General features: G+C 34.5%; 59 protein-coding genes. 7 read left to right on the forward strand and 52 right to left on the reverse strand.

Features of this window, described 5'->3' with window-relative positions; genetic code table 11:
- Positions 1 to 100 precede the first annotated feature (100 nt).
- From H7R56_RS27075 to H7R56_RS27110, 8 genes are all read right to left on the reverse strand, one after another.
- Positions 101 to 523 (reverse strand): hypothetical protein, encoded by a 423-nt coding sequence (locus tag H7R56_RS27075; RefSeq protein ID WP_136374519.1) that lies wholly within the window; start codon positions 521 to 523, stop codon positions 101 to 103.
- Positions 524 to 525: 2 nt separating this feature from the next.
- Entirely contained in the window at positions 526 to 939 is a 414-nt protein-coding gene (locus tag H7R56_RS27080; protein WP_045351289.1) for an ankyrin repeat domain-containing protein, read from the reverse strand.
- Positions 940 to 1,058: 119 nt separating this feature from the next.
- The gene (locus tag H7R56_RS27085; RefSeq protein WP_001569501.1) at positions 1,059 to 1,565 is read right to left on the reverse strand and encodes an ankyrin repeat domain-containing protein; all 507 of its coding nucleotides are present in this window, start codon (positions 1,563 to 1,565) and stop codon (positions 1,059 to 1,061) included.
- Between the two features lie 265 nt (positions 1,566 to 1,830).
- On the reverse strand, positions 1,831 to 3,957 hold the full coding sequence (locus tag H7R56_RS27090) for a DUF927 domain-containing protein (protein WP_001569500.1): 2,127 nt from the start codon (positions 3,955 to 3,957) through the stop codon (positions 1,831 to 1,833).
- A gap of 96 nt (positions 3,958 to 4,053) precedes the next feature.
- A complete protein-coding gene (locus tag H7R56_RS27095) occupies positions 4,054 to 4,632 on the reverse strand; it encodes a hypothetical protein (protein ID WP_048242330.1) in 579 nt (192 codons plus the stop codon).
- 59 nt (positions 4,633 to 4,691) lie between these two features.
- Entirely contained in the window at positions 4,692 to 6,659 is a 1,968-nt protein-coding gene (locus H7R56_RS27100; RefSeq protein ID WP_227674762.1) for a coiled-coil domain-containing protein, read from the reverse strand.
- Positions 6,660 to 6,772: 113 nt separating this feature from the next.
- Positions 6,773 to 7,138: a hypothetical protein gene (locus H7R56_RS27105; protein WP_001569496.1), complete on the reverse strand. Its 366-nt coding sequence runs from the start codon at positions 7,136 to 7,138 to the stop codon at positions 6,773 to 6,775.
- 79 nt (positions 7,139 to 7,217) lie between these two features.
- Entirely contained in the window at positions 7,218 to 7,844 is a 627-nt protein-coding gene (locus H7R56_RS27110; protein ID WP_076050509.1) for a ParA family protein, read from the reverse strand.
- Positions 7,845 to 7,995: 151 nt separating this feature from the next.
- Here H7R56_RS27110 and H7R56_RS27115 point away from each other — a divergent pair, with 151 nt between their 5' ends.
- Positions 7,996 to 9,891: an LPD7 domain-containing protein gene (locus H7R56_RS27115; protein ID WP_175149795.1), complete on the forward strand. Its 1,896-nt coding sequence runs from the start codon at positions 7,996 to 7,998 to the stop codon at positions 9,889 to 9,891.
- Positions 9,892 to 9,910: 19 nt separating this feature from the next.
- Here H7R56_RS27115 and H7R56_RS27120 read toward each other — a convergent pair whose 3' ends face one another.
- The 6 genes from H7R56_RS27120 to H7R56_RS27145 all read right to left on the reverse strand — a co-directional run bounded on the left by H7R56_RS27120 (position 9,911) and on the right by H7R56_RS27145 (position 16,073).
- Positions 9,911 to 10,669, reverse strand: a complete 759-nt coding sequence (locus tag H7R56_RS27120; protein ID WP_045351279.1) for a hypothetical protein — start codon at positions 10,667 to 10,669, stop codon at positions 9,911 to 9,913.
- 48 nt (positions 10,670 to 10,717) lie between these two features.
- A complete protein-coding gene (locus H7R56_RS27125) occupies positions 10,718 to 11,398 on the reverse strand; it encodes a hypothetical protein (RefSeq protein WP_048242333.1) in 681 nt (226 codons plus the stop codon).
- A 145-nt stretch (positions 11,399 to 11,543) separates the two neighbouring features.
- Positions 11,544 to 12,725 carry a DUF3800 domain-containing protein gene (locus H7R56_RS27130; protein WP_048242334.1) on the reverse strand — a complete coding sequence of 394 codons (1,182 nt, stop codon included), beginning with the start codon at positions 12,723 to 12,725 and terminating at the stop codon, positions 11,544 to 11,546.
- Positions 12,726 to 12,831: 106 nt separating this feature from the next.
- Positions 12,832 to 13,125 carry a hypothetical protein gene (locus H7R56_RS27135; protein ID WP_025862245.1) on the reverse strand — a complete coding sequence of 98 codons (294 nt, stop codon included), beginning with the start codon at positions 13,123 to 13,125 and terminating at the stop codon, positions 12,832 to 12,834.
- A gap of 62 nt (positions 13,126 to 13,187) precedes the next feature.
- Positions 13,188 to 13,754: a hypothetical protein gene (locus tag H7R56_RS27140; RefSeq protein ID WP_004150502.1), complete on the reverse strand. Its 567-nt coding sequence runs from the start codon at positions 13,752 to 13,754 to the stop codon at positions 13,188 to 13,190.
- Between the two features lie 102 nt (positions 13,755 to 13,856).
- Entirely contained in the window at positions 13,857 to 16,073 is a 2,217-nt protein-coding gene (locus H7R56_RS27145; protein ID WP_223603686.1) for a DotA/TraY family protein, read from the reverse strand.
- Positions 16,074 to 16,243: 170 nt separating this feature from the next.
- Here H7R56_RS27145 and H7R56_RS27150 point away from each other — a divergent pair, with 170 nt between their 5' ends.
- The 4 genes from H7R56_RS27150 to H7R56_RS27165 all read left to right on the forward strand — a co-directional run bounded on the left by H7R56_RS27150 (position 16,244) and on the right by H7R56_RS27165 (position 18,304).
- Positions 16,244 to 16,798, forward strand: a complete 555-nt coding sequence (locus H7R56_RS27150; RefSeq protein WP_048242335.1) for a hypothetical protein — start codon at positions 16,244 to 16,246, stop codon at positions 16,796 to 16,798.
- An 11-nt stretch (positions 16,799 to 16,809) separates the two neighbouring features.
- Positions 16,810 to 17,292, forward strand: coding sequence for a hypothetical protein (locus H7R56_RS27155; RefSeq protein WP_048242336.1), 483 nt, complete (start codon positions 16,810 to 16,812; stop codon positions 17,290 to 17,292).
- Entirely contained in the window at positions 17,282 to 17,770 is a 489-nt protein-coding gene (locus H7R56_RS27160) for a hypothetical protein (protein ID WP_048242337.1), read from the forward strand. Before H7R56_RS27155 ends, H7R56_RS27160 begins: the two co-directional genes overlap by 11 nt.
- Before the next feature lie 87 nt (positions 17,771 to 17,857).
- Positions 17,858 to 18,304, forward strand: a complete 447-nt coding sequence (locus H7R56_RS27165; protein WP_045351267.1) for an H-NS family nucleoid-associated regulatory protein — start codon at positions 17,858 to 17,860, stop codon at positions 18,302 to 18,304.
- 52 nt (positions 18,305 to 18,356) lie between these two features.
- On the opposite strand, the gene H7R56_RS27170 is transcribed toward H7R56_RS27165, so the two are convergent.
- The 9 genes from H7R56_RS27170 to H7R56_RS27205 are packed head-to-tail and all read right to left on the reverse strand — an operon-like array spanning position 18,357 to position 21,463.
- Positions 18,357 to 18,551: a hypothetical protein gene (locus H7R56_RS27170; RefSeq protein ID WP_048242338.1), complete on the reverse strand. Its 195-nt coding sequence runs from the start codon at positions 18,549 to 18,551 to the stop codon at positions 18,357 to 18,359.
- 16 nt (positions 18,552 to 18,567) lie between these two features.
- Entirely contained in the window at positions 18,568 to 19,107 is a 540-nt protein-coding gene (locus H7R56_RS27175) for a type 4 pilus major pilin (protein ID WP_045307794.1), read from the reverse strand.
- Positions 19,108 to 19,122: 15 nt separating this feature from the next.
- A complete protein-coding gene (locus H7R56_RS27180; protein WP_053071116.1) occupies positions 19,123 to 19,680 on the reverse strand; it encodes a type 4 pilus major pilin in 558 nt (185 codons plus the stop codon).
- 2 nt (positions 19,681 to 19,682) lie between these two features.
- Positions 19,683 to 19,994 (reverse strand): hypothetical protein, encoded by a 312-nt coding sequence (locus H7R56_RS27185; protein WP_048242340.1) that lies wholly within the window; start codon positions 19,992 to 19,994, stop codon positions 19,683 to 19,685.
- Position 19,995: 1 nt separating this feature from the next.
- Positions 19,996 to 20,118 carry a hypothetical protein gene (locus H7R56_RS27885; RefSeq protein WP_257394756.1) on the reverse strand — a complete coding sequence of 41 codons (123 nt, stop codon included), beginning with the start codon at positions 20,116 to 20,118 and terminating at the stop codon, positions 19,996 to 19,998.
- Positions 20,119 to 20,129: 11 nt separating this feature from the next.
- Positions 20,130 to 20,423, reverse strand: a complete 294-nt coding sequence (locus H7R56_RS27190) for a hypothetical protein (protein WP_048242341.1) — start codon at positions 20,421 to 20,423, stop codon at positions 20,130 to 20,132.
- Complete coding sequence (locus H7R56_RS27195; RefSeq protein ID WP_048242342.1) at positions 20,420 to 20,719, reverse strand: hypothetical protein; 300 nt, start codon at positions 20,717 to 20,719, stop codon at positions 20,420 to 20,422. Before H7R56_RS27195 ends, H7R56_RS27190 begins: the two co-directional genes overlap by 4 nt.
- Entirely contained in the window at positions 20,716 to 20,925 is a 210-nt protein-coding gene (locus H7R56_RS27200) for a hypothetical protein (RefSeq protein ID WP_048242343.1), read from the reverse strand. The genes H7R56_RS27195 and H7R56_RS27200 overlap by 4 nt, the downstream gene beginning before the upstream one ends.
- Positions 20,926 to 20,935: 10 nt before the next feature.
- Positions 20,936 to 21,463, reverse strand: coding sequence for an ankyrin repeat domain-containing protein (locus H7R56_RS27205; protein ID WP_048242344.1), 528 nt, complete (start codon positions 21,461 to 21,463; stop codon positions 20,936 to 20,938).
- Positions 21,464 to 21,794: 331 nt separating this feature from the next.
- Here H7R56_RS27205 and H7R56_RS27210 point away from each other — a divergent pair, with 331 nt between their 5' ends.
- Entirely contained in the window at positions 21,795 to 22,451 is a 657-nt protein-coding gene (locus tag H7R56_RS27210) for a hypothetical protein (protein ID WP_060437122.1), read from the forward strand.
- 11 nt (positions 22,452 to 22,462) lie between these two features.
- Here the strand turns inward: H7R56_RS27210 and H7R56_RS27215 are convergent, their stop codons facing one another.
- The 4 genes from H7R56_RS27215 to H7R56_RS27230 all read right to left on the reverse strand — a co-directional run bounded on the left by H7R56_RS27215 (position 22,463) and on the right by H7R56_RS27230 (position 23,678).
- On the reverse strand, positions 22,463 to 22,669 hold the full coding sequence (locus H7R56_RS27215) for a hypothetical protein (RefSeq protein ID WP_162184628.1): 207 nt from the start codon (positions 22,667 to 22,669) through the stop codon (positions 22,463 to 22,465).
- Positions 22,620 to 22,895 (reverse strand): type II toxin-antitoxin system YafQ family toxin, encoded by a 276-nt coding sequence (locus tag H7R56_RS27220; protein ID WP_004150484.1) that lies wholly within the window; start codon positions 22,893 to 22,895, stop codon positions 22,620 to 22,622. The genes H7R56_RS27215 and H7R56_RS27220 overlap by 50 nt, the downstream gene beginning before the upstream one ends.
- Before the next feature lie 3 nt (positions 22,896 to 22,898).
- The gene (locus tag H7R56_RS27225) at positions 22,899 to 23,159 is read right to left on the reverse strand and encodes a type II toxin-antitoxin system RelB/DinJ family antitoxin (protein WP_001570852.1); all 261 of its coding nucleotides are present in this window, start codon (positions 23,157 to 23,159) and stop codon (positions 22,899 to 22,901) included.
- Positions 23,160 to 23,420: 261 nt separating this feature from the next.
- Positions 23,421 to 23,678: a Rossmann-fold NAD(P)-binding domain-containing protein gene (locus tag H7R56_RS27230; protein ID WP_175149809.1), complete on the reverse strand. Its 258-nt coding sequence runs from the start codon at positions 23,676 to 23,678 to the stop codon at positions 23,421 to 23,423.
- A 1,208-nt stretch (positions 23,679 to 24,886) separates the two neighbouring features.
- Between H7R56_RS27230 and H7R56_RS27235 the strand changes: the two genes are divergently transcribed.
- Positions 24,887 to 25,144, forward strand: coding sequence for a Rossmann-fold NAD(P)-binding domain-containing protein (locus H7R56_RS27235; protein WP_175149809.1), 258 nt, complete (start codon positions 24,887 to 24,889; stop codon positions 25,142 to 25,144).
- A 190-nt stretch (positions 25,145 to 25,334) separates the two neighbouring features.
- On the opposite strand, the gene H7R56_RS27240 is transcribed toward H7R56_RS27235, so the two are convergent.
- The 25 genes from H7R56_RS27240 to H7R56_RS27360 form a co-directional block, all read right to left on the reverse strand.
- Positions 25,335 to 25,919 carry a hypothetical protein gene (locus H7R56_RS27240; RefSeq protein WP_182928883.1) on the reverse strand — a complete coding sequence of 195 codons (585 nt, stop codon included), beginning with the start codon at positions 25,917 to 25,919 and terminating at the stop codon, positions 25,335 to 25,337.
- 25 nt (positions 25,920 to 25,944) lie between these two features.
- Positions 25,945 to 26,457 (reverse strand): hypothetical protein, encoded by a 513-nt coding sequence (locus H7R56_RS27245; protein ID WP_175149770.1) that lies wholly within the window; start codon positions 26,455 to 26,457, stop codon positions 25,945 to 25,947.
- Positions 26,457 to 26,933, reverse strand: a complete 477-nt coding sequence (locus H7R56_RS27250) for a hypothetical protein (protein ID WP_182928884.1) — start codon at positions 26,931 to 26,933, stop codon at positions 26,457 to 26,459. The genes H7R56_RS27245 and H7R56_RS27250 overlap by 1 nt, the downstream gene beginning before the upstream one ends.
- Positions 26,934 to 27,188: 255 nt before the next feature.
- Positions 27,189 to 27,419 (reverse strand): hypothetical protein, encoded by a 231-nt coding sequence (locus H7R56_RS27255; RefSeq protein WP_227674760.1) that lies wholly within the window; start codon positions 27,417 to 27,419, stop codon positions 27,189 to 27,191.
- 104 nt (positions 27,420 to 27,523) lie between these two features.
- Positions 27,524 to 27,826, reverse strand: coding sequence for a hypothetical protein (locus H7R56_RS27260; protein ID WP_048242310.1), 303 nt, complete (start codon positions 27,824 to 27,826; stop codon positions 27,524 to 27,526).
- 68 nt (positions 27,827 to 27,894) lie between these two features.
- The gene (locus H7R56_RS27265; RefSeq protein ID WP_115490349.1) at positions 27,895 to 28,590 is read right to left on the reverse strand and encodes an N-6 DNA methylase; all 696 of its coding nucleotides are present in this window, start codon (positions 28,588 to 28,590) and stop codon (positions 27,895 to 27,897) included.
- A gap of 113 nt (positions 28,591 to 28,703) precedes the next feature.
- On the reverse strand, positions 28,704 to 28,976 hold the full coding sequence (locus H7R56_RS27270; protein ID WP_128334257.1) for a hypothetical protein: 273 nt from the start codon (positions 28,974 to 28,976) through the stop codon (positions 28,704 to 28,706).
- A gap of 48 nt (positions 28,977 to 29,024) precedes the next feature.
- Positions 29,025 to 29,267: a type II secretion system protein gene (locus tag H7R56_RS27275; protein WP_175149774.1), complete on the reverse strand. Its 243-nt coding sequence runs from the start codon at positions 29,265 to 29,267 to the stop codon at positions 29,025 to 29,027.
- A gap of 10 nt (positions 29,268 to 29,277) precedes the next feature.
- The gene (locus H7R56_RS27280; RefSeq protein ID WP_048242314.1) at positions 29,278 to 29,598 is read right to left on the reverse strand and encodes a hypothetical protein; all 321 of its coding nucleotides are present in this window, start codon (positions 29,596 to 29,598) and stop codon (positions 29,278 to 29,280) included.
- An 18-nt stretch (positions 29,599 to 29,616) separates the two neighbouring features.
- Entirely contained in the window at positions 29,617 to 30,045 is a 429-nt protein-coding gene (locus H7R56_RS27285) for a hypothetical protein (protein WP_175149776.1), read from the reverse strand.
- Positions 30,029 to 30,346: a hypothetical protein gene (locus tag H7R56_RS27290; RefSeq protein ID WP_001569517.1), complete on the reverse strand. Its 318-nt coding sequence runs from the start codon at positions 30,344 to 30,346 to the stop codon at positions 30,029 to 30,031. Before H7R56_RS27290 ends, H7R56_RS27285 begins: the two co-directional genes overlap by 17 nt.
- Positions 30,346 to 30,708, reverse strand: a complete 363-nt coding sequence (locus tag H7R56_RS27295; RefSeq protein ID WP_048242316.1) for a hypothetical protein — start codon at positions 30,706 to 30,708, stop codon at positions 30,346 to 30,348. The genes H7R56_RS27290 and H7R56_RS27295 overlap by 1 nt, the downstream gene beginning before the upstream one ends.
- An 80-nt stretch (positions 30,709 to 30,788) precedes the next feature.
- Positions 30,789 to 31,157 (reverse strand): hypothetical protein, encoded by a 369-nt coding sequence (locus H7R56_RS27300; RefSeq protein WP_048242317.1) that lies wholly within the window; start codon positions 31,155 to 31,157, stop codon positions 30,789 to 30,791.
- A gap of 64 nt (positions 31,158 to 31,221) precedes the next feature.
- Positions 31,222 to 34,134: a type III restriction-modification system endonuclease gene (locus H7R56_RS27305; RefSeq protein WP_175149778.1), complete on the reverse strand. Its 2,913-nt coding sequence runs from the start codon at positions 34,132 to 34,134 to the stop codon at positions 31,222 to 31,224.
- Between the two features lie 2 nt (positions 34,135 to 34,136).
- Positions 34,137 to 36,077, reverse strand: a complete 1,941-nt coding sequence (locus H7R56_RS27310; protein ID WP_175149781.1) for a site-specific DNA-methyltransferase — start codon at positions 36,075 to 36,077, stop codon at positions 34,137 to 34,139.
- Between the two features lie 11 nt (positions 36,078 to 36,088).
- A complete protein-coding gene (locus tag H7R56_RS27315) occupies positions 36,089 to 36,373 on the reverse strand; it encodes a hypothetical protein (RefSeq protein WP_077268739.1) in 285 nt (94 codons plus the stop codon).
- A 141-nt stretch (positions 36,374 to 36,514) separates the two neighbouring features.
- Positions 36,515 to 37,039, reverse strand: coding sequence for a hypothetical protein (locus H7R56_RS27320; protein ID WP_175149783.1), 525 nt, complete (start codon positions 37,037 to 37,039; stop codon positions 36,515 to 36,517).
- 8 nt (positions 37,040 to 37,047) lie between these two features.
- Positions 37,048 to 37,527 carry a hypothetical protein gene (locus H7R56_RS27325; RefSeq protein WP_175149785.1) on the reverse strand — a complete coding sequence of 160 codons (480 nt, stop codon included), beginning with the start codon at positions 37,525 to 37,527 and terminating at the stop codon, positions 37,048 to 37,050.
- Between the two features lie 143 nt (positions 37,528 to 37,670).
- Positions 37,671 to 37,925, reverse strand: coding sequence for a hypothetical protein (locus H7R56_RS27330; RefSeq protein WP_060615695.1), 255 nt, complete (start codon positions 37,923 to 37,925; stop codon positions 37,671 to 37,673).
- Between the two features lie 11 nt (positions 37,926 to 37,936).
- Positions 37,937 to 39,007, reverse strand: coding sequence for a hypothetical protein (locus H7R56_RS27335; RefSeq protein ID WP_227674761.1), 1,071 nt, complete (start codon positions 39,005 to 39,007; stop codon positions 37,937 to 37,939).
- Positions 39,008 to 39,263: 256 nt separating this feature from the next.
- On the reverse strand, positions 39,264 to 39,968 hold the full coding sequence (locus tag H7R56_RS27340) for an N-6 DNA methylase (RefSeq protein ID WP_045351302.1): 705 nt from the start codon (positions 39,966 to 39,968) through the stop codon (positions 39,264 to 39,266).
- Complete coding sequence (locus tag H7R56_RS27345) at positions 39,969 to 40,442, reverse strand: hypothetical protein (protein WP_175149790.1); 474 nt, start codon at positions 40,440 to 40,442, stop codon at positions 39,969 to 39,971.
- A 20-nt stretch (positions 40,443 to 40,462) separates the two neighbouring features.
- On the reverse strand, positions 40,463 to 40,918 hold the full coding sequence (locus tag H7R56_RS27350) for a hypothetical protein (RefSeq protein WP_136374522.1): 456 nt from the start codon (positions 40,916 to 40,918) through the stop codon (positions 40,463 to 40,465).
- Positions 40,915 to 41,334, reverse strand: coding sequence for a hypothetical protein (locus tag H7R56_RS27355; RefSeq protein ID WP_045351296.1), 420 nt, complete (start codon positions 41,332 to 41,334; stop codon positions 40,915 to 40,917). The genes H7R56_RS27350 and H7R56_RS27355 overlap by 4 nt, the downstream gene beginning before the upstream one ends.
- Positions 41,335 to 41,363: 29 nt before the next feature.
- Complete coding sequence (locus H7R56_RS27360) at positions 41,364 to 42,275, reverse strand: DNA adenine methylase (RefSeq protein ID WP_175149793.1); 912 nt, start codon at positions 42,273 to 42,275, stop codon at positions 41,364 to 41,366.
- Positions 42,276 to 42,597 lie beyond the last annotated feature (322 nt).

Genomic DNA, 42,597 nt, shown 5'->3' on the forward strand with positions numbered 1-42,597 from the left:
CCCTATATTAAATAATGAAAACAGGTGTCATACATAAAGTATCCTTTTAGATTAAATGTTGAATTGGCAGTAATAGAAAAGCGCTTCTCCGGCGCTTTTTCTATTTGTATCTTCTGGACTTATAAACTTCTGTCAGAACATTTTCATACTGAATGATAAAATCTAAAAAACGGTCATTACCAATCTTCAATATGAGATCATATCCGCTTAAACCTTGCTTATTTCGCTTTTCAAGTGAAGCGCCATTCATTAACAGGAAGTTAAAGAAAGAAAGTTTATCATGTATAACAGCCTCCTGAAGAGGCGTTAATGTATCAACAACAGTATTCAGATATTCAGGTTTTGCTATTAACTGAATCATTATATTGATAAAGTGATTACCTTGTTCGTCTTCTTTCAATACCCTGATTAAGTAAATAAGGGCATTAAGTTTAACTTCTAATGTTTGAAACATGAAGTGATCATAGATAATATCACCTCGATTCTGTTTTATTGCTGTAATTAACGCTTCTTTTATATCCATGATTAAGCCTTTTTCTTAGCCTTATTTTCTTCTGATAACAACATACGAGAAATTGTCTGGTTGTTTTCAATGTCTAACATCGCAGCATAATCAGCGGCTTTTCTTCCACTGTGATCATTAATCAAAACATCGCCACCATTGACAATAAAAAACTTAACTGCTGGAACATTACCCATTATAACAGCGTGAAATAGAACTGTTTTACCTTCTCTGTCCTGATTGTTTATATCAAAATATTTAACAAGCATTTTGGACATTTCATAATCTTTATATTTTTTATAAAGTAGCGTGTATAATAATAAGGTGTGATGATTTGTTGTAAGCCAATCATCCTTACCAATGCCATTATCTATAATATATTTTTCAAACCCGGCAACATCTTTTGAAGTAAATAGTTCTTTTGGGAAGTTTTCCATAATATTCTCCTTAATAATTAAAATGTGATGTATTTTATATACAAAATTAATTCTTATTGGTCAATAATATAGAAATAAAAAACCCGCAATTAAGCGGGTCAGAGAGAAGGAGTATTAATTTAAGCGCTCAATAACATTCTTTCTTCATTCTTTTTTCTTACGTTATTTTTAAATACCTCTATAAACTGACTGTAGTTTTTTCTGTCTGCCATTGTCATGTTTTCATAGTGATAATGACCATCAGCACTTTTCAGGAATGGATTACAGCCCATGTTAATCAATCGGGCAACATTCAAAAGCTTGTTGGTTTTAAAAAGCACTGTCTGGCCTTTGTTGTTTCTGTGGTTGATTTTAGCGCCACAGCTAACAAGATACCTGATTACATCAATATTACTATTGTGAAATATAGGTGTTTCACCTTCATTATTCATAAAGTTAACATCAGCACCAAGTTCTACAAGAGCCTTAGCTACATCAACATTACGCGCCACTGAAAGCGGAGTAAACCCCTTGTAGTTCACAAAGTTAACATCTGCGCCCTTTTTTATTAAATCTACAACTTCTTCATAGGTGTTTACCAAAAAGAGATCGTAATTGTATTCTTCAATCAAATTTAAATCTTTCATATTTAACTCCTTCTATGTTCTCTCTCCTTCTTATATACACCATAATAATAACATTTTCAAGTATAGATTAGTATAGACTATACTATTTTCTTTTAAAAAAGTTGCTTTTAACAAGGTTAAGATGTATATTTGAATCTATTCATAATGTATTTCCTCCATTTGAGGAAAAAATCTTTTTATATCGTATGGTCGGGATTTTCCCGGCCTTTTTTTATGCATAAAAAAGCCCCGCATAAACGAGGCTAAAGTTAAACCTAATCATTAATCAAAAAGGCACAAAATCATCGTCTAACTCTAATGGTTCTCCATCTACTACTGTATCAACATTGCTGTGCGCATACTTAATGATTTCCTCAAGATCAGCTTTACTATCAATAGAGTTGTTAATAAAAGCTTCGTCAAGAAGCGCATTTTTGGCCTCTTCGCTTTCTGTTTCAATCACGACAGGTCTGTTCTTAAGAATAAATGTTTTTTCGCGGGTAGAAGTTGAACCAAGAAGCAATTGTTTTGCTCCCCTTACTCGCTTAGTATCATAGAGTTCAAGTTTCTTAGCAGAAGCTACAAGCTCTGTAATTTCGAGTTTGAATGAACGTCTTAGGTGTTCATCACCCATCGTATTTAAAATAACATAACCATCAAAATCATTTGGTGTTTCCATAGGGCTATTCAAATGAATAATACCTAAAACATTACCTTTTGACTGAGCCATATCAGAATAACGCTTCGCTTCTGATTTTTGAGCCGCTACTCTGTTAGAGGAATCATCATCAGAATAAGCGTAAGTTTCCCAAACAAAAGAAGCTTTATTGGCGTTGATCATGAGTTTGAGAATGTCCATATTATCCCAATGTTTCTCATTTACATCAAATTGAGGAATGTCCTTATTTGAGAATCTTGATTTGTGTATATCAATAGCTTCATGGCAAATCATGCCATATTCTTCACCAAGAATAGCTCCCACAATATCAGCACCAATTTTTGAAAGTGCTATTGTCTGAATGGTTCTTCTTTCATCATGAATGATTTTATAGTTAGGGTCATTTATTAACTCACCCTCATAAGCATAAATATTAGTTCTCAACTCATCTACATGCTTAACGATATAATCAATAATAAGGGGGTATAAATGACCAAAATTCTGGTCAAGCTGGTTTAGCCACCATTCAACAACATCACCACGCCCTTCTTCTAAGTTAATACCAAAGATGTTTATCTCTGGATCTTCTACGTCAAACTCAAAGATACGTGAGTCAATGGCGCTTTGCTTCATATCCCCTCTTGTTAGTTCATAAAGGGATTTATTACTGGTAGTGAAAAAGATACTGTTCCACATTTTACCTTCTGAAACTTCTGTATCTTTATCATACTTGGAACGCCCACCATTGTTAGCAATAGTCATGAGCTTAGAGATCGCATCACTGGCGCTACCACGGAACATATCATCAATCTCATCAATGACGAAAAAGCCATTGGTGTAAGATGCCAAGAGTTCTTCGAGTCCGGGGAACGTGGTCTTACTGTCTCTGATAAGACCATACTCACGGTTAGGCGCTCCCTCAATACTGGCTATCATGGCCTCTAATGTAGACTTCCCTTTACCCTTCTCACCGAAAATGTTGTAGATAGGTGAGAAGTTGGCTGTTTTACGTATCAGCCCCTTTGTATAGGAAGCAAAAGCAACAGAGATAAATATGCTTGCAAGGCGTGAGGACTTAATCAGTTCTTGGAATACGGTGATCTGTATAGAAGCATTACCAACACGTTTAGTTCTGGTCTTGGACACACCTACGAATTGTGGATGGCTTTCTCTTATGTGTATCAGGCTATCAACAATCCAGCCTCGCTTTGTGTAAGCAGGTAAACAATCAATGAGCTGGTTTTCATCATCAATGATTTTACCATCCAAACGTTTATAAGGACTCTGAGCAGTAGCAAGGACGGTGCTCACTGCTTTCTGTATCTCTTTTAACTGCTGATTATCGCTGTAAGGTAAAAGATACCCGGCCTTTTTTAGCTTAGATGATTTGAGATCAGAAAATTGGTCGAGTGGAATAGAAAGAATTTTCTTTTCATTACGGATGTTTTTAAAAGCTACATTAACATACATGCTATTAATATCTTTGTTAGCATCATTGTTATCGCCTTCTAAATCCACTGTGGATAGAATCTGAACAGGATAAATATAATAGTCTGTAATTTTAATCCAGTAGTAATTAGCTTTTTTGTCTTTGGCTGGATTGCTCTTTGCTAATTTATATATACCTGTTTCGTGAATGATATAATCACGAGCAGCAAAATAAGAAGTCTCTATTAGTTGCTTCTCGGTATATTGTTCTTCTTCATGGTAAACTATATCAGTTGATAGTTCACTTTTGATTGTTCTCATATTCATAATGTATCCTTTTATAATCTTTTTTGTGTGCTCTAATGGCACTTTTACTATTTATAACATTTTCTCACTATAAATCAATAGTAGAGTGAGAAATAATTAAGCAATCGCCTTTAAATTTCGCTTCCAGTTATAAACGTAGTTTTCTATATAGATTTTAGAAAGATTGTTTGGGGCTGTATTTCCATACTCATTTTGAATATCGTTTAATACATCCTTTATTACTTCAAGCTGTTTATTTTGATCAACGTTGAATATTGATACTGCTACAGGTAAGTTTCTTAAGATACATTCCTTGAAAAAGAAATATAAAAACTCATCATTATATGATTCCGGCTTGAAACAACCCCACTTTTTAAGCTTTGAACCAAAATAATCAATGAACATATTTACCTGCTGACAAGTAAAATTCTCATCGCCATATAGTGAATAACTGTTTATACCTTCTTCAACAATAAGCGTTTTATTATCATTAAATGGTAATGAGTGTCTGAAAATAATTTTTTCTTTCCTTGATAAGTCAGTTCTGTTCTTCCAGACATATCCAAGCAATGAACCATAATCAACCTCAACATTTGAGGTTGTAGCGGTTATTTCAACTTCTGGCTGTGGTTCCTGTGCTTCTGCTTCTTTTCTGGATTGTATAGCCATCCTCGCTTGTTCTGTTCTATTCATCATAATGTTTTCCTTCAAATGTAATCGGCTAAAGCAAAGAGGGGCTTTTCAGCCCCTTCTAATTATTTGTTTTTAGGTTTCTTAGGGTCAGGATTATTATCTTTCTTGCTATCTTTAGCTTGTTCTAAGCGTTGTTTATTATCATCTTCATAAACCTTTAGAGCGTCATTCAGGTCTTTATTATCAACTTCTAATTTAGCTTTGTCGGATTTAAGTTCTTCAATTTCTTTTTGAACAGATTTAAGCCTTTTATTCAAATCATTATTTTGAGTTTGAAGTTCATCTTTCTCACCTTTCAGTTTTTGAACATCCTCAACCTGTTTGGTTATTTCATCGGTTAATGATTTATTTGAAGCTTTTAGCGCTGTGATAGCTTCCAAATGACCTTTTTTGAGGTCATCAATGATTTTATCGAACTCTTTACGTTGTTTATCTTTCTCTGCTTTCAGTGTAGCAAGATTATTTTCCAGTTCTGTATTTTTACTTTCAAGATCTGCAATATTGGTATCTTTGCTAACAATAATAGCGTTAAGTTCTTTAAGCTCATTACCATGAGTAGTTTTAAGCTGTTTTATTTCTTCTTCTTTATCAGCTAAAAGATTGTCAAACGTTTTTTGCTGATTTTCTAACGCACCTTCATAGAACAATTCTTGTTCCTGAAGCTCTCTTTCATGAGTAGACTTAAGCTCTTCAATCTCTCTATTTTTAGCTGTTATTTCAGTAGTATGCTTAGTCGTGAGGTTAGTGATCTCAACCTCATGTTTTGCTACTGTAGTGGAATAAAGAGTATCTAACTCATCATATTGAGTAGTAATTTCAGTATAATTGGTTTTGAGGTTTTCATGTTCTTCTTTTAATTTTTCAAGAACAACATTTGTATCATTGAGTTGTTTCTCAAAAGCTTCTCTTGATTCTGCTTCAGCTTTTAATGTTGCTTCTGTAGTTTCTAAAAGCTGTTCAGTAGAGGTAAGTTTCTGTTTTGTGGTGGCTAAGGCAATAGCATTTTCAACATAAGAACGTGTAATGTTAACAAGCTCTATTTCCCTGTAAGCCTCGGCAAGTTTTTCTTCGGCACGTTTAGAAATATCAGCAAGTAATTTTTGACCATTAATGATACTTTTATGAAGTTCAGCATCCTTAATATCTTCTTCTGAAAACTCTTTAACAGAAAGCTCTTTCGATGTTTTAAGGTTTTCTAATTCAGTATGTAGCTCTTCACGTTCAGCATCTTTAATAGCATCCTGTAAAGCATCTTTAGCCTTAACCTTGTTTTCATCCATCTTCTCATCTTTATTTAACCAATGAGTTTTAGGAAGTCCAAGCGTTTCAAGAGCATCGTTAATACGTTTTCTTTTTAGTTCTCGCCATTCAGCTTCTGAGCCAAGTAAAGAGCGTCTTGTAATACTTCTCCAGTCTGGATTATTTGGTAGGATGATTGGCTGATCATTATGGTCTATTCCATAGTAGTTCTTGTTATTTAAAGTTCGTGAACCAACAATCATATGGAAATGAGCACTTTTACCGTCTTGGCTAACATGAGTGCCAGAAGCAGCTACAAAACAATCACCAATATGAACAGTTGGCGTATAACGACCACCACCTTTACCTTTCTTATACCACTCATTAGGGTGTGCGAAAGCTTCAATAACTTCTTTTTTGAAGTCAGGCCATTTTTCTACCGGAGTTCCTTCAGGGATTTGAATTAACAAGTGAGTAAACTCTACATCAGATTCACCATCACCTATTCTTCTTTTCGTGTTATATCCCGGTCTGTCCTGTAGTTTTATAAATAACTCATCGCTTGGAAAGTCTTCTGGTTTAATCAAACCATCAATATACTCTCCTGTTTCGGTATTACGATAACCGATGTATTTATCAATAAGTTCTTTACTGTTTTCAGCAGTAATAAATGTCTTTGATACTGGATCATAAAGTAAAGCACCATCGTGAGAAGCCTCTTTGAAACTCTCTGAATGCCTTAAATCACTTATTACCCCTTTTTTTGTTTTTTCACCAAGTATTTTCATCATAATGTATATCCTCTTATTATATTGTCTGTTTTATGGGTTTTGGGTTTCAGCCCATAAATATATCCTAACCCATATTTAATTAATTACAACAGACGAAGTAATCCCTTTATCAATTATTTTTCTGAAACGATGATTTTTTTATTTTCTTTTATTAACTCATCGGCTTTCAAATCGGCAAGAGCCAAAATCACATTGGAATAGGGTTCATCAGAAAGAGATTTAATTTTCTCTTCCAGCGCTTGAGGAATACGGATAGCTGCCATACGGAAGTTATCTTTTTCACGGGTAATCTTGAAGGTGCAACGCACGTATGGCGTGGTTCCCGGAGGAATATCACCCAGATCGATATACTCATAGTTCCAGTAGGTTTCCGCATACTGGTTAGCAAAGGCGGTTTCAAGAGAGGTTTTTTCAAACGACTCCATATCATCTAACCAACTTGCTGCTTTTTTCTTCTTTTCTACTTTCTTATCAGTCATCACAAACTTCCTCAGATTTCACCAGAATGAATATAGTCTAGTCTATACCAGTCTATACTATAATGCATGTTTTTCAGGGTCAGGCTTCACTACCGGAGGCCAGTTGCTTAATCTTGCTACCCATAACAGATAACAGGTGTTCGAACTCGGCCTGAGCATCGTTAGCTGATGGCAAACCTGATTTTGGTTCGAATACTGTTATACCCATACCGTAAGCACGAGGGTAGGCAACACGTTTTCTGATGAAAGGTTGTTCATAGCCATGAGCGCGTGCTTTCTCTTGGATACGCTCTAACAGTTCGCCTTGCTCTTTGTTCTGGATCTCAACACGGTTAGGAAGCAACAGATAAGGCTTCTTCATTTCGTTCTTCAGCTCATCAATGCTTTTGAGCGTAATTGAAAAGCTGGAAGCATCGAGGATAGTCGGCACGATCACAAAGCTACCCAAAGCCCCGCCGCTATTCACACCGGGGCTGTGGTCAAAAATGATGTATTCAGAATCGGCTGCAGGTTTACGGCCAACGTGAAAAGGAAGCTCTTTACCGTTCTGTTTGGCATATCCGGCAAAGATAAGTGAACCGCCTTGAGGGTCAAGATCTACAAGACTTGTTTTACGTCCCTGAGCCGCAAACCATCCAGCTATCTGGATGGCTGAATTTGTTTTCCCAACACCACCCTTACGATTCCACACACTGATAGTCAACATAACACTCACCTTTTTCTAGGTTTTTCAGTTGGTTAGGCTTTCCGTCAAATTGACATTCCGCCGATATAGATTAGTATATATTAGTATAGACTATACTAGCAATGGGAAAGTTTATGACAACCAAAACAATTACTTAAAGAGAGGAAACAATATGACAGACAATACAGAAAACTTGTTCGATGAGAACGGAAATATTCAGGATGTGTTCAAGGAAAAAACAGTAGAAGAGCTGGAAGCACTCTTCCCCTCGATGGATGAAGAACCGGCTTTACCAGTAGAAGCTAACCCGGCTGATGAGCTTATCGAGAACCGCCTTGTTCTACAGGAACGTATCACCAAGATTAATGAGCTTATCGCTAACAAAGATACGCATGGCTTCAATGACGCTGTTATCAGTGCGTTCAATGATGAGTTATCAGAACTGGAAGGTTCACTTAAAGAGATAAACAGCGTGTTAAGTAGTGATCCGGTGGCTGACGTTGAAACGCATAATCTCGCAAACAAGCAAACACAACTTATGGAACAGTTTGATAAAGATATAGATGATTTATACGCTTTGGATTTTAAAGGCATGACTACCGAAGAGTTAGAAGAGTATTTTGAAAAGCAAAAAGCACTAAATGAACAAGAGATAAGGAATTGCGATTGGGTCATTCATAACCACTATGATTTTGATGTAAGTGATGTTATAGAGGCAACACAAAAACGTGATCACTACATGAATAAGTTCGATATTATTTCTCAAAGAGTTAATGATGAGTTAAACGTCCGAAAAGAAAACGATGAAAATGATTTATTTAATATTTTAACTAATAATCAGGCTCCGCAAACAACTACCAAGAATGAAATAGATTATACTGATTTAGATCGTTTTACTGAACAACATCGCAACCCTAAAGATGCGGATAAACTTATTGAAGAAAGAAATAAGTTAGAAGCGAGTGTAGAAAATTTCTCCAACCTAATAGAGAACAAGGATACATTAAATTTTGATGATGCATTTATAAAATCTATCATAGAAAACAAAAATGATGCGTCTAATAAACTTGAAGAAGCGAACAAATCTATAAAAAGCATACTTAACAATAAAGATCTTCCTGATATGACACATAATGAACTTAAAGAATGGAGTGATATTAAAAGGGATGCTTACATGTTTGTTAACAGTAAAATTTCAGATGAGCTTATGACAACAGAGAATCATATTATAACTAACAGGCTTATTAATGAAAGAAATGAAAATGAAAAATGGTATAAAGAGGTAAGTGAAAATATAAAAGAAGAAGAGCTTAAAAGAGAACGTGATTATAATAATTTTATGCAAAGCATACATCATGAAATTGATAAAGAAAATAGCCAAAAAGAAACGCTCACTGATGAAGATCAATTGACAAGAGAAATATACAACAATGTTGGTATTGAAGAGACAATGACTCTTAAAAAGTCTTCAAACCTTAAAAATAAACTATCACAAACAAGAGAAAGAATAGCTACCAACAAAAAAATCGATTATGAAGAGGAACATCAAACGCCGTGGTATAAGAAATTAGGTGATGTTGTAGATTACTTTGCTGATGGTTTAAAAGGTAGTTCCAATGCAAAACCAGTATTTTTAAGCGAGGATAAAATCTATGATACCTTTGGTGATGAGATTGATAAAATCATAAACAGATCTAAAACACGTATTATTCACTTTAAAGATAAAACATCTGTTCTTGAAAGTGCTCAGGAAATAAGAGCTAAAGGCAAAAACTATAATACAGTATCAGAAAAAATGTCTAAACTCGCCATAGCTAAAGGCTGGAAGTCTATAACGTTTGAAGGTAGTGATGTGTTCTTGAGTGTAGCTTATGAGAAAGCAACCCGTTTAGGGCTTGTCGTAGAGCCTCAGAACGCTGAACAAGAAGAACTGTTCAAAGGTATCCATAAAGCCAAAGGTCTTGATGAGATCATGCCATTCAGCGGTATGAAGAGAGAAGAGGTTAACAATAAAGAGATTGATGTTCCAGAGGTAAGAGCCACACAAGGCCAGAGGATGAGAATGTAAAAAGGGGCGTAAGCCCCTTTTATATTTTTAACCCTTTCTTAATATCCTTTTCGTAAGATTGTTTTTCTTCGATACTTTCGATTACTTTATCCATGTAATATACACCCAAATTCATATGTTGACCGTAGGAAGCAAACTCCAAACCTTTTACTTTACCTGAACCAAGATTTTCACCCGCTAAGGTAATTTCTTCATTAAAGTCTTGTGATAAATCTGAAAGTCCAAGATCCTTATCTAAAGATTGAGTAGTATCTAAAGTTGCGAAATGATGATTTAAATAATCCCCATCATTATTGTAAGAAGGAACTACCATTAAAGGTATATCGCCATTCTCATCATTTAGCTTCACAATCGTATTATACTCATTATCATGATCAATTTTCAGCTTGCCATTTTGTAGTTGTTCTTTTATGTATGGATGATTATCATGTGGTGTTCCATTTTTACACCATACATCATTTCTCTCATAAGTATTATAAGTGCTGTTAATTTCGTTGATTATATCTTTTTTAACTAACTCATGAAATATTTTATCTGAATCTACATCAATAACACGATCACTAATCAGGTTATTACTTGAATATTTTTCTAAACCCTTTGCTTCATTTATAAATTTATCATTTCCAAAACGTAAAAACATATCTCCATAACTACTTTCTTTATCCGGCGCATGTTCATTATCAGAATAGTTGCTACGTCTTTCATTTTCTTTATCAGTATATTTTATTACATAATCTACAACTGTATCATTGTTAACTAATTCATATTTCTTTCCCATAATATTTCTCCTTGTATATTTTATATTTAAAAGGGGCTTACCCCCTTTTTATGCTCTGTATGATGATCTTGATTTTTGTTCTGGTTCATCTATTTCTAATGTTGCTTCGGCTTCATATTCAAGAGTTCGTAGATAAGACTGTGTGCTTTCTAAACCGTCTTTTAAGCTTTCATAATAAACACCCTCATTTGTAGTTGAAGATGTTGCTACATAATTAAACCCATCAGAATTTAATGAAGCTTGGCAATCTTCCTTTGGTTCAATTGAAAAAATAAGATCACCAACAGGAAGAATTTCATTACCATCGTTATTACCAATGTAGCTTATAGAAGCATATACTCTATCTGTATCAAGTGAAATCTCTCCACTTTCTAATCTTCTATTTAAATCAGAAAAATCAGGGTCATTTTTGATTGTGTCCAAGATTTCTTTTGCGGCAAGTTCATGTGATAAATCATCTGATAAAGCCTTGTAATCTTCCTCTGTATAGTTAGATATATCAATCTTTTTATTGCCAAGATCAAGAACTAAATCACCTGTAGTTTCATCAGAAGTGTATTTAGATGTGGATGGAGTGGATTTTATTATACTTTCAGCGTTATCATGGAACATTTGAAAATAGGTTTTATCATCATCATAATATTCTTGCTTGCTGTTATATTCTTTTGTTTGTAATGCTGCGTTTTCTAAAACATCGTTAATACTAACTACTTTATACTGTTTACCCATAGTGATTCTCCTTTTGTTATATGGTCTTTAAATTACAACATATATTCAATGAAAATCAAATTAAATTGAGATATTAATTAATAAAACAAGATAAACGGTATAGGTAAACACAAAATAAAAGGGGCATTAAGCCCCTACATAGTTTTTATGGTTCATCCGGGTAAGTGAATGCTTTATGCTTCTCATGTTCTAACGCTGACATAACACAATGTAATAATGTTGGGTTATTATCATGAGATTTGTTTATCAGGAGCCTTAAAAACTCCATATTTAATCTTTGCCTTTCGTTAAGACTGTTTCTGTCATGTTTAATCTTTTCATAGCTGTTGCTATTCAGGTAATCAAAATAATGCTGCATAAAGCCAGCCACAACATCACTCACTTGAACCAGAGGATTTAGCTTTGAATCAGCGAAAGAGTAATTAAGCGTTAGATTAGGGTTGGCTTCTGCTGCCTTTTGTAGATCTGCTTCCACTACCTTCTCTATGTCAAAGATATGACTGGAAGCCTCGAACATTTGCGCCCGGTGCTGATAGAACATAGCGAAGCCATCAACAAGGCGGTTATCGTCGTCTGTAGGCGGTTCATCCCTAATATCCATAGTGAGTGTCATATCATCTATGTTTTGGTCAGAGCAGGCCATCAGGAGCTGCAGGAGGCCATGAGCTAACCGGAGCTGGAAATCATCTTTATTGGTAGCTGTATAGAGGTTTACGCAATGAGTGGAGATCTGGCTTGATAGCCCTTGTATGAAATCCTTCTCCCGCCCCTCGATGTATGGGAAGTCATAGGACTTGAGGAACTGGATGAACTGAACCTTGTTAGCTTTAACGTAGGTGTGTAGAGCGTCCTTGTTTGCCAACATGTAGCCATAGAGCTGTTCATCACTCATTTCCGGGATGAAGCCCTTCTCACGTCCGAACAGGATACAATCATCAATGATGTCCACGTATCCCCAATACTCCATATTCAGGTGGAAGTAGTGTAGGTATAGATCACCATAGAGAAGCCACTCAAAGAACGCTGTGAGCTTCTTAGAGGTGAGCATAGTCAGGAAGTCGCCTTTAGCTAAGTGTTTCAGCTTGAACTCTTTAGCGTTGGCCTGTAGCTGTATGCGCTGGCGTAAATCATCAAAGTCGGCACTCGATGAGGAACCAGTATGAGCAACACCGGCTAACACGAAGTTTACGCTGTTGTGCTTGTCTGGATCATGGTCAATGTTATAACCATCAATTTGTTTGGAAAGATATAGTTTACGAACGTTATTAGATTCATCGTAATAGAATTGATAGCTTTTGTTTTGCTGCGGGAAAGGATTCATACACATCACTTTTTTTGTGGGTTATGAACCATATATAACAATGTAGGATCTGGAAGTCTATAAACAAAAAACCCGCACAAGGCGGGCTTCTTTAAGAGAGAGAGTATTGCTATTATAAGATATTCAGATTGAATATTTTAGATATGACAGTTAAAAACGCTACCCCCGTCATTCCGAATGTTAAAAATATCAATCCTAAAGCAGGTAAACCTAAGACTGCCATGAATGGTGCAGCAGCGCTTGAATCAAGATTCTTCAATCCTTTGATTTTACTAATCGGAAGAATTACACCGAAAATAAAAGCTAAGGTCAAAGCAATCTGAAACATTAAAAGCGGTATAGCATAAAACATGTTTGCTAAAGTTTTAGTCGTTTCGATATACCATTCAGTGATTTCCCATAACATTTTAAAGCCCTCTCTCTCGTTTTGTTGATTAAATAATATCGTACAGTTTTATTGATATCAATTTATTTTTTTAAAATATTTCTACCCTTTGGGTAGAACTGAACTGGAATTTCTTTTCCATCTTTTTTTGCCATAGCAATATCATTGAAGGGATTGGGTAGAATATCTTCAAGAGATTTAAAAGTATCAAGCTTGTAATCAAAGGAGCGTATCTTGAAACAGTAAGCAAAAACAACAAAGTGAAAATACTGAGTAAACACTAAAATTGTAAGACTTAAAGAAGATGAAACAAAAAGTAATTTAGTACCATTACAAGCCATAAAGATGGTGATAGACATGAATAAAATAAAAAATAATAAAGACATCCACGCCATCGACGCACAGCGTTTATACATGTAATTAAGCTTTGCCTCATTTAGATTTTTAATTTCATACCAAACATCAAAACTATTAACTTCATGTCCCGGTAAGCCTCTGGCATATCTAACTTTGTTAAATATTTTTTTTGCCAATAAAAATGGGATAAGAAATGGAATGATAAAGAGTTTAAAAAAACCAATAATTGGAAACGCAGCTACTTTAAGACCTGTTTTTAAACCATTGGGTATGTTTATTTCATTTTTTTTCATAATGTATTTCCTTTTATAATAAGTGTGTATAATTTTATATACAAATAAAAAAATAACATGTCAATAGAAAAGCCTCTAAAAAGAGGCTTTATTTATTATTTATTATTTATTATTTTCATCTTCATCAAAGTCTTTGATATCTTGTCCACTATCACCTTTAACTACAGGCTCAGTTTTTACATCATCAAATACCGTATTACTACCTTCGGTTGCTTTAGGATCATTACCGCCCGGTGTTGTTTCTTTAGGTTCAGTTTTAGGCTTGGTAAACTGCGGAGACATCATATTAGAAATCATTCCAGCACCTGCCGCTGCCGCCGCTGCGGTTTTAGCTGTTGATGATTCAGCTTGTCCTGAAACCATGCCTAACACAGAGGATGTTGCCCCACCGATCCATTTAAAAAGATTATCAGGAATAACATGCATAAGTTTTAAACACATTAACTCTACAGTTAGCATTAATGAACCATATAGTAGGAGCATAGTTAAGCCTTTATTTATGGCTAATAAGCCACCTTCAGTATTACTTCCTGCTGTAAAGAAGGTAGAATTCAACATATCGAAAAGTATAGTTGTCAAAACGAAGGAACCAGCATACCCAGCCATGTTTAATGGTGGTCTTAAACCAATGTTTAAAACAAGCATGTATCCTTGCCCTTGCTTACCTACAATACCATCTTGATCTGGTAATAACATAGCCAAAACTAAAAGTGGCGCTCCAAACATTGCTTCAAATATTAATATGTAATATCCAGCAACACAGAAGAAACCTATTATATAAGGCATCATTGGAATTACGAATGCTAACAAATTCCCACCTAAAATAGTGTTTTTTAGTATACTATTAAAGAGTGGAGATACAAAGATTGCTGCTGTTTGTATACCATTACCAACAAACGGAATACTACCACCTGCCACAGCACCACCCGCTAAAAGTATATATGATGTTTCAGCACTAACTATCATTCTTGAACCCAAATTAACGGATACAGAAAGAGGCATTAAACTTGATGCTTTAGATGCTTCATAGTTGTTTTTCCATGATAAGTTTCCGCCTAAAGTTGATATAATCTTTTGATACCAACCATCATCACCTTTATTAGAATCTAACATAGATGAGTCTACTTTATTTGCATCACTCAAAAGTTTTTGAAGTCTTTCTAATTTTGGATATACTTCATAAAGTTGATTTCCACTACTAAAACCATAATAGTTAGCATTATCATTTTGTTGAAAATTCATTGAAGCTGTAGGATACCTGTTAACCGCTGCATTAGCTTCTGATATTGAATCAGCAATTCTTGAATAGAAAGTATAACTATAAGTCCATCCTTTCTCTGTTAGCTTATCAATTTCAGATTGTGTTAATGATTCTTTCATAACGCTTTCAGCGGAAGCTTGTATGAATTGGCTATAAGCATTAACTAAAGTATCTATAATCTTATTTAATTGTTCAGCGTTATCATTTGGCATTGATGAAAGATAACCTGCATAAGCAGTAGCTCCCTTAACCAAAGCTTCATTAGCTTTTATTTGGGCTTCTTGAACGGCTTTACTGATTTTAGTTGTATCAATCAAAGTAGAACCCGATTTTAAATCCTTGTCTATGAGTTTTAACTTAGTGCTACCGCAAAGGTCTATACCATTTCCATATGAACTGTTAGGTGCAGCGGGTAAACCGAAATTATAACCTACAACTTTGTCATTTTTAATCGGAGTTGTATCCATATAACGATAAGCAGGCCCCCATTTCGAATTTGCATTAACTTTCTTAGCATTTTCATTGTAGATATTAACACAAGCTGCTGAATATAATGTATTCATTACTACTTGTCGTATTGCTGCTTTGTTATCAACTGATATATATGTATTATCTGTGATTAGGCGTGGTGCAAGCTTATTCCAAACATCATTACCCCACTGATTACCAACTAACACTAACCACAATATAATCATGTGTAGAGCAGAATAACCATTGGAGATCGGGAAAAGTAAACCCGGAACCAAGGCTGTTCTTATAGGAACCCACATTGAAGACCATTTTTTACCTAACATCTCACCGTCATGAGCTGTTGACATTGTTCCGGCAATAAGCGTGTATGCGGCTATAATCCCACCTAACTGCATTATAATAGGCAAGTAAACATCAAGAACGGCTCCTGTGATGTTTGATTGAAACGGGTTAAACCATTTGTCTATATTGTTTCCTACAGCATCCTCACTTCCCGTCACTAAACCAAAGAGATTCAATGCATGGGCAGGTGAGGTTATGAATAAGCTTAAAAATAAGCTTAGAATAAAAAGATTTTTCTTCTTCATAACTTTCTCCATTTTGTATGTTTATTTGTTTTGTATCCTTATTATTTTTATTTGGCTTACATATAAATAAATACAACAATAATTAATATAGTCAAGATGTGTATAATATTATTGACAAATATATTTTAATTAGCTAATTAATAAATGAAAAGAAAACAAAGGAGAATAAAATGAAATATTATATGCTAAAACCATTTCGAATAGGCATCTTAGAGAACGATATAACTGTTAAAGAATCAGAGCAATATGTGATTATTGATATAATTAGCGGAGAGGAAATACTTTATTGTGATGATAATTGTTATTTAATTACTCCAACTTTATTGAAATCTCTTAAAGATAGCAATCTTACAGGTGTTAATGTTGTAAAGCCTAAAAATATGAAATTCAGTATTGAACACAACATGAAACATCCTAATAAAAGTTTAAGGGAATGGTATAGACTAATACCATTTAAGTATGATAGCAGTAAGAATCAGGAAATATTTCTTGATCAATACGATAATCTAATCATAAATGAACGTATAAAAAATATAATATATAATAAGGATGTTCATAGGGTAAAGAGAGCCTTTATAACAGAATATGAGATTGATAAAGTAGAGCATCATGATGAAGAAATAATCGAGCAACCTGTTTTTAAGAAGGAAAATAAAACCACTTTTAAAGATTGGTGTGTTTTCATGTTTATTCTTATAACTATCATTTATTTGTTTTTTAAATAAGAGGCTGAAGTATGAATATTAAAATCAATGATGGTATTACAGGCGAGATCTTAGTGTTGAATCAAACAACGTTTAACAATGATGTGGATACTATACAGTTAAGAATGACACCAGAGTTTTTATCCCTTATCAAAAGACATTGTTCCGGTGCTATCGATGTGTCTATATCAGCTTTATTAGATTATGGAATCAAAAAAATATTAGATGAAAATATTTCAATCTCAATACAACAAATTGAGAAACAAATCGTAATTGAATCAGTTAAGCGTGATAGTAGCATTATTCCATTTACAACGGTTAACTATAGAGCATCAAGAAAAGACACACGCCCCGTATTCGTGAGATTGTGTAAAGATCTAAAATATAGGTTAAAAGAAATATCTCCCACTAAATATACACTTTCAGCAATTGGTATAATAAAGTATTCGATTGATACCTTGCTTAGAAACAATCAGTGTCTGATAATTAAAAGTGAGGCCGTTTATGAAAAATAAAAACATTGAATTTATGCTTAATGCTATTCTTTTTGCTAAGTTTCTTTTATATCAGGATGAGTTCACAAATGAAGAGCTTGAACGTAGTGAAGATGTTCGAAACATAAAAGAGCTTTTCGTATTTAAAAATAAAGAATGGATTAATGACATTAATACAATAAGAATAAAGGATATTAACAAAGATATTCATATATCATCAACATACATCATGTCATTAGATGGAGTGGGTTATTATGCTTATTCTAATAAGTCAGAGGATGAGTTATACCAATATTTAGTTAATGACTTATGCGATCATTATATCGCTGTAAGTGAAATGTCATTGGAAGACATAGAAGGTGCTTTAGAAGCAATTGAAGAGGATTTGTTTGATATATACAGAAGCAATCTGTCTTTAGCCAACAAAATGATTTTAGATGTTTCAAACAGATTTAAAATCAAACCAGATTTCAAAAGGCCATTACTCACCATTGTTTAAAAGGGGTTTAACAGCCCTTTTTTATTGTTCAGTGTTTTATGGTGTGCTATGTTTACCTTCTAACTTAAATGTTGAAAAGGATAAAACATGAGCGCATTAGGGCATTTTAATAACATTCGCACTATCAGAAAAGAAGCCCATGAGATGGGCTATGACACCTTCCTTGAGTTCGCTGAAAAGGTTCAAACCGTTAAGGATGAGTTCCTAAAAGAAGCAGAAGAGGAAAAAGCGAAACAGGCACTGGTAGAAGAGAAGCTGAAGGCTACTACTGAACTTCTCCAGTCTGAGGGCTTTGAAGTAAGCCTTGAGGCCGTCAGAGCGCTTCTGTTAGGTCAAATTGATACTCCTGCCCCTACTGGCAAGGGTAAAGGTGGTAAAGGCGTTAAACGTGGTTCTGTTGAGCCAAAATATGCGTTCACTGTAGAGGGTGAAGAACAGACGTGGACAGGCCGTGGACGTATGCCGTTAGCACTGAAAGAACTGATTGAGAAGGGCGAAGAGCTGGAAAGCTTCCTGATCAAGAAAGAAGACTAAAAACAATACCAGAGAAAAACCAAGCCCCTTGATAGGGGCTTTTATTTTGGATTCACTGATTGCCATCTTTATTAAGTTGTTTTACTGCTTTAAATGCCTGATACCAAGCTGTTATTGTTCCTGCTGCGAATACTACCCCTGTATTTAAATACTCTGGATTAAAAGTAGTCCACACAAGAGCACCACAACCAGCGAATACCAATGCTATATAAGTCCATGCGTCTATAACTAAGTTTGTTCTATTCATAATTTATTCCTCTCTATTATTTGTCGTAAAAGTAAATTGTGACGGGTCTGCCGCCATAACCATCATCATTGTTGATACAGGCCGCTGTAAGTGTTGCCATGTTGAGATCCATACCGTTATCAGTGTTCTTCACTTCTGTAGACGCTACAACTATCTTGAAGAAGCTTGAACCAGCCTGAGTGACGAACTTGGCACAGGCATCTACAGACACGTTCTCAAACCCTATGTAAAAGCTACCGTCATAGTAGGGTTCTATGAGAACGTTAGCGTTCCAGCTATCCCATATCTTGCCTTCATCTACCAAGTCTTCCGGCACTAACTTAGCCTTGATAACAGCATCTACTGAAAGCCCGGTGTAGTTTGCTGATCCTGCGTATAGGTTTTTAATCCCTGCGTTAAGAGTTCCTAAAATCTTTATGTCATTATCTATTTTTTGTCCTGCGCTGATTTTTGGGTAAATCATGAAAACACCCACTATCAACGCTGATATAATTCCAAATACTAATAACATTTCTAATAATGAGAATCCTTTTTTTCTGTTTAATGTTTTAATCATGTTGTTAACTCCACTTTATATGATTGAAGAAAATATAATCGTAGAGTTATCTTCTGAAAAACATGCTGCTGACGTAGCGGCTATATCTATGTTTTTACCTTCCTCCAGATTTTTTACTTGCGTTGAACCATTACCATTATAAACATCTATGATAACGAAGTTTCCTGATACTGCTGCTATGAGTTTAGAACAGTCAGAAGCTGGAACAGCGTCATAGATAATATTATACTTACCATGATTACCTGAATACTCTACCTGAACGTTCCCTTTCCACTCATTGATGAGTTTACCATCTTGGATCATGTTATCAGGGGCGTTCTTAGAAGCTATGAAACTATCAGTATTCAAGTCCGATATTTTAGCCCTTCCACCATAAAGCGATTTAACACCTGCTTGGATGGCTGTTAAGTTTCTGCTTTCTCTATCGAGTCTTTGTGAAGCCTGAACTTTTGGAAATATCATAAATGCTGCTACTATCAATGCCGCTATAACACCTAACACCAATAATAATTCTAATAATGAAAATCCTTTCTTGCTCTTTCTGTCTTTTAATAATCTAAAACTATTTATCATAATCATTCTCCTTTGTTGTTTTGCTTGATGGTTTTACCATCATAGATACTGCCATCTTTTTTAAATATAAACGTAATAAACAAACCTATAAGAAATACAACACCTCCAACTCCTGTAATTACAGTCATCTTAGCAATTACGTCTGTATTGAAATCGAAACCTAAAAAACCACCAAATAAAACACTGAAAGAACCGTATGTAATCATCCATATCCCTAATCTCATTATTACCATAGAGAATTCTCTAAGTTTTTTTCCGTTTTTGCTCTCAGTGTCATAAAGACTTCTAAAGAAACAATTTAATTTATCCATCATATTAACCTCTACTTGTTTGATTGTTATTTTCTTTCTGTTTGTAAATGATACCGCCATCATTCAAAAACTCTTTAATAAACTCAGCCCATGTTTCAGCTTCCTTTTCTCTTGTCTCTGTTCCCATAACTACCTCCTTTAAATATTCCAGTGTATATCTGCCTTAAAATTTTCCTTTGGTTCATTCACATAGGCTTTAAACGCTATAACAGCTATGGCCTGATTGATGTAGCCGGATAACCTGTATGTTGCCTTAATCTGACTGAACCCATGTTTAACACTATCAGGAATGATTTTGCGTCTGCCTAAGCGTTCTATCAGGGCTAAGATGCTTTGTGCTCTCTCTCCTTCAATCAACGCCGCTTTTGCTATAAACTCATTACCATTATGTAAACCCAACCTCTTCAACTCTCTTGTTATGTCTTTTTTCATTTTTTCATTCCCAAATATGATTTAGCTAAATCAAGATGATCTGATAGAATGCTTAGTCTTTCTTCTCTATGTTCATCTACGATACATCCTATTAGCAATAACCCAACAAACCAACTAAACATTCTATGAAGATTTATTAAAATAACAAATGACCCGATTCCAATTAAAACTTGCGAAAAGATGTTTATACCTAATAATGATGACAAACCAACTGCTAATACCACCATTAACCAACCGAGAATGAATATCTTTATTCCAAATAATTTATCTGTACTGTCATTGATTTTGTTTTTCATAATTTACCCCTTACATTTTGATTGGTTCCAAACTCATTTAATATTTCATTCCTGTATGCGACTATCGTTAAAAGCCCAATCACAACAGAAGCTATCCAGTAGCTAAGAGTGTTTTCAACCTTCAACATGCTTAGAAAACCAATAACAGCACATATATTAAAAATCATCATTCCTGCGATACTGAAAACAAACTTAGCCTTTTTCATTTATTTCTCCTTATGCTGCGTATCTTTTTTGTTCTTTATGACTTATTTCTATCCCGGCATCCATTAAAACACTCATCATGTTTCTGTCATTTAATAAGTGAGCGTAATATAAAGCGGTATGACCAAGTTTAGATTTATTGTTTATGTTTATACCTGATTTGATTAACATCCTTGCTTTAGACGTATCAGCAGTGTATAGCGCATTCATGTTATTGTTGTTTACTGCGTTAATATCAGCGCCTTTATTCAATAACAACCATGTGCTGTTAAAATCACTAAAGAACAATGCTGTATTACCGAAGTTATCCTTATGGTTTACGTCTATACCAGCTTTTATTAAAAGTTCAGCTATTTCAAAACTTGCCCCGAACAAAGCTGTTTTACCATTTTCATCTGTAGTGTTTATTTCAGAAGTTCCCGCAAAGTGAATGTAAGACTTAACAGTTTCAACGTCATTAGAAAATAGCATTCTGTTTCTGCTTGAGAATATACCTCTGTTTCTTATACTCTGCATTCTTGTATTAAAAGTGTTTTTCATAATGTTTATTCCTTATATTTAAATGTTTATAGTTAAGTTATATTCGATTTTAAATATAAGTCAATCTATATTGAGAAAATAAATTAAAATAAATTTGACTTTTATTTATATTAATTAGATATTGATTAAGAGAGTTAAGTATATTAACTATTCATTCATAATGTTTCTGTTTATTTGTTTTCGGTTAGTGTTATTAAAGCGTCCTTCGGGGCGCTTTTCTTTTATATATACTCCGTTCGTCGGAACATAAACAAAAAGTATAATATATATTTGATTTTTACTTTATATTGAAGTATCTATTAACTATAACCAAATAAAAAAGGAAAAAATTATGAATATATTTAATAGCTTTAAAACAATCAAAGAGAAAGTCTACGTTAAATACTCCAAGAACAAAGAGATGATTGAATTCTTTTTAGTATTGATAGTTGCTGCTTTGTTTATTACAAACCTATTCGACAAATCACTAATTGAAGATAACATAAAGCCTACAGTAAGTATTGAACAGCCTTTAGTTGTTTCTTATCCTCACATAAACGAAAACAACTATAAAGAAAAACTAAAAACATATCTTGAAGATTTTTACCCTACCTTAGATAAAATAGAAGATGTGAATCTCAAAAACGGTATAGAACAATCTAATAATGAATATCTAAAAATCTATACCGATATAGAATCATTAAGGATGAAAAGACTTTCTTGCGATAGTTTATTTAAAACAAAAAACATCATTACGTGTTATCACACTTATGATGGAAACGACAAAGAACTTTCCTTAAAAGTTCAGAAATGGGTAAACAAAAGAATAGATCTTGCTAAACAATGGTATTTAATCAATAAAGATAATAAGTTTGATATTAACTACGTTGTTGTGAGAGGGGATTTTAAAAGATACTATCTTGGTATCAAAAGTGAACCAAAGCCAAACGTGTATTCAAAAATGCTATTTACTATGCTCGATAATATTGTTGAAAAGTTTACCAAATAAAAAAAGCCCCATTAAGGGGCTTTAGTTTTTCCATCTTCTTTAGTTTTATCAGGTTTTGGAAGTCTGGTTATCCGGGAAGGTTTCAATTCACCTTTCGAGATTTTTACGGCTTCCTCTGCTGACTTCAACAACTCTTCAAAGAACTTGCTCATAATGATTACCGATCCATCAAAACAGGTCTGAATGTGTTCCGGTTCGCTCAAAGCGTAGGACTTCATCAGTTATCTTGTAGATGAGTAGCCAGTCTGGTTCTATGTGAGCATCCCTATAGCCTTTGTAGTTCCCCTGTAGTGGGTGATCTTTGTAGACTTGAGGCAATGGCAAGGCATCATTGATTAACAGCGTCATAAGGGCTTTAAGCTTGCTCATGTCTTTATGACGCTTCTGAGCCTTCTTCACATCTTTCTGGAACTGGCCTGAGTATTCAATCGTCCTTGTGGTCATTTATCAGATACCAAGCTGATTAAACAGATCATCAGCATCTTTAGCTGTATGAACGTCTACGCCTTTCTCACTGTTAGCGATGGTATTAGCAGTAAGCTCGTTAGGAACACGCATATCGAACGGCAGAGCCTTTTCTTTGGCTACCTTAGTCAGAGTGATACGAACCAGATCGGAAACGGTTAAACCCATTCCGGCAAGCACTACTGCAGCTTCATTTTTCAGTGTTTCATCTATACGAGCACGAACAAATGCATTTGCGGCCATTTTGAACCTCCTTTTGGTTAATGGTTATACTGTAGCTCACATGAGCAACAAAAACAAGTAGTATATACTGATATAGACTATACTCTCTGTGTTGAAATCTGGCGTAGAACTAAGGTAATCAGGCACATCAGGGAAAAAGTAGAAGTATAACCAAAAGGCGAGTTTACCTTATGCCGGAGCTGGAACCATAATGGCAGACCAGAAGATAACAGAGTATAGATTAGTATAATATAGTCTATACTCTTTGTTTTTGGTAGGGCGTTAGCCCTTCAGCACCTTTCCGGCCTTTACCAGTTCCTTTATGGTGGCTTCTGAAAGGATGGCATCATGAGGAAGGGCAGAGTAGATGTTTCCAACTTTCCAGTGTCCGGGCTGTTCGGTTGGTTTCAGGATCACCACTGGTTCAGAGTCTTGCCCCTTTTCATAAATCCAGATTGCTTCTGGCAGGGTTTCATTTTCCATCTCAAAATCAGCTACTTCAACGTCGAAGTGTTTAGACAGTAGGGTAATCAGTTTCATGCTCGATGCTTCCTGTTATCGTTGGATTGATAATATTGTAGCTCAAATGAACCACAACTAGCAAACACAATATAGACTATACTAATCTATACTACTGTCAATTTGAGATCAGGTATCAAATAGGGTATGGGTTACTATGGGTTTTAGATAGATACCCATAAACCCAAACCAACAAAACCCAAAACCCTTAATTGCTTCCAACACCGCCATTAGCTACACTGTTCTACCTCGATCCTGTCCACCATACAAAGCTGTCCACCCTGCTAATTGGACTACTGGACAAGCAAATGGACAGTTTTAAACCCTAATTAGCTGTTGTCCACTGGACAGATCAACGTGTCCACTATACCAAATGGACAGATTGCAAGAGATAAAGCCTTATATATCAAGGCTTTGCGGATAGTGTCCACTTTGTCCAGCCTGTCCACCCACTACCAGACACACATACTGGACAGCCAATAAATATAGCTGTCCACTTTGTCCAGCCTGTCCACCCACATAAAAATAACCAACCGGATCATATATGGATCGCTAATATGGGTTATGGGTTGGCTCTATGGGTTGGGTTCTATAATCCCCTAATTTCCCTTTATGGGATGGGCTATAGCCCATCCCATAAAGGGAAATTAGGGGATTATAGAACCCAACCCATAGAGCCAACCCATAACCCATATTAGCGATCCATATATGATCCGGTTGGTTATTTTTATGTGGGTGGACAGGCTGGACAAAGTGGACAGCTATATTTATTGGCTGTCCAGTATGTGTGTCTGGTAGTGGGTGGACAGGCTGGACAAAGTGGACACTATCCGCAAAGCCTTGATATATAAGGCTTTATCTCTTGCAATCTGTCCATTTGGTATAGTGGACACGTTGATCTGTCCAGTGGACAACAGCTAATTAGGGTTTAAAACTGTCCATTTGCTTGTCCAGTAGTCCAATTAGCAGGGTGGACAGCTTTGTATGGTGGACAGGATCGAGGTAGAACAGTGTAGCTAATGGCGGTGTTGGAAGCAATTAAGGGTTTTGGGTTTTGTTGGTTTGGGTTTATGGGTATCTATCTAAAACCCATAGTAACCCATACCCTATTTGATACCTGATCTCAAATTGACAGTAGTATAGATTAGTATAGTCTATATTGTGTTTGCTAGTTGTGGTTCATTTGAGCTACAATATTATCAATCCAACGATAACAGGAAGCATCGAGCATGAAACTGATTACCCTACTGTCTAAACACTTCGACGTTGAAGTAGCTGATTTTGAGATGGAAAATGAAACCCTGCCAGAAGCAATCTGGATTTATGAAAAGGGGCAAGACTCTGAACCAGTGGTGATCCTGAAACCAACCGAACAGCCCGGACACTGGAAAGTTGGAAACATCTACTCTGCCCTTCCTCATGATGCCATCCTTTCAGAAGCCACCATAAAGGAACTGGTAAAGGCCGGAAAGGTGCTGAAGGGCTAACGCCCTACCAAAAACAAAGAGTATAGACTATATTATACTAATCTATACTCTGTTATCTTCTGGTCTGCCATTATGGTTCCAGCTCCGGCATAAGGTAAACTCGCCTTTTGGTTATACTTCTACTTTTTCCCTGATGTGCCTGATTACCTTAGTTCTACGCCAGATTTCAACACAGAGAGTATAGTCTATATCAGTATATACCGCTTGTTTTTGTCTGATCGAAAGCCTCTAAACCACGCTGTAGAGCCTTTAGGTAAGCTACTGGCCTCCTGAACGTATTAATCACTTCCCTGTATACCGTCCTGTCTTCATAGGGGCTGTAATCAGCAGGGTTCTTGTTAATGTCCATAATGCTGATTATGATCTCTTTTTTATTTTTATATTTCATGTCAATCAAGAAAACAGCTTTTTTACCATTATCTAATTCTTTCTCCTGACCACTGATAGACTCATATTCTTCAATAAGCTCAAGATTTTTATTGCTTGTTGTCAAGCCTACAGATCTGTTCAGCTTCTTAAGCTCTTTATACATGTCTCTTAAATATACAACAATAACAAACTTGGATTGATTATGTTCTCTATCCTGTTTTAAGGATTCAATGTAATCTCTATTGCTCTTAATAAATGCTTCATGCTGCTCAACATCATAAGACAATAACTCTTCTCTATAAAGTATGTTTAAGAACTCATTAAAATACATAGTTTCGTTGTTTTCTAACTCAAGCTCTTTAATCTCCTTCACGATTTGTTGAAAGCTAATAAATTTTTTTTCCATATATCACCTCGTTAAATTATTTTTTTTATACTACATCATTTTCTGTTTTATAGAAGGTTATATTTTTCCTACCAATCAACATTCCAGTAGCGAAAACATGATATTTAGTTGATAGATTAAAATGTTTACCTTCTTTAATTATATCTTGATAAATGTCTTTCGTTAAATCCATTACAGCATTATTATTCCATACTAAGTAAAAACCTTCATTTTTATTGTTTTTACCGAATAAATATTTAGATGAATCATTTTTTATTCTTGAAATGAAAAATTTAGATTTTTCTCTACTACTCCAGTGCTCATTAATCAAATGCTCAATAATGTTTTCTTTTTTCGTCGTTAGATCATAGTTCATTATAGCTTCAGCCATTTCAAAGTCTGCTTCTTGTGCCGCTTCAAAAGATACAATATGTTTTTCCCCTTTGAGCATTGCTATAAAATTATCGTTTGTTCTTTTTATTTTCTCTCTCCTTTTCAAATCCATTATTGCATCATCTAAGGATTTATCTATCATTACTGTTGTGTGTTCTATTTTCATTATACTTCTCCTTTATTAAGTTTATTTGTTTCCCTATGTAATAGGTATAATATCAAAGATAACAACCCAAATATTATAAGGTTCGTGATTTGCGGGTTTTCAATATTGAAATAGATTTTTAAAAATGGTAGTAAATCAAGCTTTAATTCATTCTTTAATTCATGATACTCGTGAGCACCAAACAAATTCATCATTATATAGCTGTATAAATAGAGCGCAGGAAAAAATAAACTACTGGCACTTACCACTCCATAACCTAAAGCTAACTGTCTAAATATTGTATTTTTATTGCTGCTAATCTTTTGTGAAATAATACAGAAAATCGGAATACAGAAAACCGCTATTACTAAAATCATTTCCATTATGTTTACTGTTCCGTTTGTATATATATTCCTTAAAAGAAAAATCACAAATAAAAACAATATTGCTAATATATATAGTGATTTCTCCAATGAGATATTAATGTATTTTTTCATTATACTTCTCCTTTTGTTTTGGTTTATGTATATACCTATAACCGATATAAAGTAAAAGTATATAGTAAAATATACAAATCCTTTATGTTTCCGACAAACGGTAGATATGCTTTTCAATCAATTCTCTTTGCTTTATTAGAAGCTACATATAACAAACAGAATATTAAAGACCACACACCAAAGAACAAAAAACAATGGATAAAAGGATTTTGCCAACTTAAAGACCAATCATTAATTCGCTCTACCTCCTGTTTACTAATATTGTAAAGTCTTGAGAAAACATCCGGGTTTATTTGAGCATAAACTGGTATAAAAACCATCGCTTCCTAATGAATCAATAGCGCTATCTAAATAGTCTTTGATATAATCGGCGTTGTCATATTTAATATAATCTTCTTTTTCAAGGTCTGATATTGCTTGATAAATATAATGTGCTAAAACTTTCGTTGTTATAGTTGCTATCTCAAGTGGGTTATTGTATTTCATACTGCTCTCCTTTGTTTTGGTTTATATATATAGTTATAACCGATATAAAATAAAAGTATATAGTTAAATATACTTTTACTTTATGTTTCAGATAAACGGTGTAGTTATATCCTTTTTATAGTGGTTTTATTATTGGCTGTTGGTATAAATGATTTTAGATATACGCTCTGAAAGTGTGCTATTAACATATTAATCAAAACTGAATTAATATTTCTACAACCATTAAGATTAACAGTGTTATTTATAAAGCTATCTTTTAATGCTGGAAGGTTATCAGATACAAAATCTATTGTCGCCTGAAACCCTTCTCTTCTGTTTATTTCGTCTAACAGAATAACAGCCTCGCCTTGAGATAATACTTTTGCTTTAGCCTTTAATTCGTCTATAAATGTTTTGTGTTTTATCATATGACTTCTCCTTTTTTGTTTTGGTTAATAATCTTATAATCTATAAAAAAGAAAAAGTCTAATTTATTTTATACTTTTTGTTTTTTATTATGATAAGAGGTATAACTAAAGGATTGTTTTAAGTTGTTTAATAACGCATTGCCATTAAATATTTTGACTGATTTTATATCTACGTCTTTAAAAGCTACTGGAGCCATAATCTGAACAATAGCCATTTTAACCATTAGTGGATCTATGTCGTTCATTTGAACAGCCTGTTCAAGATAGTGTCCTTCTCTCCTACAGCGTTCTCTGAGCCTTGCCAGTGTCATAGAGCCTGCGCCACAACATTCTTCATAGAACGTTCCTGATTGCCCTGATGTTGCCTGTAATGACGCTGTAAGGCTGCTAATGTCCATAGGAGTAAGGAACTGGCCTAACCCGTCGCCGTTCTTGCCCGTAAGGTAGAGATCTTCAAACAGCTCTGATAGAACGTCTGTAAAAGCTTCTTCCTGTTTGATGATATGAACATAATGGTAAGCGGCAGATGCCGCCTTGCTATACTTTTCTATCTCGTTCTTAGGCATGTTAGCTATGATGTTGCCGTCAAAGATACCAGATGTGATCTGGAAGTTTTTTTGTTTGGCATGTAGCGCATCACAAACAAGATAAAGGCAAAAGCCAGTAAATAGCTCAATGCCTTTTATTAGATTTGTAGCATTCGAAGGTGATGAAGGGTTTTTGATTTCAGTGATAAGTTTTGATAGTTTTTGAATGTCATTCATAATGTTTTCCTTTAATTGTTTTAATATTTAAAGTTAACACTATGACAAAAGCATAAATCAAATTTATTTCTATTTAAAAAAAAGAAAGCCCCTGAGCGGGGCTTGTAAAACTTTTATCTTGAGAATACTACTCTTTCTGAATAGATGGTTTTAGAGAGAATAAAGGTTAAGATCAAAAACACAAATAGAGAAGCTAAACCAATAAACATATTCTCTGAAAAAATCAGCACCACAAAGCTTAATACGACAGATAATAAAGCGCCAATTTGACCAAACCATAACGGTGCTTTACCGTATGTTATGTTTGCTCCGCAAGGTAAACACACACCTAAGCCGTGTTTTGTTTCGTGATCACAAAATGGGCAGCGAACAGTTTTATTTTCCATTTTATTAATCCTTTTCGAAAACTACGCCTTGATAAACTACGCCCTGTTTTACTTTCTCAATTTTGAAAGTCCAATGATGAGCATACTGTTAGCTTCAGCTACAGTGGGCTTAGAAGCTGTTATAGCGCTCATGGCTTTACTGATAGTTGCCAGATCACGTATAGCGTTGCTTGTTCTGAACCCTTCCTGCAGCTTGCTATACCCGTAAAACGTTGCTCCGGCGATTCCAGTAGCAACTACCAGCACTAATAACATTTCAATCAGGCTAAATCCTTTTTTACGTTCTTTCATTGAAACCTCCTTATGCCGCAAACTTTGGCTTGAAAAAACCTTTTATTTTTGAATGGATTTTCTTTCCTAAGAAGAAAACACCCAAAATAAAAGTCATTGAATAGGTGATTTTTAAATAGTGAACAAATATAAGAGATAGAATAATGTGAACTTCTCTTGATAAATGAACTGATATGAATAATGAAGCTAATAAAGCAACTCCTAACCATCCTATATTTTTATATATCTTTGTTAATTTCTTACTGTTTTTGATTTTAATGCCTGTATAAATAAAAAACGCTATAAATAAACAAAATACTATAACGCCAGATACTATTGATAATATATTCATAATGTAATCCTTCTTTTATTAGTTTAAAAATACGCTCATTCCATTAAAAGCTTCTCTGCTGCTTTTGGTTCTTGCGTTGATTCTTTTTTGTTTTCTGTATCTTCTGATAATTAACATTGATAAAATCCATAAATGTATCATCATCAAGATAATTATGCCTTCATCAATACCTACTGCCATTGCTGTTAAGTGTATAAAGAAAAGAATAGTTATTGTCGCTATCGTAAACTTTAAGTAATCTTTTGGATTAAACCAATCCTTTTTGAAAGTGCTTTCTTCTATACTACCGCTTACAGTCATAAGCTTTTCAACAACTATTATATTCCTTTTAAACCACGCCCTTATAATGTCTCTTCGTGTTCTTTCTGTATAAACACATGAAAAATACAACCCCATCACAAACGCACTTGTTTTTACTAACACCAATACATCATTTATCATCTCCATCTGAATCACCTTTTATAAAACTCATTGCCTTATCCTGTGTTTTTACCGCCTCTTCAAGAACTATGTTTGTTAAGTCCTCTTTCATTTGCTCAATAATACTCGTTGTTTCATTTGCTCTTTTCTTACCTGCCGGGGCATATGCCACTTTGAGTATTTCGACAAACGGACTATCTACCCTGAATCTTTCAAACTTACGCCCACGTAAAACTTTGACTATTTTTAGTTTTATTTCGTATGTCGCTGTTGTATTAGAAACTAAGTGGTAATCGTGTTCATTAAAACTAATTGAATCCAATATCATTATAACCCTCCTTTATTTTGGTCTTTAAAATGTATGAAGAATGAATTACTTTGAGCTAACTTGAACGTTAACATCTTTAAGAACTGAGCTTCTTTCTCACTGTCCTGATCATTTTCAGGAGCGTAAAAGAAGACTGAACCCGCTACTATTTCATTTTTTCTTTTGCTATATGAAAGTATGCCATCAAGTTTCTTGAATGTTGTTATTTTCTTACCAAGCTTGCCGCTTAAATATTTAGTTAAATAATCAACATCTATTCTTTCTGAACTTGCGAAAACTTCATTGTGATTCCTGCCTTTTCTAATGTCGTTTATTATTCCATGCGCTAAAGCTATTGTTTTAATCTCTTTTATAGAATTCATATTTAAAACCCTCTTATATTTAATTGTGTATATTATAATATATAAGGGATTTTAAATATAAGTCAATCTATATTGAGACTTTATTTTATAATTAATTCAGAAACTTCATATAAATCTTCTTCTTTTAAAATTCCACGATAATATACATTACGGCAAAAAGCTAATTTGGCTTTGTGAGATATTTTATTTTGATAGCTAATAAGTAATTTAATGATGGGAATAGAAGGAGGGGTAAAGCGGTTATGGAAGGAATCAAAATACTCTAACAGATAATCATGTTTTACGTCTTTAAAATCTAAGCCACTTTCTGAACATTCTTTTATAACAGATTGAATCTCTGTATCACTACCTGAGCGAACCGTATGAAACAACTTATCAGCAAGACGTTTCCTGTGCTGTTCCTTACGTTTTTTATCATCCAGAAAATCATTTAAGCTTTTGTATTTCATCTGTGTTTCTTCATGATGTATTAATTTTGATGAAGGAGGCGTTGACCTCCTTCACCACTAAGAACTAAGCTTGTGTTTTCTTTATTAAATCATAAATCTCATCATTAGCAAATTGAGTCATGAATTCAACTTTGAATGTTTTGCTTATTTGATTAAACAATGCCTGAGCATGTTCAATTTTTCGTTGTTCTTCAAGGCGTAAGCTATCTTTACCATCAACATTTTTTGTTTCAATGATAAAGTTTAAGTAATCACCACTTGTAGTTTTAACAACATACGCAAAGTCAGGGGAATACGTGTATCCTCCTGCCACCGGAATTTTAATAGAGTTCTTCGGTATCTTCGTAAAAACAGCTACAGACAGGATCTCTTTATCTGTTATGTTAAGTCTTTCCAGCTCTGAGTCATAAAAGACCTCTTCAAAAAGATATGAATCCAATGGTGATTTTGTATAATCCTGCAATACACCAAGATCACTTGATAATACCTCACTTAGAGGATTACCATCTGCATTAGTGAATTTTGTAGGATGAATAGAGCCTGATATCACATTGTAGCCAAGACTGAACTTATTAAACGAATTGTTCAACAAATACTTGCTAAAGCCAGATTTAATCTTTCTGATAGTTTGAATGTTCAGGTAGTCAGTGATATTGATAGTATCTTTTATATCACAAAACACCTTATGCAAAGTATCGTGTTTAGCAAAAATAGTTTGTGATAAGTTATCAAGAAACTCTCGATAGCTCATTGTATTGAGTTTAGCAAAGTTATCATCATCACTAATGATACTTTTCGACATTGCCGTATCATTATGGATGTAAATCCTATCTATGCGAGTATGAACGCCTGATTTAGTAAATCTATCTGCTTCTTCGAGCATAAATGATTTGAATATGGATAAGAATTCATTCTCGCTGTTTATCTTATACTCAATCACAGCTTTCTGATTTATCAAATCCCACAATTCTTTAAGTTCACTGAACTTGCCAACACGCATTTTAGTGCGTTTTTTCCCATCGGTAGCTTTTTTAATTTTGCTTGGTTTTACTCCAGTAGGGAATGCTGCCGGGTATTTACCTTTTAAGCGTGTATAGGAATCAGAATCTTTGAAGTTGTCATTATCATCAATGATTTCATCATCAAAAACTTCATTCATGAGCGTTCTGGATGAAAGCTCAGGATACTTAGTTAGGATTTTAACCTTAAGCTCTTCAGTAAACTTACTTGGAACAGTTTCTTTGAAGGAGCTATCGTTGACCTCTTTGACAAGAGAATCGACAAAATCCTTTTCCGTAAAATCAACATAGTAGTTGAGTGTAAAATTGCGATCTTTCACTCGGCACATGTATTCATTCACTGGAAGACGCAACCCACGCCCTACTTCTTGAAGTTTAGATGTGGTGCTACCGCTCGAACGTAGCTTACAAATCTGGAATACGTTAGGGTTATCCCAGCCTTCCCTCAATGTCCACTTAGAGAAAATGAAACGGCGAGGATTCTCTAACGACAATAGAAGCTCTTTGTCATGAAGAATTTCGTTGATTTCCTGCTCAATTTTATCATCTTTATCACTATTATCTTTTGAAAAATAACCACCATGAACAGAAGATATATCCTTAACAGTTTTTTCAAGGTAGTTTCTATAAAAGTCATCTTTCTCTGTTTCTAACAGTTCATTAGCTTCTGCCAAAACGTATTCTTCGAACTTAGTTTTCAGGCTTCCGGCAATATTATTACCATCACGATAGCCTTCAATGTCATCAATGAAGAAAAGAGTAAGAGGCTTTATGCGTGGCCTTTGTGTCAGATACTCTTTTTCCAACTTAAAGTGTTCTTTGACAGCTTTACGCATCATGTTATCAGCAAGTGTCTGATCGTAAGAGTAGGGGTTTATTGAACTACCAATTTTTAGTTCAATACCATTACTCAATACAGCAGTACTCTTGTTTAAGGCATCCAGTGTTAAATCATGGATCGCACTATGTGTTTTAGATAGTGATTCACCTTTGGCTAACTTGAATTTTTTTCTATTACCATTTTCGTTTAGTTCAAAAGTGGCCTCTTTTCCGTCAGATTTAACAAATTTAAGATTAGCACTACCATCACCAACAATATCCTCAATGTATGCATCAATACCTTTAACAAGATCTTCATTGAACGCATCCACGGCTGTTAGACGATAAACTAAGTTCTTATAGCCTTCACTAAAAGTTGCGCCATAGCGGATAATATATTGAGCATTAAATTTTTCAATATTTTCCCATGTCTTTTTACCCGTAGGAAATTTATGAGGCTCATCAATGATAATGAATGGTTTTACCGCACTAAGAGCAGCAAATGGTGTATCAAACTGATTATCAAGCAAACCAACATCATAAGTGTCAGTTAAAGACTTGGAGTTAATCATCCCTGAGTTGATTACAAGGACGTGTATATATTTCTTGTTAAAATTACTTGCTTCAACAAAATCATGAATAGCTTGAGGCATATACGATTTTGTGTTTTTACCAGAGTTTTTTTGACTTTCAACAACATAAGTCTTTAATTCACGCTCGTAATCATCTCTAAAATGTTCTTTTAAAGCATCGCTTTTTAAAAAGTTAACTGTTCCGGCTTTGATCGATAGGGTAGGAACAATGATGATAAACTTGTTAATACCAAATGATTTGTTCAGGTCAAAAATTGTTTTGGTGTAAGTATAAGTTTTACCTGTACCTGTCTCCATAGAAACATCAATTACGTTGCTTTTAGCATCGTAATTATCTTTTAAATGCTCAATAGCATTGAACTCCTGAACATTTTTTATGTTGTTGTAGTATTGTTGTTCAGACAGATTCAGTTCTGGATTAGATAACAGGCGAATAGCAACATTATCCGTCTGATGAGGTATGGCAGATACAAAGACATTCATCACCGCATCAACGCCAGCCTTTTGATGAGGTAAATTCTTTTCGAATGTGAACCCTTTAGACATGATTAGTTCCTTACCACCAAATCTAAATCAATAGATTTTTTATTAGCATAACTTTTTAGTGCTTCATTAAGTTCCATCTGTTTCGCACTTTCGAAGTTGCTGCCATAAAACACGACTTTGTTAGGTGCAAAGTCTTTGTCTGAATCCAGCTTTTGAAGTAAAGCTTTCAGAGCTTCACTGGTGAAGTTAGGTGCAATCAGATACAAACGACCATCGCACAAGTGCGCTTTGTAGCCATTAAGATCTACATCTTCAATTGTCGTTGTTAACAAACTACCATCATACACGCACCATGTAGTCAACAGGGTGTCGTACTGTGATTGAGTTAATACAACATCATCAAAGAAGCTAAGATTAGACAGCGTAAGTTCAGACTCATCTTTTGCTCGAAAATCAGTCATTAGTTGATATATCTTAAAACCTTGATTTCCGTTATTTTTAGAAGCTCTAATTAACCGTTCTTTTGTTAAGTCAAAAATTGTTTTATAACCATGCTTCAAAGCATCAGATTTGTCTTTTGTTGGCTCATCTAGTTGAACTGTAATAAACTGATACGATGTTTTATTTTTATGATTTAAATTAAATACTGTATGTGCTGTAGTTCCTGAACCAGCAAAGAAATCTAAAACAACACCTTCTCCATCACATGCAAAAGAGATTAAATCTTCTACTAGTTTTATTGTTTTAGCATTTGTAAATGGTTGAGTCATTTCAGGAAATAACTCTTTGAGTTCATTCGTTGCTGTACGCCCATCAAGATTAATAACAGAGCTTAATTTTTGTTTATAATCTTTAGCATAAACCTTTAACTCTATAATTTTGTTTTCATCATCACCAAAGATAATTTTTTCTTCTAATAGAAGCCGATCCATTGTCTCTGATGGAAAGCGATATCCCATAAGAGGTTGTTTACATGGTTTTTTAGTTTCTGGATGTAAAACATCATACCTGTACCCCTCTTTTCCGGGGTTGTGTACACTCTGGCTACCAGTATAGACACCATCTTTATCTATATATTTGTATCGGTCAAGAGGCCATAATTCAGATTTATGTTCACGATACCATTGGGTATATTTTTCCTTAAGTTCATCACCCGAATATTTTGATGTGAATTCTTCACCTATGTTGATAAGTAAATTCTTAACATCTGAAATGTTAGACTTCCACTCACTTTCAAGCTGCTCTTTGTTTTTTGCGTAAACAATAATATATTCATGCTCTACAGCTATGTTTGACGGATTATTATCAGTTGCATTTTTCCACACAATATCTCCAACATAATTTTGCTCACCAAAAATCTCATCACAAACAAGTTTTAATTGACTAAACTCATTATGATCGATAGAGATAAAAATAGTCCCATCTTCTTTCATTAGTTCACGAGCAATATAAAGACGAGGATAAATGAATGTCAGCCATGCGCTATGGCTACTTGAACCTTTGACAGTAAAATCGAGGATACGGGCAGCTTCATCAAGATCGATACCTGCAAGTGCAGAAAGCTGTTCAGGTGTAAACTTGCGATCATCGTTATAGGCGAATCCATCCTTACCAGTATTGTATGGAGGATCAATGTAAATCATCTTCACCTTTTCAGCATAAGCATTAACCATATGCTTCAATACTTCGAGGTTATCCCCTTTTATTAACAGATTCTGACTGTTCTTGTTCTCTTCAAGTTGGTTATGGTCTTTATCTTCTGTCAGCAACGTCTTCGGTGGTAGGTTAGCCAACAGCCGGGCATAAGACTTACCCAGCCAATTTAAGCTGTATGACTCTTTAGAGAGTTCAACATCCGAGGATTTGACGATCTCAAGTAGCTTCTCTTGAATGAACGCCCCGTTTTTATCAAAACACTGTGGGAAGTTAGCCTTTAACACAGCAAGCTGCTTGCTGTTAGCTGTTTCTACTTCTGAAAAAAGCGTTTCTTTTTGCATATCCATGTTAAACCTGATTATTTATCGTTCGATTTGGTGGTGTTTTTGATTGAAGCTTCACTTAAACCTATGCGCATTAGTTCGGCTACCGCACCATCAATGCTTTTGAAGAGCCGTGCTTCGTATGGCTGTCTTGAGCTACATAAGACTAATGGCTTACCTTCCCACTCTGAACCATCAAAAATCACGGTATACTCGCCTTTAGAGCCTTGTATTGTTGCTCTATCAAGTAGACCTGATCTGACCCTTTCCTTAGCCATTGAGCTAAGGATAAAATTTCCACCATCAAGACCTGACATCATCGTTATGACCTCGTTATGCGATACTGAAACAATATCAAATATCGTCTCAATGGTAAACTTTTGCTTTTGTTACGAGGGTGAATACGAGAGTCTTACATTGGTGTGCTACTCCAGAAATGACAAAGGGGCTTATGCCCCTTGTTATGTGTCTGTATTGGTTAAACGTTCTATATGCCTACTTATCATTTTTAGTCTCTTCTTGAGAAGGTAATCATCCAGCTCTTTCACTGCCTCTTTTGAAAAACAGTTTTCAAACCTGATAACATCAAAACTTACTGTTTTGTTTTTGAAAAACTCATATCCTTTGTGAAAACCATCATACATAACAACCTGAATCCCCATTCTAATTAGATTTAAAACTAATCTTTTATATCTGTCATCATAGAAGTGAGGTTCATACGGTTCATCTGGTTCCGGTTCATCATAAAAAATCACCACATCAGGATTATAACCAGATTTGAATATAGCCCTATATATCTCATAGGGCGTTTTATTTATATCAATAGTTATGGATGTAGCGTAGTGAATTTTAAACAAGTCAGAAGTAGAAAAAAGTCTGCTATTGTCTTCTATAAATACTAAATCATTAAGTTCTATTGCATCCTTAATACACTTGATTTTGTATTTTAGATAATCTTCTATTCTTTCCTCTTGTTCTAAGTTCATTTTTCACCTTATGCTTTAATTGTGATAACTTCTATGCCATAGTTTTCTTTCATGTGTTGTTCAAGGTATGGCCTTAAAAAAACATTATCATTAGTGAATGATAAAACCTTGTTGTTATTAGATGGTATCTCTAATATGTGATTTGCATAACTATTATCATTAACCATAGCAAAATAGCTATAACCAATACCTCTTATTTGATTTACCTCTCCGCCAAAGTGCTTGTCATAAGTTTTTTCAGATATACTAATATCGAGATGGTCAAAAACAAATAAGGTGTTTATAGATTCCATCATTACTCGTCTGAGAGCAGCTTTTGTAATGTTAGAATCGTTATAGAAAGCTATATTATCTATTCCTTCAATATTTAAATCCTTCAAGCTTAACATAAGCTCATCTCTGTGAGACATGTTTCCACCACGCACAACTACTATTCTTTTATCTTCAAATGCTGACTTTATTTCTTCTTGTATGTTTTCTATTTTCATAATGTTTTCCTTTTTTTAATGTTTATAATGTAATGAATATCTCTATTCATAGATAAGTTGTATTATATTTTAACTATAAGTCAAGTTTAATTGAGAAAATAAATTAAAAAAGAGAAGATAATTAAACCTTCTCCTTTTATTATTTAAAATGCTTGCTTGAACATCTTGTAAAATGCAAACCCGGTTGTTGATAATAATAAGAACGGCAAGTATATAATGAATGCCAATACCATAAGAAAACCAAGACTAAAAGACGCCATGAAATCAAACTGTTTATAAAAGAAATCATCAAAGGTCATTTCCTTACTGGATTCATTTTCAAAATCATCATCCTCACAAGTAAGTAAGATCTCATCGTCTTCTTCCGATAACTCTAAGTGTTCATAATCTTTTTTCATAATCAATTCCTTTATCTCTTCTTTTTTATAATATAGTCTAACTCCGCACATAGACTATTAACCATTTCATCATGCTCTTTTTTTAACTCTTCAATCTTTCTTTCCAAACCTATTATTTCACTTTGAAGAGTCATGTTTTCGAGAACAATGTAATCATAATCCTCATCTGCTTTATTCTTTTCCTCTTCCAGAGTTTCTATTCTTAACGTTAAAGCTTCTTTCTCATCCTTTAATTGATTGTATTCTTTTTTATACATAGTAGAATCACTTTCATTCAAATCATTAATCATTTCTAATCTGAATAAATCAATGGAGTGTTCTTTAACTTCTTCTTTTAGTTTTTCATTTTCAGCAATCAATCCCTGTATAAATTCATCAGCCTCTTCTAATAACTTTCTTCCACAGTTAGATATTTCCTCTTCTTCCTTTAGTTGAGATTTAAGATATGAAATCTCATTTAATAAATCATCAGTCTCAGTGTTATTTTTTTCAGTATACATGTTAAGCATGTCATTAATTGCCTGTTCCGATAACACATCATCGTTATCTACTTCCGGGAGTGGTATCTCATCAGGGAACGTTTCTACCGTGTCAAATGCTTCTATAGCTTCTTTGTTTGCTGCTGTTCTCTTAGAAGCTTTGTTTTCAAGGTAGTTGACTTCAATAGTCTTCATAGGTCTATTTTTTAAGAGGTAAGCAATTTCTTTTCTGCTTTTATTGGATGTTAAAACAACTTTTATATCTTTATCTTTTAAAGCATCAAGAGCTATATTTATATCACCATCTCTATAGGTATAATCAGCTCTTTCAATGAATACTACTTCAACACTCTTACAATCTGAAAACTTAGGATGTTCAATATCATATTCAAAAATCAACTCTGTTCTATGATTGTAAATAGTCTTTGTGTTTTGTTTGGGTGTTTTTACCTTCCTTTCTAATGAGGATTTAGCTTTCAATTCAGAAACAACTTTACCGCATAAAACAGTATCACCTGTTAATAAAACTAAATTACACTTTCCAAATAACGCATTTAATACTTGCTCTGCTTTTCTTTTAAAATACTTTTCTGTTCTTTTCATAACAACCTCCATTATTCATTAGTTAATATTTAGCGAGGTATCATTATTGATAGCCTCACATTTGTAATTAAAACAAATAAAGAGAAAGTCAATAGATAACGATAAATTAAAAAATAGAGTCGCTGCTATTATTTTAAAGGCATTTGATGTAGCCGCTTTAAATCCAGTAAATACGCCACTCTCTAATAATGCATACTAAATCTTACTTAATAATCACAACTGATAATTAAGTTATCAATGTCGCAAACAGGGTTTATCACCCTGTTGCTAAATCTAAATATTCCATTTCTTGACGGTATTTTTTAGCTTCATTAATCTTTAAACGATAACTGATTGTCGTTTCATAACCTTGATTGTAATCAGTGATAGCGTTTCTACAGCATAGCTCTATAGAGTGGATCACCGTATTCATTAGGTTGTTGTACGCCAACTGAGCAAAACAACAGGCTATAGCCACATCATCAAGATCTATGCAAATCATCTTGGTTATCTGCTGGCCTTGCTCCAGTTTGTATTTAGCTCTTGCGAGTGATAAAGCTCCCATACCACAACACATATCAAGCTCTATGATGTTGACTCTGTTCCCCATCATTTCGGCAACGGCTGTAGCTACAGAATCAGGTGTGTAAAACTGCCCGTTTCGCTTGGCCTGTGGCGCTCCATCAAGTATGAGTTCACTGTAGATAGGGCTTAACAGGTCTGTATACGGATCAGAGACTGATACCAGCTCTATGTATGTCATTATGGCATCACAGATAGCACTGGTGCTTGTTCTTGCGTATACATCCGGCCTTACCAAGAAATCACCCGTTTCGATCTCAGAGACATAAAGCCGGGTTGTATCCCTTGCGGCGGTAGCTGCCGCAAAAGCAAAGGCTGAAAAGCTTTTGTGTGTGTTATCACTGATAGCCTGAATCTGTTTAATCAGTTTCTTTTTAAGTAATTCATCTGTTTTTTTCATTTAATGCTCCTCTTGTTCATCGTTATCGCATTTATCAGCTTCAAGCATTTCCAAAACTTGTGAGCAAGCATCTAAATCATCGGAAACATCATTAATAATTAAAGAGTCATTAATGATAAATAGATCTTCTTCTAAAAGAAACTCGTTTAACTCTTCTTCTGTGTCAAAATGGACTGCTTCATATTCATGATTTTTCCCATAAAAGTTAGTTATTATATTTTCACAAAAACTATCTGTTTCTAATGAATCTATAACGTCATTTTGATATGATTCTATATCCTCTAAAACTACATAAACATCTATATCTTCCTCATGAGATTGAAACCCAGCTAAGTCTTCATATTTAGCTAAACTCTCACAATCAAGTTTTTTTATTCCTTCATAAATGTATTTTGCCAACATATTAGTTGTTATGGTTGCTATTTTAAGAACGAGGCTTTGCTCATTTTTTAAAATAATATCTGTTTTTTTCATTCAATGTTCCTTCTTGTTATCTAAATATTTTCTAGATCAACCCAATCGCTAAAATACATATGTATATGCCGAGGCCATCTTTTACTTTCATCTCCTGTAAAGTTCTTATAAAACGGTTCATACCAGTTATCCATATGCATAGTGTATGACTCGTGATAAGGACAGCACCAAGATGTTATTGAGCTAATATTTACATAGCAATCAAACATCCTTGCAATCCCTTCTGAAAAAATTTCTTGATAGAAATGATTAAGTTCATCAGATGATTCAAAGAAAATATCAAACCATTCTTTCCTATATCTTTTCGTTTTTATATAATGAGCATCTTCTTCTCTATCATTATTTTTAATAATATCTATATTTGATGCACTTCCATATTCACATATGTTTTGAAAATCTTTAACCCAAGCGGTGAGTTTTTCAGCATTTTCTTTCTTAATCTGGATGCTTACAACATTCAATGACATATAACTCATTTTATTTCCTCTTTGTTTTTAATAAGATTCATCACATAATCTACATCTTCACTATCACCGCTAATAACCATCAGCATGTAATAGAAATGAGAAAGATAATATTCGAATGAATAGCTAACCATTCTGATATCAAAAACACCATAAAAAAGAGAACACATAGGGTTTACATCATCAAACATGCGATTTAACCTTTCTGTCATTTCTTCAATGTAATCATCAGGAGCATATTCATTAACATACTCAAGTAAAAGATACTTAACAGCGAGAAGTTTTATATCAACATCTTCTTTACTATCAATGCTGTCTTTTATGTATCTCTCTTTATTTATGTTTAATGATGATTTTCCATCATTCATCCAAACTTTTATCAAGGGACTAACTTTACTTTCAATCGCGTTCAAAATATCTTCTTTCATAGTATTTTCCTTTTGTTGTTAAAAAATAATTACGCTGCTTTTTGGGTGTGTTCGTGCCTACTCCACATAAGGAGCAAATCGGTAGCTTTAACGGCCTCATAGCCATTCGCTGTTTTCTTACGTCTTCCTGCCGTATAGGTAATGTCAAAACGCACTACAGAGGCATCAGAGGCGTGTTCTTCAAAGAAACCATCATTAGCCTCACGGTTAGCTAACCAGACACTACAGCCCCGTTCCTGTTGCTTACGACACCATGAGATCAGTTGTTGATGGTCTTCATCAGTGAATGCATGGCCATAATCGGCGTAGCTCGCCCGGTAAGGTGGATCACAGTAGATAAAAGCCCCTTCCGGCACATCGAGATCAGCATAAGAGCCACACTGGATAGATGTTCCCTGCAGGGCTGTATGCCACTCTTTAAGTAGAGAGTAATCAAAGAGGCTTGTTGTATGGTTAAGCAGTCCTGCAGCCGTTCCGTAGCGGCCTGTTTTGCGTGAAACCTGCCAGATTCCATTGAAGCCGGTTCTGAGCAAAAAGAAGAGCAAAGCAGATGCCCGGACGGTTCCGATCTGTGCTTTCCAGTATTGTTCCCGGACACGGTAAAAGTGGTAGTTCCTCACTTCCAGAGAACGATAACCAAGATAGACGGCTTCCAGCTCCTGCAGATGGGTAATCAGCTCATCATGATCATGCTTGATAGTGTTCAGTAGAGCGATAAGCTCCGGGTTTACGTCATTGATGATTGCCGGGATATGGCTGTAGGTAGACTTAACAGACGCAAAGAGAGCGCCAGCGCCAAAAAATGGCTCTACGTATGCGCTTACGCTGTTCAGGTCTGGTAGATAGGTCTGGTAGCTTTTGAGTAGCTTAGATTTGCCGCCAGCCCACATGTAGAGGGGCTTTAAGCTTAATGATGGGGTGTTTTGGATAGATATAGTCATAGAACCAACCTCTAATAGTTAGATCTGTTCCAAGAAGGAAAATCACGGTCTTTCTTGGAGCAGTGCTGGAACCATTTCCAGCGGTTGGTGCTATACTCATCTATCGAAAGATGACGGCTAAAAGCCGGTACCTACGTAAGCGTTCGAAGAGCATTGTATTCTTTTTGTTAGCTAATGACTGCTTCGATGTGAACTATCTTATGGATTTCGTTTATGACGATCAACTACTTTTTTCACTTTTTTGAAAATATTTTCTAATTGCGATTGACAGGTAAAAATAAATTGATTACTTAATATCTATCCAGTTAGAAATTAATTAATA

This window comes from Klebsiella sp. WP3-W18-ESBL-02, from assembly GCF_014168815.1.
GTDB classification, from domain to species: Bacteria; Pseudomonadota; Gammaproteobacteria; order Enterobacterales; family Enterobacteriaceae; genus Kluyvera; species Kluyvera ascorbata_B.

Excerpts from the sequence above, each read along its gene's own strand:
- H7R56_RS27090 (WP_001569500.1), bottom strand. The coding sequence starts at position 3,957 with ATGAATATGAGAACAATCAAAAGTGAACTATCAACTGATATAGTTTAC.
- H7R56_RS27245 (WP_175149770.1), bottom strand. The coding sequence starts at position 26,457 with ATGAAAATAGAACACACAACAGTAATGATAGATAAATCCTTAGATGAT.
- H7R56_RS27270 (WP_128334257.1), bottom strand. The coding sequence starts at position 28,976 with ATGGAAAATAAAACTGTTCGCTGCCCATTTTGTGATCACGAAACAAAA.
- H7R56_RS27140 (WP_004150502.1), bottom strand. The coding sequence starts at position 13,754 with ATGAAAAAAAATGAAATAAACATACCCAATGGTTTAAAAACAGGTCTT.
- H7R56_RS27325 (WP_175149785.1), bottom strand. The coding sequence starts at position 37,527 with ATGAAAATAGAAAACATACAAGAAGAAATAAAGTCAGCATTTGAAGAT.
- H7R56_RS27285 (WP_175149776.1), bottom strand. The coding sequence starts at position 30,045 with ATGGAGATGATAAATGATGTATTGGTGTTAGTAAAAACAAGTGCGTTT.
- H7R56_RS27160 (WP_048242337.1), top strand. The coding sequence starts at position 17,282 with ATGAAAAATAAAAACATTGAATTTATGCTTAATGCTATTCTTTTTGCT.
- H7R56_RS27130 (WP_048242334.1), bottom strand. The coding sequence starts at position 12,725 with ATGTGTATGAATCCTTTCCCGCAGCAAAACAAAAGCTATCAATTCTAT.
- H7R56_RS27105 (WP_001569496.1), bottom strand. The coding sequence starts at position 7,138 with ATGACTGATAAGAAAGTAGAAAAGAAGAAAAAAGCAGCAAGTTGGTTA.
- H7R56_RS27190 (WP_048242341.1), bottom strand. The coding sequence starts at position 20,423 with ATGAAAAAAGACATAACAAGAGAGTTGAAGAGGTTGGGTTTACATAAT.
- H7R56_RS27095 (WP_048242330.1), bottom strand. The coding sequence starts at position 4,632 with ATGATGAATAGAACAGAACAAGCGAGGATGGCTATACAATCCAGAAAA.
- H7R56_RS27235 (WP_175149809.1), top strand. The coding sequence starts at position 24,887 with ATGAAACTGATTACCCTACTGTCTAAACACTTCGACGTTGAAGTAGCT.
- H7R56_RS27125 (WP_048242333.1), bottom strand. The coding sequence starts at position 11,398 with ATGGGTAAACAGTATAAAGTAGTTAGTATTAACGATGTTTTAGAAAAC.
- H7R56_RS27180 (WP_053071116.1), bottom strand. The coding sequence starts at position 19,680 with ATGATAAATAGTTTTAGATTATTAAAAGACAGAAAGAGCAAGAAAGGA.
- H7R56_RS27185 (WP_048242340.1), bottom strand. The coding sequence starts at position 19,994 with ATGATGGATAAATTAAATTGTTTCTTTAGAAGTCTTTATGACACTGAG.
- H7R56_RS27175 (WP_045307794.1), bottom strand. The coding sequence starts at position 19,107 with ATGATTAAAACATTAAACAGAAAAAAAGGATTCTCATTATTAGAAATG.
- H7R56_RS27250 (WP_182928884.1), bottom strand. The coding sequence starts at position 26,933 with ATGAAAAAATACATTAATATCTCATTGGAGAAATCACTATATATATTA.
- H7R56_RS27210 (WP_060437122.1), top strand. The coding sequence starts at position 21,795 with ATGAATATATTTAATAGCTTTAAAACAATCAAAGAGAAAGTCTACGTT.
- H7R56_RS27150 (WP_048242335.1), top strand. The coding sequence starts at position 16,244 with ATGAAATATTATATGCTAAAACCATTTCGAATAGGCATCTTAGAGAAC.
- H7R56_RS27275 (WP_175149774.1), bottom strand. The coding sequence starts at position 29,267 with ATGAAAGAACGTAAAAAAGGATTTAGCCTGATTGAAATGTTATTAGTG.
- H7R56_RS27100 (WP_227674762.1), bottom strand. The coding sequence starts at position 6,659 with ATGATGAAAATACTTGGTGAAAAAACAAAAAAAGGGGTAATAAGTGAT.
- H7R56_RS27295 (WP_048242316.1), bottom strand. The coding sequence starts at position 30,708 with ATGAATTCTATAAAAGAGATTAAAACAATAGCTTTAGCGCATGGAATA.
- H7R56_RS27240 (WP_182928883.1), bottom strand. The coding sequence starts at position 25,919 with ATGGAAAAAAAATTTATTAGCTTTCAACAAATCGTGAAGGAGATTAAA.
- H7R56_RS27085 (WP_001569501.1), bottom strand. The coding sequence starts at position 1,565 with ATGAAAGATTTAAATTTGATTGAAGAATACAATTACGATCTCTTTTTG.
- H7R56_RS27170 (WP_048242338.1), bottom strand. The coding sequence starts at position 18,551 with ATGAATAGAACAAACTTAGTTATAGACGCATGGACTTATATAGCATTG.
- H7R56_RS27135 (WP_025862245.1), bottom strand. The coding sequence starts at position 13,125 with ATGTTATGGGAAATCACTGAATGGTATATCGAAACGACTAAAACTTTA.
- H7R56_RS27195 (WP_048242342.1), bottom strand. The coding sequence starts at position 20,719 with ATGAAAAACAAAATCAATGACAGTACAGATAAATTATTTGGAATAAAG.
- H7R56_RS27300 (WP_048242317.1), bottom strand. The coding sequence starts at position 31,157 with ATGAAATACAAAAGCTTAAATGATTTTCTGGATGATAAAAAACGTAAG.
- H7R56_RS27260 (WP_048242310.1), bottom strand. The coding sequence starts at position 27,826 with ATGATAAAACACAAAACATTTATAGACGAATTAAAGGCTAAAGCAAAA.
- H7R56_RS27215 (WP_162184628.1), bottom strand. The coding sequence starts at position 22,669 with ATGAAGTCCTACGCTTTGAGCGAACCGGAACACATTCAGACCTGTTTT.
- H7R56_RS27265 (WP_115490349.1), bottom strand. The coding sequence starts at position 28,590 with ATGAATGACATTCAAAAACTATCAAAACTTATCACTGAAATCAAAAAC.
- H7R56_RS27320 (WP_175149783.1), bottom strand. The coding sequence starts at position 37,039 with ATGAACTTAGAACAAGAGGAAAGAATAGAAGATTATCTAAAATACAAA.
- H7R56_RS27205 (WP_048242344.1), bottom strand. The coding sequence starts at position 21,463 with ATGAAAAACACTTTTAATACAAGAATGCAGAGTATAAGAAACAGAGGT.
- H7R56_RS27340 (WP_045351302.1), bottom strand. The coding sequence starts at position 39,968 with ATGAAAAAAACAGATGAATTACTTAAAAAGAAACTGATTAAACAGATT.
- H7R56_RS27075 (WP_136374519.1), bottom strand. The coding sequence starts at position 523 with ATGGATATAAAAGAAGCGTTAATTACAGCAATAAAACAGAATCGAGGT.
- H7R56_RS27155 (WP_048242336.1), top strand. The coding sequence starts at position 16,810 with ATGAATATTAAAATCAATGATGGTATTACAGGCGAGATCTTAGTGTTG.
- H7R56_RS27200 (WP_048242343.1), bottom strand. The coding sequence starts at position 20,925 with ATGAAAAAGGCTAAGTTTGTTTTCAGTATCGCAGGAATGATGATTTTT.
- H7R56_RS27350 (WP_136374522.1), bottom strand. The coding sequence starts at position 40,918 with ATGAGTTATATGTCATTGAATGTTGTAAGCATCCAGATTAAGAAAGAA.
- H7R56_RS27280 (WP_048242314.1), bottom strand. The coding sequence starts at position 29,598 with ATGAATATATTATCAATAGTATCTGGCGTTATAGTATTTTGTTTATTT.
- H7R56_RS27145 (WP_223603686.1), bottom strand. The coding sequence starts at position 16,073 with ATGAAGAAGAAAAATCTTTTTATTCTAAGCTTATTTTTAAGCTTATTC.
- H7R56_RS27345 (WP_175149790.1), bottom strand. The coding sequence starts at position 40,442 with ATGAAAAAAACAGATATTATTTTAAAAAATGAGCAAAGCCTCGTTCTT.
- H7R56_RS27335 (WP_227674761.1), bottom strand. The coding sequence starts at position 39,007 with ATGAAAAGAACAGAAAAGTATTTTAAAAGAAAAGCAGAGCAAGTATTA.
- H7R56_RS27305 (WP_175149778.1), bottom strand. The coding sequence starts at position 34,134 with ATGTCTAAAGGGTTCACATTCGAAAAGAATTTACCTCATCAAAAGGCT.
- H7R56_RS27360 (WP_175149793.1), bottom strand. The coding sequence starts at position 42,275 with ATGACTATATCTATCCAAAACACCCCATCATTAAGCTTAAAGCCCCTC.
- H7R56_RS27120 (WP_045351279.1), bottom strand. The coding sequence starts at position 10,669 with ATGGGAAAGAAATATGAATTAGTTAACAATGATACAGTTGTAGATTAT.
- H7R56_RS27080 (WP_045351289.1), bottom strand. The coding sequence starts at position 939 with ATGGAAAACTTCCCAAAAGAACTATTTACTTCAAAAGATGTTGCCGGG.
- H7R56_RS27885 (WP_257394756.1), bottom strand. The coding sequence starts at position 20,118 with ATGGGAACAGAGACAAGAGAAAAGGAAGCTGAAACATGGGCTGAGTTT.
- H7R56_RS27355 (WP_045351296.1), bottom strand. The coding sequence starts at position 41,334 with ATGAAAGAAGATATTTTGAACGCGATTGAAAGTAAAGTTAGTCCCTTG.
- H7R56_RS27220 (WP_004150484.1), bottom strand. The coding sequence starts at position 22,895 with ATGACCACAAGGACGATTGAATACTCAGGCCAGTTCCAGAAAGATGTG.
- H7R56_RS27315 (WP_077268739.1), bottom strand. The coding sequence starts at position 36,373 with ATGATGTCAGGTCTTGATGGTGGAAATTTTATCCTTAGCTCAATGGCT.
- H7R56_RS27330 (WP_060615695.1), bottom strand. The coding sequence starts at position 37,925 with ATGAAAAAAGATTATGAACACTTAGAGTTATCGGAAGAAGACGATGAG.
- H7R56_RS27115 (WP_175149795.1), top strand. The coding sequence starts at position 7,996 with ATGACAGACAATACAGAAAACTTGTTCGATGAGAACGGAAATATTCAG.
- H7R56_RS27255 (WP_227674760.1), bottom strand. The coding sequence starts at position 27,419 with ATGAAATACAATAACCCACTTGAGATAGCAACTATAACAACGAAAGTT.
- H7R56_RS27290 (WP_001569517.1), bottom strand. The coding sequence starts at position 30,346 with ATGATATTGGATTCAATTAGTTTTAATGAACACGATTACCACTTAGTT.
- H7R56_RS27165 (WP_045351267.1), top strand. The coding sequence starts at position 17,858 with ATGAGCGCATTAGGGCATTTTAATAACATTCGCACTATCAGAAAAGAA.
- H7R56_RS27310 (WP_175149781.1), bottom strand. The coding sequence starts at position 36,077 with ATGGATATGCAAAAAGAAACGCTTTTTTCAGAAGTAGAAACAGCTAAC.
- H7R56_RS27110 (WP_076050509.1), bottom strand. The coding sequence starts at position 7,844 with ATGTTGACTATCAGTGTGTGGAATCGTAAGGGTGGTGTTGGGAAAACA.
- H7R56_RS27225 (WP_001570852.1), bottom strand. The coding sequence starts at position 23,159 with ATGGCCGCAAATGCATTTGTTCGTGCTCGTATAGATGAAACACTGAAA.
- H7R56_RS27230 (WP_175149809.1), bottom strand. The coding sequence starts at position 23,678 with ATGAAACTGATTACCCTACTGTCTAAACACTTCGACGTTGAAGTAGCT.